This window comes from Solirubrobacter phytolaccae (assembly GCF_027587195.1).
Lineage (GTDB): Bacteria > Actinomycetota > Thermoleophilia > Solirubrobacterales > Solirubrobacteraceae > Solirubrobacter > Solirubrobacter phytolaccae.
In genome coordinates this window covers 1-54,210 of sequence record NZ_JAPDDP010000049.1, presented here as the reverse complement: position 1 = coordinate 54,210, position 54,210 = coordinate 1, and the positions used below count along the sequence as shown (strand labels likewise).

Annotated in this window: 42 protein-coding genes and 1 pseudogene; 6 read left to right on the top strand and 37 right to left on the bottom strand. The window is 70.5% G+C overall.

The features are described 5' to 3' along the window. A pseudogene (locus tag OJ997_RS23270) lies at nt 1-516 on the top strand (hypothetical protein); the annotation flags it as partial. A gap of 286 nt (nt 517-802) precedes the next feature. Here OJ997_RS23270 and OJ997_RS23265 read toward each other — a convergent pair. After that, nucleotides 803-1,462 (bottom strand): ArsR/SmtB family transcription factor, encoded by a 660-nt coding sequence (locus OJ997_RS23265; protein WP_270027649.1) that lies wholly within the window; start codon nt 1,460-1,462, stop codon nt 803-805. Between the two features lie 64 nt (nt 1,463-1,526). Between OJ997_RS23265 and OJ997_RS23260 the strand changes: the two genes are divergently transcribed. Next, entirely contained in the window at nt 1,527-2,180 is a 654-nt protein-coding gene (locus OJ997_RS23260; protein WP_270027648.1) for a hypothetical protein, read from the top strand. Further along, nucleotides 2,177-2,920: an isocitrate lyase/PEP mutase family protein gene (locus OJ997_RS23255; protein WP_270027647.1), complete on the top strand. Its 744-nt coding sequence runs from the start codon at nt 2,177-2,179 to the stop codon at nt 2,918-2,920. Before OJ997_RS23260 ends, OJ997_RS23255 begins: the two co-directional genes overlap by 4 nt. A 56-nt stretch (nt 2,921-2,976) precedes the next feature. Here OJ997_RS23255 and rpsG read toward each other — a convergent pair whose 3' ends face one another. From rpsG to OJ997_RS23140, 23 genes are all read right to left on the bottom strand, one after another. Next, on the bottom strand, nt 2,977-3,447 hold the full coding sequence (gene rpsG, locus OJ997_RS23250; RefSeq protein WP_270027646.1) for a 30S ribosomal protein S7: 471 nt from the start codon (nt 3,445-3,447) through the stop codon (nt 2,977-2,979). Next, nucleotides 3,447-3,842, bottom strand: a complete 396-nt coding sequence (gene rpsL / locus OJ997_RS23245; protein WP_028059562.1) for a 30S ribosomal protein S12 — start codon at nt 3,840-3,842, stop codon at nt 3,447-3,449. The genes rpsG and rpsL overlap by 1 nt, the downstream gene beginning before the upstream one ends. 50 nt (nt 3,843-3,892) lie before the next feature. Then, a complete protein-coding gene (locus tag OJ997_RS23240; protein ID WP_270027645.1) occupies nt 3,893-5,383 on the bottom strand; it encodes a phytoene desaturase family protein in 1,491 nt (496 codons plus the stop codon). A gap of 4 nt (nt 5,384-5,387) precedes the next feature. Continuing rightward, nucleotides 5,388-6,506, bottom strand: coding sequence for an alanine dehydrogenase (ald, locus tag OJ997_RS23235; protein WP_270027644.1), 1,119 nt, complete (start codon nt 6,504-6,506; stop codon nt 5,388-5,390). Nucleotides 6,507-6,512: 6 nt separating this feature from the next. Next, nucleotides 6,513-8,084: a PucR family transcriptional regulator gene (locus OJ997_RS23230; RefSeq protein ID WP_270027643.1), complete on the bottom strand. Its 1,572-nt coding sequence runs from the start codon at nt 8,082-8,084 to the stop codon at nt 6,513-6,515. Nucleotides 8,085-8,158: 74 nt separating this feature from the next. After that, a complete protein-coding gene (locus OJ997_RS23225) occupies nt 8,159-9,028 on the bottom strand; it encodes a DMT family transporter (protein ID WP_270027642.1) in 870 nt (289 codons plus the stop codon). A gap of 437 nt (nt 9,029-9,465) precedes the next feature. Then, a complete protein-coding gene (locus tag OJ997_RS23220; RefSeq protein WP_270027641.1) occupies nt 9,466-11,499 on the bottom strand; it encodes a DNRLRE domain-containing protein in 2,034 nt (677 codons plus the stop codon). A gap of 270 nt (nt 11,500-11,769) precedes the next feature. After that, nucleotides 11,770-12,288: a hypothetical protein gene (locus OJ997_RS23215; RefSeq protein WP_270027640.1), complete on the bottom strand. Its 519-nt coding sequence runs from the start codon at nt 12,286-12,288 to the stop codon at nt 11,770-11,772. A gap of 201 nt (nt 12,289-12,489) precedes the next feature. Next, a complete protein-coding gene (locus OJ997_RS23210; RefSeq protein ID WP_270027639.1) occupies nt 12,490-15,765 on the bottom strand; it encodes a M14 family metallopeptidase in 3,276 nt (1,091 codons plus the stop codon). 139 nt (nt 15,766-15,904) lie between these two features. Next, nucleotides 15,905-19,186, bottom strand: coding sequence for a M14 family metallopeptidase (locus OJ997_RS23205; protein WP_270027638.1), 3,282 nt, complete (start codon nt 19,184-19,186; stop codon nt 15,905-15,907). A 131-nt stretch (nt 19,187-19,317) separates the two neighbouring features. After that, nucleotides 19,318-19,956, bottom strand: coding sequence for an FHA domain-containing protein (locus OJ997_RS23200; protein ID WP_270027637.1), 639 nt, complete (start codon nt 19,954-19,956; stop codon nt 19,318-19,320). A gap of 61 nt (nt 19,957-20,017) precedes the next feature. Further along, on the bottom strand, nt 20,018-22,942 hold the full coding sequence (locus OJ997_RS23195; RefSeq protein ID WP_270027636.1) for a M14 family zinc carboxypeptidase: 2,925 nt from the start codon (nt 22,940-22,942) through the stop codon (nt 20,018-20,020). A 175-nt stretch (nt 22,943-23,117) separates the two neighbouring features. Then, a complete protein-coding gene (locus OJ997_RS23190) occupies nt 23,118-26,045 on the bottom strand; it encodes a M14 family metallopeptidase (protein WP_270027635.1) in 2,928 nt (975 codons plus the stop codon). Nucleotides 26,046-26,150: 105 nt separating this feature from the next. Further along, nucleotides 26,151-30,209 (bottom strand): DNA-directed RNA polymerase subunit beta', encoded by a 4,059-nt coding sequence (locus OJ997_RS23185; RefSeq protein ID WP_270027634.1) that lies wholly within the window; start codon nt 30,207-30,209, stop codon nt 26,151-26,153. After that, nucleotides 30,210-33,776 (bottom strand): DNA-directed RNA polymerase subunit beta, encoded by a 3,567-nt coding sequence (gene rpoB, locus OJ997_RS23180; protein WP_270027633.1) that lies wholly within the window; start codon nt 33,774-33,776, stop codon nt 30,210-30,212. Between the two features lie 692 nt (nt 33,777-34,468). After that, a complete protein-coding gene (rplL, locus tag OJ997_RS23175; RefSeq protein ID WP_270027632.1) occupies nt 34,469-34,855 on the bottom strand; it encodes a 50S ribosomal protein L7/L12 in 387 nt (128 codons plus the stop codon). 6 nt (nt 34,856-34,861) lie between these two features. Beyond that, nucleotides 34,862-35,440: a 50S ribosomal protein L10 gene (gene rplJ, locus OJ997_RS23170; RefSeq protein ID WP_270027631.1), complete on the bottom strand. Its 579-nt coding sequence runs from the start codon at nt 35,438-35,440 to the stop codon at nt 34,862-34,864. Between the two features lie 73 nt (nt 35,441-35,513). Beyond that, nucleotides 35,514-36,239, bottom strand: a complete 726-nt coding sequence (rplA, locus tag OJ997_RS23165) for a 50S ribosomal protein L1 (protein WP_270027630.1) — start codon at nt 36,237-36,239, stop codon at nt 35,514-35,516. Further along, a complete protein-coding gene (rplK, locus tag OJ997_RS23160) occupies nt 36,239-36,664 on the bottom strand; it encodes a 50S ribosomal protein L11 (RefSeq protein ID WP_270027629.1) in 426 nt (141 codons plus the stop codon). The genes rplA and rplK overlap by 1 nt, the downstream gene beginning before the upstream one ends. Beyond that, nucleotides 36,664-37,185, bottom strand: a complete 522-nt coding sequence (gene nusG, locus OJ997_RS23155; RefSeq protein WP_121251692.1) for a transcription termination/antitermination protein NusG — start codon at nt 37,183-37,185, stop codon at nt 36,664-36,666. Before nusG ends, rplK begins: the two co-directional genes overlap by 1 nt. 10 nt (nt 37,186-37,195) lie before the next feature. Further along, nucleotides 37,196-37,621, bottom strand: coding sequence for a preprotein translocase subunit SecE (secE, locus tag OJ997_RS23150; RefSeq protein WP_270027628.1), 426 nt, complete (start codon nt 37,619-37,621; stop codon nt 37,196-37,198). A gap of 22 nt (nt 37,622-37,643) precedes the next feature. Continuing rightward, nucleotides 37,644-37,808, bottom strand: a complete 165-nt coding sequence (gene rpmG / locus OJ997_RS23145; protein ID WP_028059448.1) for a 50S ribosomal protein L33 — start codon at nt 37,806-37,808, stop codon at nt 37,644-37,646. 90 nt (nt 37,809-37,898) lie between these two features. Then, nucleotides 37,899-39,494: a hypothetical protein gene (locus OJ997_RS23140; protein WP_270027627.1), complete on the bottom strand. Its 1,596-nt coding sequence runs from the start codon at nt 39,492-39,494 to the stop codon at nt 37,899-37,901. 22 nt (nt 39,495-39,516) lie between these two features. Here OJ997_RS23140 and OJ997_RS23135 point away from each other — a divergent pair, with 22 nt between their 5' ends. Both OJ997_RS23135 and OJ997_RS23130 read left to right on the top strand, forming a co-directional pair. Beyond that, nucleotides 39,517-40,359: an alpha/beta fold hydrolase gene (locus tag OJ997_RS23135; protein WP_270027626.1), complete on the top strand. Its 843-nt coding sequence runs from the start codon at nt 39,517-39,519 to the stop codon at nt 40,357-40,359. After that, nucleotides 40,350-40,679, top strand: coding sequence for an antibiotic biosynthesis monooxygenase family protein (locus OJ997_RS23130; RefSeq protein WP_270027625.1), 330 nt, complete (start codon nt 40,350-40,352; stop codon nt 40,677-40,679). Before OJ997_RS23135 ends, OJ997_RS23130 begins: the two co-directional genes overlap by 10 nt. Here OJ997_RS23130 and OJ997_RS23125 read toward each other — a convergent pair. Continuing rightward, nucleotides 40,669-41,154, bottom strand: coding sequence for a hypothetical protein (locus tag OJ997_RS23125; RefSeq protein WP_270027624.1), 486 nt, complete (start codon nt 41,152-41,154; stop codon nt 40,669-40,671). The genes OJ997_RS23130 and OJ997_RS23125 overlap by 11 nt on opposite strands. A 50-nt stretch (nt 41,155-41,204) precedes the next feature. Between OJ997_RS23125 and OJ997_RS23120 the strand changes: the two genes are divergently transcribed. Beyond that, nucleotides 41,205-42,533 (top strand): hypothetical protein, encoded by a 1,329-nt coding sequence (locus tag OJ997_RS23120; RefSeq protein WP_270027623.1) that lies wholly within the window; start codon nt 41,205-41,207, stop codon nt 42,531-42,533. On the opposite strand, the gene OJ997_RS23115 is transcribed toward OJ997_RS23120, so the two are convergent. The 12 genes from OJ997_RS23115 to OJ997_RS23060 form a co-directional block, all read right to left on the bottom strand. Continuing rightward, the gene (locus OJ997_RS23115; RefSeq protein WP_270027622.1) at nt 42,451-43,557 is read right to left on the bottom strand and encodes an SDR family oxidoreductase; all 1,107 of its coding nucleotides are present in this window, start codon (nt 43,555-43,557) and stop codon (nt 42,451-42,453) included. The two genes, OJ997_RS23120 and OJ997_RS23115, sit on opposite strands and share 83 nt — an antisense overlap. After that, nucleotides 43,554-44,357, bottom strand: coding sequence for an enoyl-ACP reductase FabI (gene fabI / locus OJ997_RS23110; RefSeq protein ID WP_270027621.1), 804 nt, complete (start codon nt 44,355-44,357; stop codon nt 43,554-43,556). The genes OJ997_RS23115 and fabI overlap by 4 nt, the downstream gene beginning before the upstream one ends. Continuing rightward, nucleotides 44,354-45,553, bottom strand: coding sequence for a beta-ketoacyl-[acyl-carrier-protein] synthase family protein (locus OJ997_RS23105; RefSeq protein ID WP_270027620.1), 1,200 nt, complete (start codon nt 45,551-45,553; stop codon nt 44,354-44,356). Before OJ997_RS23105 ends, fabI begins: the two co-directional genes overlap by 4 nt. Further along, nucleotides 45,550-45,798, bottom strand: coding sequence for an acyl carrier protein (locus tag OJ997_RS23100; protein ID WP_270027619.1), 249 nt, complete (start codon nt 45,796-45,798; stop codon nt 45,550-45,552). The genes OJ997_RS23105 and OJ997_RS23100 overlap by 4 nt, the downstream gene beginning before the upstream one ends. Before the next feature lie 23 nt (nt 45,799-45,821). Beyond that, the gene (gene fabG, locus OJ997_RS23095; RefSeq protein ID WP_270027618.1) at nt 45,822-46,559 is read right to left on the bottom strand and encodes a 3-oxoacyl-ACP reductase FabG; all 738 of its coding nucleotides are present in this window, start codon (nt 46,557-46,559) and stop codon (nt 45,822-45,824) included. Continuing rightward, on the bottom strand, nt 46,556-47,581 hold the full coding sequence (locus OJ997_RS23090) for a beta-ketoacyl-ACP synthase III (RefSeq protein WP_270027617.1): 1,026 nt from the start codon (nt 47,579-47,581) through the stop codon (nt 46,556-46,558). The genes fabG and OJ997_RS23090 overlap by 4 nt, the downstream gene beginning before the upstream one ends. Nucleotides 47,582-47,668: 87 nt before the next feature. Further along, nucleotides 47,669-48,313, bottom strand: coding sequence for a response regulator transcription factor (locus OJ997_RS23085; protein ID WP_270027616.1), 645 nt, complete (start codon nt 48,311-48,313; stop codon nt 47,669-47,671). Beyond that, the gene (locus OJ997_RS23080; protein WP_270027615.1) at nt 48,300-49,430 is read right to left on the bottom strand and encodes a sensor histidine kinase; all 1,131 of its coding nucleotides are present in this window, start codon (nt 49,428-49,430) and stop codon (nt 48,300-48,302) included. The genes OJ997_RS23085 and OJ997_RS23080 overlap by 14 nt, the downstream gene beginning before the upstream one ends. A gap of 11 nt (nt 49,431-49,441) precedes the next feature. Beyond that, the gene (locus OJ997_RS23075; protein ID WP_372517924.1) at nt 49,442-49,696 is read right to left on the bottom strand and encodes an STAS domain-containing protein; all 255 of its coding nucleotides are present in this window, start codon (nt 49,694-49,696) and stop codon (nt 49,442-49,444) included. Between the two features lie 102 nt (nt 49,697-49,798). Continuing rightward, on the bottom strand, nt 49,799-50,179 hold the full coding sequence (locus OJ997_RS23070) for an ATP-binding protein (RefSeq protein WP_270027614.1): 381 nt from the start codon (nt 50,177-50,179) through the stop codon (nt 49,799-49,801). A gap of 75 nt (nt 50,180-50,254) precedes the next feature. Then, the gene (locus tag OJ997_RS37775; RefSeq protein WP_270027613.1) at nt 50,255-51,787 is read right to left on the bottom strand and encodes an ABC transporter ATP-binding protein; all 1,533 of its coding nucleotides are present in this window, start codon (nt 51,785-51,787) and stop codon (nt 50,255-50,257) included. Between the two features lie 321 nt (nt 51,788-52,108). After that, nucleotides 52,109-54,210: FtsX-like permease family protein (locus OJ997_RS23060; protein ID WP_270027612.1), on the bottom strand; the 2,102-nt coding region annotated here is incomplete at its 5' end.

Here is a 54,210-nt window from a genome sequence, read left to right as displayed (position 1 = left end):
CCATCCGCGGAGCGCTCCGCGACGTGGAGCTTGACCGAGTTCGTGCCGACGTCGATCACCGCGACCTCACCGCGCGGCGCCACGGGCGCGGCCGAGCCGACCACCGCGACCTCACCGCGCGGCGCCACGGGCGCGGCCGGCACGCCGAGCGCGCGCGGCGAGGTCCTGCGCGGGCCCGCTGTGTACGACGTGACCTCGCTGTCCTTCGACGGCGCGTGGCTCGCGTTCTCGACGCCGTCCTGCCTGTACGTGGCCTCGGGCTCGGGCGCGACGCTCCCGGCGGGCCCGTGCGCACGTACGGAGGTGGCGGCCGAACCGCTGCGCGGAGCGACGCCGCGGCTGCGGGTCGCCTGCATCAACGCTCCCGCGCGCGCGTGTCGCGTGCGCGCGAGCGCGGGCGGCCGCACCGTCACCGCGAACGTGCGGCGTGGCCAGGCGCGCGTGCTCACCGTCCCGCGCGGCCGCCTGCAGGTCCGCACGATCGACCCTGACGGCCGCGTCGTCCGCGTGCTCTAGCCCGCGCGGTGGGGGTGCCGCAGGGAGCTTCCGCTGAGCGAAACCTGGGCGCCGCACCCCCGATTGCGAGCCAGGGGGTGCCGCAATGCGGCGCCACCCCTCGGCGGGCCATTGCGTCACCCCCTCGCGAACCGGCCCTAAGCCATACGAACGGGGGAACGCACAGCGTTCCCACAGTCCGGGAACCGAACCTCACTTGCACAAGAGCGCGCCCGCCCCGACGGATCAAGCTGGTCGCCGCGAAGCGCGACTTGCTTGACGCAGCGGCCGCGGGTGTGCTCGCCGTTCACGCGGCCGGCAGCGCAGCACGGCCGAGCTCAGTGACAGTGAGCGCCCGCCCGTCGTCCCGCCGCCGCACCCAGTCGCGCGCCAGCGCGACCTCCAGCAGCGCGGCGCCCAGAGCCCCGGCCACGTGCGGGCGCCGCTCGGTCCAGTCCGCGCACGCGCGCACCACCGCACGGCGTCGCGGCAGACCAGCAAGGTCGATCCCGTACATCTCCAAGAAGTGCGCACTGTCCCGCACGACGAACGCCCCGCCTTCAAGACCGAGCGCCCCGCGCGCCACGAGATCATCGGCGAGCGCGACACCGATGCGTCCCGCGAGGTGGTCGTAACACGACCGCGCCTCGCGCAACGCGGCGTGCCCGTTCACGGCGCGCAACCCGATCGGCCGCGCGTCGCCGGGCGCGAGCCGCGACAGCGCCTCGAGCGCCTCCGCGACCTCGGGGCGCGCGAGCTCCGCCTCGCGCCGACGACCGCGCCGGCGCACGACGATGAGGCCCGCCGCCTCGAGCTTGGCGAGGTGGCCGCTGACCGTCGACGGCGCAACGCCGACCCGCACCGCCAGCGCACCCGCAGGGAGCGCCGGCCCGCCGAGCAGCTCCTCGAGGATCCGCGCCCGCGTGCGGTCGGCGAGCAACGCGGCGACGTCGGCGAGCTCGGACATGCGCCCAGCGTACGCCCGCGACGTTTCGGTGGGCACCGAAACGTCCCGGGCGTACCGTCAGACGATGCTCGACCTCCCCGTCCCAGACCCGGGCCCGCCCGGCCCGTTCGCGACGATGCCCTGGCTGCGCGCGACCGTCTCCCGCTTCGCCAACGCTGAGACGCACGCCCGCCGCCGCGCCCTGGCCGAAGCACGCCTGGCCACGCTCGACCCGGCCGAGCTGGCTGCGGCCGCAAGCCGCGCGAAGGCCACCGCGGACGCCGCGCCGCACGACCCCAGCGCCGCGCCGCGCGGCCTCGCCGTCGCGGGAGACGCGTTCCCCGGCGTGCCGGTCGCGTATCTCCCCGTCGCGGTACTCGCGGCGGCCACCGGCGTCGCTGACCCTGTCGCCGCCATCACGCACACGCGGGTCGTCGCGGCCGCGTACCACCCCGGGACCGACGCGCCCGGGGCTGACGGCGCGCTCGCCGAGCTGGTCGACCTGCTTCCCGCGGGCGAGCCGGAGGCGCTCGCGCAGCACGTCGCGCTGCTCGTGCAGGCCTGTGAGGCGACTGCAGGACTGATCAGGGGGGACACTCTGCCCGTGAAGGCCACGAAGCGCGTTGCCGCGGACGGGACCGTCGTCGCCGTCGACTTGACCGGCCGGCCGTTCGGTGAGGGGCCGCGGCGCTGCCCCGGCGAATGGCATGCCCGCGCGCTCGCGGAGGCGCTGCGATGACCGGCTTCGCCGAGCTGCACCGGCCCGGGGACCCGCTGATCCTGCCGAACGCGTGGGATGCGGCGTCCGGGGCGGCGCTCGTCGCCGCCGGGTTCAAGGCGATCGGGACGACGAGCCTCGGGGTCGCGGCCGCCGCCGGCAAGCGCGACGGGGTCGGCGCCGCCTGGGAGGAGACGCGCACGCTCGTACGCGTCCTCAGCCGGCTCGACTGCCACGTGACCGTCGACCTGGAGCACGGGTTCGGCGAGGAGCCGGACGCGGTCGCCGAGCGGGTCGCGCAGCTCGGCGGCGTCGCGGGCATCAATGTCGAGGACCAGCACGGCGACCCGGCCCACCTCGCCGCGGTGATCGCCGCCGTCAAGGCGCGCAGCCAGGACCTGTTCGTCAACGCGCGCACCGACACGCACTGGCTGCGTGAGGGAGAGCTGCAGGACGCGATCGAACGCGCCGAGCGCTACGTGCACGCCGGCGCCGACGGCGTCTTCGTGCCCGGGCTCCCACTCGACGACATCGCCCCCTTCACCGGCGCGGTCGACGCGCCGCTGAACGTGCTGTTCCAACCCGGGCACACGGTCGCGGACCTCGCCGCCCGGGGCGCCGCGCGCATCAGCACGGGCTCGCTGCTGTTCCGCGCCGCTTTGCAGGCCGCCGTGGCCGCGGCCGCCGCCATCCGCGCCGGCGACGCCCTGGCCGGCGCGAAGCTCCCGAGCTACCAGGCCGTCGACGACCTGGCCGGTTAAAGACGAACGGCCCGGGAGACCCGGGCCGTTCGGCAAAGCTCAAAGCGCGGTTGCGACTACCAGCGGTAGTGCGCGAAGGCCTTGTTGGCCTGCGCCATGCGGAAGATGTCGTCCTTGCGCTTGTAGGCGCCGCCCTGCTGGGACTGCGCGTCCAGCAGCTCGTTGGCGAGGCGCTGCGCCATCGACTTCTCGCGACGGTTGCGCGAGAACTCGACCAGCCAGCGGACGGCGAGCGTGCGGGCACGCGGCGCCGGAACCTCGACGGGGACCTGGTAGGTCGCACCACCGACGCGGCGGGAGCGGACCTCGAGCACCGGCGTGAGCGCCTTGATGGAGGTCTCCAGAGCCTCGACCGGCTCCTTGCCCGTGCGCTCCGACAGGATCGCCAGCGCGTCGTACACGATGCGCTCGGCGGTCGACTTCTTGCCGTCCAGCATCACACGATTGATGACCTGCTGGACGAGCTTGGAGCGGTGAACGGGGTCCGGATCGATGGTCCGGCGCCCTGCGGCGGCGCGACGAGGCATTACTTAGCTTTCACTCCGTACTGGGAACGGGCCTTCTTACGGTCAGACACGCCGGCGGCGTCAAGCGTGCCGCGGACGACCTTGTACCGCACGCCCGGAAGGTCCTTGACGCGGCCGCCACGCACGAGCACGACGGAGTGCTCCTGCAGGTTGTGGCCTTCGCCGGGGATGTAGACCGTGACTTCCATCGAGTTCGTCAGGCGCACACGAGCCACCTTGCGCAGAGCCGAGTTCGGCTTCTTGGGCGTGGTGGTGTAGACGCGCGTGCAAACCCCGCGACGCTGGGGAGCGGCCACCTTCTTCTTGCGGCCCTTACCGGACTTCAAGCCAGGGGTAGCGAGCTTCTTCGTCTTAGGGTTGCGGCCCTTACGGACCAGCTGGGACGTCGTCGGCATACGGCGCTGGATAGTAGCAACGCACGTAGCAGCATTCCCGGCGAACGGCGTCAGGACCTCGCTGAGAGGACCTTCATGGCCGCATTATGCCCAGGAATGCCGCTCACGCCACCCCCTCTGCGCGCGCCCGCGCCGCAGAGCAGGACGTTGTCCCACTCCGTCTCCACGCCCCAGGTGCCGACGGACGCCTCGTCCTCGGCGAACGGCCACGCCAGATCGCGATGGAAGATGTTGCCGCCCGGCAGCCCGAGCTCGTGCTCGAGCTCCACGGGCGTCTTGGCCTCCAGGCACGGCTCGCCGCCCGGCGTCATGTAGAGGCAGTCCTCGATCGGCTCGGCGAGCACGCTGTTCAGCGACGACAGCGTCGCCTTGATCGCCGCCGCCTTGGCCTGCGCGTGGTCGCCGCCGAACAGGCGGGCCGGCATGTGCAGGCCGAAGCACGTCAGGGTCTGGGCACCCGAGGCCCGCAGCTCCTCCCCGAGGATCGTCGGGTCGGTGAGCGAGTGGCAGTAGATCTCGCACGGCGCGAGCTCGGGCACGACGCCCCGCTGCGCGCTCGCGTAGGCCACCGCGAGCTGCGTCGCGCTCTCGTTGACGTGGAACGTCCCCGCGAACGCCTCGTGCGGATCGAGCGACGAGTCGCGCAGCTTGGGCAGCCGCCGTAGGAGCATGTTGAGCTTGAGCTGCGCGCCCTCGGGCGCGGGATCGTCGGGCGCCGGCTCGCCGAGCAGCCGCGCCAGCACCGCCGGCGCCACGTTGGCGAGCACCCGCCGCGCCGGCACCGAGCCGCCGTCGAAGTGCACCTCCGCCCCCACGCCGTCCGTCTCGATCGAGGTGACCTCGCAGTTGAGCCGGACCTCCGCGCCCGCCGCCCACGCGAGCGACGCGAGCTCCTCGGTCAGCGCGCCCATCCCGCCGACCGGCACGTCCCAGTGGCCCGTGCCGTTGCCGATCACGTGGTAGACGAAGCAGCGGTTCTGGCGCAGCGACTCGTCGTCGAGCCCCGCGAAGGTCCCGATCAGCGCGTCCGTGGCGACGATCCCGCGCTCGAAGTCGTCCTCGAAGTACTTGCGCAGCACCTCACCGAGCGGGCGCTCGAACAGCGCCTGCCACGCGGCCAGGTCGCCCACCCGCGCGCGCAGCTCGGCCCGCGGGCGCAGCGGCTCCGTCAAGGTCGGGAACACGGCGGCGGCCACGCGCCCCGTCAGCTCCTCGAACGCCGCCCAGTTCGCCCCGGGCGGCTCCCCCGCGCGCACGAGCAACCCGGTGCCGTCCAGCCGCGGCGAGTACGAGGACACCGACCGCCGGCGCATCTCGGTCCGCACGCCCAGCTGCTCCCGCAGCGCCGCCGGCATCAGCGAGACCAGGTACGAGTAGCGCGAGATGCGCGCGTCGACGCCCGCCCACGGGCGCTCGGACACCGCGGCGCCACCGACGTGGTCGCGCCGCTCGAGCACGAGCACCGAGCGGCCCGCCCGGGCCAGCAGCGTCGCCGCCACCAGCCCGTTGTGGCCACCGCCGACGATGACGGCGTCGTACACGGTCCTAGGCCGCCAAGGCCTCGAAGGCGTCGACGTACGGGAGCCCCGTCGCCTCGGCCACCGGCGCGTAGGTCACCTTGCCGCCGACGACGTTGATGCCCTTGGCCAGGCCCGGGTTCTCACGCGCGGCGCGCTCGACGCCCTTGGTGGCCACGTCGATCACGTACGGCATCGTCGCGTTCGTGAGCGCGCGCGTGGACGTGATCGGCACCGCGCCCGGCATGTTGGCCACGCAGTAGTGCAGGACGCCGTCGACCTCGTAGGTCGGGTCGCTGTGGGTGGTCGCGCGCGAGGTCTCGAAGCAGCCGCCCTGGTCGATCGAGACGTCCACGAGCACCGCGCTGGGCTTCATCAGCGCCAGCTGGTCGCGCCGGATCACGTACGGCGCCTTCGCGCCCGCGACGAGCACCGCGCCGATGACCAGATCGACCTCCGGCAGCCGCTGCTCGATGTCCAGGGTCGACGCGTAACACGTGTCGGCCCGGCCCCCGAAGGCGATGTCGAGCTCGCGCAGGCGGTCGATGTTGCGGTCGTAGACGTAGACCGTCGCCTCCATCCCCAACGCGATGAAGGCCGCGTTCATGCCGACCACGCCGCCGCCGATGATCATCACCTTCGCGGCGGCCACGCCCGGCACGCCGCCGAGCAGGATGCCGCGGCCGCCGAGCGGCTTCTCGAGCATGAACGCGCCGGCCTGCGTGGCGATCTTGCCCGCGACCTCGCTCATCGGCGCCAGCAGCGGGAGCCGACCGCGCGCGTCCTCGACGGTCTCGTAGGCCACGCAGGTCGCGCCCGACGCGACGAGGCCCTTCGTCAGCTCGGGGTCCGGCGCGAGGTGCAGGTAGGTGAAGAGCGTGTGGCGCGGCTCGAGCAGCGCCACCTCGACCGCCTGCGGCTCCTTGACCTTGACGATCATGTCCGAGGCGGCGAAGACCGCCGCGGCGTCGGGCAGGATCGAGGCGCCCTGGGATACGTACTCGGCGTCGGTGATCGCCGAGCCTTCACCGGCCCCGGCCTGGATGACGACCTCGTGACCGTGCTCGACCAGCTCGCGGACGCCGGCGGGCGTCAGCGCCACCCGGTACTCGTCCGTCTTGATCTCAGTGGGGCAGCCGACCTTCATCTCTCGTTACCTCTCCGGTTGAACAAGTTCGCGGCCGCGCAGCGCGAGCCAGAAGTCGATCCGGTCGCGGGCGGAGTCCAATGATCGCCCGGTCAACTCCTCGACGCGCCGGATCCGGTAGCGCAGCGTGTGACGGTGACAGAAGAGCGCCTTCGCCGCACGCTCCCACTGGCCGTTGCACTCGATGAACGCCTCCAGCGAGCGCATGAGCTCGCCGCCGTACGCGCCCTCGGAGTCTTCGATCGGCGCGAGGATCGAGTCGCAGAACAGCCGCAGCGCGTCGTCGTCCTGCAGCGACAGCAGCAGCTGGAAGGAGCCGAGGTCGCGGTAGGTCGCCAGGCCGGTGCCCGGCCCGCTCCCGTTGACCGCCAGCGCGCGTGCCTCCAGCGCGCAGCGCGCCTCGTGGAACCCGCGCCGCAGCTCGCCGGGCGCCACGCAGCGTCCCGCCCCCGCCGCCAGCGCCGTGTCCGCCTCGCGCTCGACCCGGGCGAGCAGCCGTCCCGCGAGCGCGAACAGCTCGTCGTCGCCGCTCGCCGGGATCAGCGCGCACACCAGCTGCCCGGAGCCGGCCACGAGCCCGCCGCCGGCCTCCTCGCGCACCGCCCGCGCCAGCGCCTCCTCGGTGACGGCGCGCACCCCGCGCGGCGGCGCGAGCACGAGCACGCCCGCGCGCTCGCGCACGCCGAACGGCTCCAGCCGTCGCGCCAGCTCCGCACCGGCGAGGTCGCCCGCGACCAGCGCGCTCAGCACGTCCCCGGCCAGGCGCCGCTCCGTGTCGTCCACGACGCGCCGCCGGAGCAGCTCCAGCGCCACGATCGTGACGGCCTGGTGGAGCGTCAGCCGGTCCAGCTCGTTCAGCGGTCCGCTTTCGCGCGCGGCGATCAGCCACGCCTCCGGCAGCGCCGCGTCCCCGCGCGCGACCGGGAGCGCCAGCGCACCGGCGGGAAAGCCGTCCGCACCCGGCACGTACCCGCGCCGCGCGCCGCCCGCCAGCCGCTCGCGCAGCTCCGCAACGACCGGCGCCGGGTCCAGCGCGGCGCGCCCGGAGCGGCGGGCCAGCACGTCCCCGCGCGCGTCGAGGATCAGCGCGGGTCCGCCGATCATCGCCCCCAGGGCACTCACGACCCCGTCGAGGCCGCGCTCGGACAGGACGATCTGCTCGAGCCGCTCGTGGGCGGACAGCGCCCGGCGCAGCACCGCGTACTGCTCGTTGACCAGCTGGGAGGCCGCGCGCTCGGTGATCGCGATGAACGGCGTCGCGTACGGCACCTCGAACAGCGGGAAGCCCAGCTCGGCGGCTGCTTCCCGCAGCGCCTCGGGCACGCGCGCGTGCGTGAAGCCGGTGCCGAACCCGAGCCCCGCGAGCTCGTGCCGGGCCAGCCGCTCCAGGTAGGCCCTCTGGTGTGCCGCGTCCCCGAGCCCCAGCCCGGTCGTCAGCAGCAGCTCGCCGCCGGAGAGCCACGGCGTCGGGTCCTCCAGCTCGGAGATGTGCACCCAGCGCAATGCGCGGTCGAGCCCGGCTTCACCGGCGACGACCTCCAGCTCCAGCTCACGCAGCAGTTCCCGTAGGGGCAGCACGAGGGCCACCTTAAACGGCGAACGCCGCCGGTGGGCACCGACGGCGTTCGTGACGCGGGGAAACGTGTGGAGGACTAAGCGTGCGCGTTGGCCGCGGCGGCGCGGACCGGCGGCGGGGTGAGGATCGCGGCCACGACGACGAGGACGAAGGCGAAGGCCTGGACGCAGATGCCGACGGTGTCGGAGGGCATCGGGTCGCCGAAGACGATGATGCCGCCGAGGATGCAGGAGACGTTGGCGGCGGTGGAGGTGGCGGCGATGACCGGGACGGCCTCGCCCTGCTGCATGCCGCGGGCGCTGGCGTAGAAGGCGATGACCGAGGCCATGATCGTCACGGCGAGCCAGGGCGAGCCGATGATGGACGTGATGCCGCCCACGCCGGTGAGGGCCTTGATGGCGATGTCCGAGACGCCGAACAGGACGCCGGCGGCCGCGCCGAGCATGATCCCGTGGTGGTGGTCCGGCACGCCGAGCTTCTTGCCGCCGATGAGGACGGCGCCGATCGCGAGCATCGCGCCCTCGAAGGCGATCATGCCGGCGAGCGAGTAGGCCGAGTGCGCGCCGTGCGTGGCCGGCAGCGTGATGACGAGGAGGACGAGGCCGAGGGCGGTCATCGCGACGCCCACCCACTGGCGGAAGCCGACCTTGAAGCCGAAGATGCGCTCCGCCATCACGGCCAGGATCACGACGCCCGTGGAGAGCACGGCCTGCACGACCGACAGCGGGGCGAACGCGAGCGCGGCGACGTGGAAGATCCACGCGCCGGCCGCGATGGCCATGCCGATCGCGAACCACTTGCACGAGTACAGCTGCTTCGCCGTACGGAACGGGCGACGGATGTCGACCGTGGGGGCCTCATTGGCGCCCTTGTGCTTGTAGAGAAAGCCCAGCTGCGTAGCGATCGCGCAGACGAGCGCGAGCAGAATGCCCAGATTCAGCGACAACGTGTCCTCGTACGTCGATTGAGTAGAGATTCCACACCCATCGCTCGCAAGCGATGTCCCCGGCGCGGTCTCCACTTACATCGGTTCCCCACTCGAGGGGCTTTAGACCCTTTCGAGCTTTTGGCAGCGTACTGCCTGATCTGAAGATTGCTTCAAGAACTTCGGGATCCTCCCCGAAATGGGGGCACGAGCGGGGTCCCGGATCGCCGCCGCTGATTGACGCACGCGGGGCGCAGTCCCAATTCGGACATGCGCGATTTGCGGCGCTTCTGCCGAGGTTCGAATGGGACCGGCCGGTCCGCCGCCCGGAGATCTTGCAGGATCGCTCGCAGACCTTCGAGTGCGTCCGCGGCCCTTGACAGCGTCCGCCCGCGGGCCGGGCCGCCCTCCCCCCGGTGGGGGAGAGCGGCCCGCCACGGCCTACTCGCGGTACCCGCCTACGGGATCGTCTCCCCGCAGCTCCAGGCGGCGCAGCCCTGGGTCCAGCGGAGCGCGTTGGCGCTCACGTGCGTCCCGACGGTGCGGCCGACGCCGAGACCGCCGTCCCGGTCGATCCGGTAGTGCACGCCGAGCCAGATGCGGCTCGACGCGTTCTCCTCGGCAGCGTCGCTGAAGCTGTCGAAGTCGCGCGTGACGAAGCCCACGGCCGGCGAAGGCAGCGTGGCGTGCGGGTCTTCGGTGGTGAGCGTCAGCGGGAACGGGTCATCGTGCTCCGTGGCGTCGAACTCGTTCTCCAGCACGCGGCTCCAGACGCCGCCGAACGTCGCGTGGCCCGACACCCACGCGGAGAAGCACGGGCTGAACGAGACGCCGTTGCGGTCCTGCGACAGCGGCTGCCAGGTCGCGTCGGCCGTCGTGCTCGAGTTGCCGTCCGAGGCGGCGTTGTGGATGGCGGAGACCGGCCGCCAGAGGTCGAAGGGCGTCAGGAACTTCGTGTCCCAGGCCGCGATCGCCGCGTCCCCCATCCCGATCGAGACCAGCGCGAACAGGCGAGCGACCCGGATGCCCTGACGTGACCATTCGCCGCGGAAGTCACCCGGTGTGCCGCTGGTGATCGCGGCGGGCTGCGTGAGCGCCACGAGGCGCGTGTGCTCGAGCAGCTGTCCGGGTGGCTTGTAGGTCCCCACCAGGTCGTTGGCCCAGAAGAACGCGGCCTCCGTCTGGTCGCTCGTGCGGCTGGAGACGTTGTCGTCGCGATTGCCGAGGTCCTTGACCTCGTTGTAGATCGCCGTATAGCGGCTGTGCGGGAGCAACCCGAGGAAGCTGGCGAAGCTGTCCCCCGCCGCCTGCCGGTACTGGCTGCCGCCGGTCAGGGTGAACGGCGCGACGTTGCCCCAGCCGGGGGTCACGACGTCGCTGTCGGTGTTGCAGGGCGCCTCGACGGAGAGCGTGGGCGTCGGACGCCACGCGCCTGCGGTCAGCGGGTCGGACGTGTAGGACATCGACGCGGCGGAGCCATCGCCCGTGCGCGAAGCGATCACTTCGTCCGCGACGAACTCGCCGAGGTCCTCGGCGTCGTCATCGTTGTCGCTGCCGTTGCGCGTGGTGAACGCGGCGTTGATCTGCGTCGCGAACAGGGGGTAGGTGTTGAGCAGCACGTCACGCGCGGCCACGCCGACCGCGAGGTCCACGTCGATGTTCGGCTCGGCGTCGGCAAGGACGACGAACGGCTTCCAACCGCACTGGGCGGCGGCGGACGGGGAACCGGTCGCCCCATCCTCGAGCTCGGCGAAGAAGGCCGAGTTCATGGTGTCGAAGATCGCCGTGTGCAGCATGGCCGCGGCGCGGGACATGCGGGTGGGCGGCGTCGGTGGCGTCGTCGGGGTGTGCGCGCGCACGACGTCGAGCAGCACCTCGTTCCAGTAGTAGACCGAGTCCTCGGACGTGACCTGCGCCGCCGCGTACGGGTCCGATGGACACGCGGTGACCGTGTACTCGACCACGAGCTCCGGCGCCACGCTCGAGCCCGCCTCGGTCGCGGCGTAGGTCGCCTCGACGTCCCCGTCCGGAACCTCCTGCCAGACGAGTGGGTCCTCGCCGACCGAGATGCCGTAGTTGGCCTCGGTGCCGGCGGCCCACGCGCTCACGAGGCGGGTGACGTCCCACTCGCTCCACGCCCCGTCGAGCGTCGCGGTGTCCTCGACCGGGCCGATGCCCGGGAACGAGCCCCACGTGACGGCGTCATCCCACGCGCCCGCCGCGCCCTGTGCGGGGACATCCGCCAACCCGCCGTTGAGCCGCAGGGTGGCCGAGGTGACGACCGCGCCTGGCGGCAGCTCCGCCTCGACGTCGAACTGCAACAACGCCTGCCACGCGTGCGTGTCGTGGGCCAGCCGCCGGCCCGCGAGCAGCTCGGTCGACTCGCAGTCGTTGTCCCCTCCCCCGTAATACCCGATGGTGCAATCGAGCTCGGCGCCGATGTCGACCGTGCTCGCCTCTCCCGGCGCGGCCAGCGCCGCCGAGGCCCCCAATACGCCCAGCAGACCGCAAACAACCCTTCCGGTACGTCGGAACATCAACCACCCTCCGTGTTCGTTGACTGCTCCGGTGGGGCCCCGCCGGTGGCGCTCAGCCTTTCTATGAGCGTGTCCTGAGTCAAGCCGGCGTCGCTATAAAGCGATTAAGTGTTGGCACTCTGACAGCCCAATGAGGGATGTCTAAGTTAATGGGAAAGCGGTTAAACACGACGAGCCCGCCCCGGCACACGCGGCGTCGGGACGGGCTCGAGCTCGAGCTCGACGCTAGAGCGTGTAGTCGACCTGCAGGTACGGCCGCAACGACGTGCTCGAGGACGCGGACCCGACGAACTCCCAGCTCAAGGGGAGCAACGGCGTGTCCAGCGCGGGCCAGACGTCCAGGACCGCGTCCGACGCCGTGCCGGCCGCGGCCTGAGCCGAGGCCGTGACGTCGAAGTCGACCCAGCCCGGCGCCGAGGAGAACTCGACCTCGTCCTCAGGGGCGTACGGATCGCCCACGATCAGCGAAGCGCTGAAACCGGGGTCCGAGAGCCCGTACAGGTACAGCTTCGCCGACGTCACGGTCGCGCCGCTCGGCAGGTTGCCGGCCACGTCGAACCCCAGCTGCGCCCAATACCGCCACACCGCGTCCGTGCCGTCGATGCCGACGACGAGCTGCTCAGGCTCACACAGGTACGGCACCGTCTGCCGGTCGTCGTAGTTGCACTCGAGGTTGGACGGGATGTTCACCGTCCCAGCCTGCGACGCCGGCGCCGCCAGCGCCAGCACCCCGAGTACGCCCACCAGGCAGCCCAAGACCCTTCCGGTACGTCGGAACATGCAACACCCTCCGCTGTGTTTGTTGACCGCCCGACTGGGCCCTCGCCGGTCGATGCAACTGTCGCGGTGAGCGCAGTTGAAGTCAAGGGTGAAACCCTGAACGACGAAGAGCCCGCCCGGCACATTGGCCGAACGGGCTCTAGGTCAACGCGGTGGTGCCGGCGACTACGGGTTCGTCGTGCTCAACGTGAACGTGAGCGTCTTGCTGTACGTGCCCGTGCGCAGCGGGTCCTTGTCGCCGATCGCCTGCTTGAAGGTCACGGTGACCTTCTCGTTGGACGTCGGGGCGGACCACGTCTTGATGGTGCCGAGGCCCTGGAGCGGCTTCGCCAGCGCGAACGTGCCGTTGACCAGGTAGCCCGTGTTGGTCGGGCTCGGGTCGGCGACCGAGAGGGCCGCGTCACCGGCGGTCGAGATGACCGTCGCCTCGGTGGTCGCCGTGTACTCCTTGGCGACGCCTGGGGTGAACGCGCCGAACGTGGCCGGCGTGCCCAGCGTCAGGGCCAGCGTCGCCGGCACGGTGCCGCCGACGGGGCCGTCGACGGTCTCGCCGACCGAGACGGTCTTGGACTGCACCGCGGACTGGTTGCCCTTGATGTCGACCGCGAACCACTTGACCGTGTGCTTGCCGGGCGTGCTGAGCGTCAGCACCTCGCCGACGCTGCGGGCGCGCTGGCTGTTGTACTTCGTCGAGGACAGCGTCGGGGTCGAGCCGTCGGTCGTGTAGTGGATGACCGCCGCCTCGTCGAGCCAGTTGAACGTGTAGTTCACCGGCGCGCCCGACGTCTTGTCGGCCGAGACCTCGATCGCCGTGGTGGGCGCCGTGACGTCCTTGCCGTAGTCGTAAGCCGACTCGACCAGGCCGAAGTTGCCGGCCGCGAACTCGAGCGCCTCGTCACGACCCTCGTTCACGAGCGAGCCGTTCTGCGGGCAGGCGCCCTGGTTGCCGCCCGTGCCGACCGCGCCGAAGCACGGCTGGAAGCCGACGGTCGTCGGCTGGATGCCGGTGGTGGTGTTCAGCATCCGGTCAGCGCCGGTCTCGAACGAGTAGGCGATGATGCCCTTGCGGTAATAGCCGTCGTCGGCGGAGTTGCCGGCGGCGGAGTAGAGCACGTCGGCGATCGGGCCGGTGCGCTGCGGGAGGATCACGGTGCCGCGCGAGTCCTTGATGCGGCGCAGGATCTTCTCGCCGGCCTCGAAGAAGTACTTCTCGATGCCGATGTTCGGCGCGGGAGTCGTGGTGCGCATCCCGTCGTTCTTGTAGGCGCCCGGCGCCCACATGAAGTACCCACCGTACGAGTGGATGTTGTTCATGAACTTGATGTTCGGGAAGTGATCGACGACCCAGCCTTCGTTGCGCGTCTCCGGCTCGGAGTACTCGCTGGGACCGGCGTAGGTCTCGTTGGTGCAGTCCTCGGACGCACCCGCGTACCCGTCGAACAGCGAGTACTCGCCGCTGTTGCGGTTCATGTCGACGCCCCACACGTTGCGCTGCGAGATGTCCGACGGACCGTAGATCGGGTCACAACGGTTCGCGAGCGTCTTGCGCTGGACGTTGGAGTCGTACATCGAGTAGTGCGCGCCGTCCGGGTTGGAGTTCGGCGAGATGAACACCTCGACGTTGTCCAGCAGCTGCTTGGTCTGTGGGTCGGTCGCGTAGTTCTCGACGAGCTCGTGCGCCGTCTGCACGCAGGTGAGGCCCGTGGCCCACTCGCGCGCGTGCTGCTGGCAGAACAGGAAGACGCCCGGCTTGCTGCCGTCGCGCTTGGTGCCGATGCGGTACAGGTGCTGCTGGAACGGGCCGCGGGCGACGCTCGCGGGCGCGTTCAGGAAGTCGTCCAGGTTGACCTTCGCGCGCGGCTGGACGATGCCGGCCCCGCGGTCACCGCGGAACGTCGCGGCGGTCACGAGCGCGGACGCCTTCTCGTTGATCGCGGCGACGACCTGCCCGGCCGTCGACGTGAGGGCGCCGTCGGCGCCGGTCGCGAGGGAGACCGAGATGAGCTTGTCGGTCACGGTGACGCCGAGCGGCGAGTTGGCGGCGCCCGGGTTCAGGAACTCGGCCTGGACCTGGTCCCCACCCTGATGGCCCCAGTCCTTGGACGTGAGCGTGACCGTCTGCGTCCACGGGCCCGTGACTTCCTGGACCCTGTACGAGAAGTCGCCGAGCTCGCCCTGGTAGCCGGAGACCTCGAACGTGTAGGTGCCGGAGATGCGCGGCGTCTGGGTCAGGACCTCCGGGCTGGTGCCGGTGTCGATCGTCTGCAGCGTCTTGCCGGACGGGTCCTTGAGGGCGATGACGAGATCGGTCGAGCGGGCCGGGATGCCGTCCACGGTCGCGCGGATCGTCTGACCCTGGATCGCGTTGAACGGGATCTTGACGACCGGCTGCGCCGCCGTCATCTCCGACACGGGGATCTCCGCCAGCGTCGCGCCGAGGGTGGCGGCCGGAGCCGACGTGATGGCGACTGTGCCGTTCATGTTGGCCATCGACTTGCGCTGGTAGCCCGACGACAGCTCGGGCATGTTCTCGACCGACACCAGCTCGGGATGGGCCGCCGCGAGGGCGTCCAGGTCCGCGCGGTTCTCGGTCGGATCCATGTAGTGCGTGAAGAACGGCTGGTTCTTGAAGCCGGCGACGTGCGGCGGGAGGTCCTTGCCGAGCCACTCCGTGACCGGGAAGGTCTCGACGCTCGCGGCCGCGCCACCCGTGGTCGCCGTGGTGGCAACGCGCACGGTCTTGATGTCCGCGGGGGCGTTGGCGGGCAGGCGGAACAGCTGCCGGTGGTACATGTACGTCACCGGCGTCGTGTCGGTGTCGTTGAAGCGGCTGATGTTCTGGGCGGGGACGTAGACGCCGTCGGCGCCCGCGTACGACAGGGCGAGCGTCGGGCCGGTGGCCGAGCCGTTGGCCGCGAAGCCGGTCGACTTGTTGAACGCCTCGACGTAGAGGAAGCGCGCCGTGGTCGTGGCACCCGACGGGCCGACGATGTCGGTGAAGGTGTTCGCGCGCTGGATGACGGTGTCACCGGGGACCGCGACGACCGAGCGGCCCTCGAACTTGGTGCCCTTCAGGCCCTGTTCGGCGACGGTCTTGGCGAGCGCCTCCTGGTCCAGGATCTCCTGGCGCTCCTTCATCCGCTGCTTGCCGGTGTTGGAGTCCTCGATCGTGGCGCCGATCGTGTAGCCCTTGCCCTTGAGCGCGGCCTCTTCGTCGGCGGTCGCGAACACGTTCAGCGTGATCGTGCCGTCGTCGTTGACGCGCTTGTACTCGGCGGCGTCGAACTTCGTCGTGACCGAGTCGACGGCCGTCTGCGAATCGACCGTGACCTCGAGCAGCTTCTGGAACGGGGCGCCGTCGTCGGCCGCGAACGCCGACTGGCCTCCCGCCAGCAACAGCGCCGATGCCGCGAACGCGGCAAGCGCAGTCTTCCCAACCATGGGCAGAACCCTCCGTATGTAGACCCTGTCCCCCGTGCAACCGGTGGAACTCCGACGGGTATCTGACCAGAAACCGGGGGTTCTCGCCAGGTCCGGCCGTGGAGATCACTCCACGACCGGACCAATGGCTAGGCGGTGACTACGGGTTCGTCGTGCTCAGCGTGAACGTGAGCGTCTTGCTGTACGTGCCCGTGCGCAACGCGTCGTTCGCGTTGATCTGCTGCTTGAAGGTGACCGGCACCTTCTCGTTGGACGTCGGGCCGGTCCACGTCTTGACGACGCCGAGGCCCTGCAGCGGCTGGGGCAGCGCGAACGCGCCGTTGACCAGCTTGCCGGTGTTGGTCGGGCTCGGGTCGGCGACCGTCAGGGTCGCGTCACCGGCCGTGGACGTCACGGTGGCCTCCGTCGTCGCCGTGTACTCACGCGCGACGCCCGGGATGAACGCCGGGAACGTGGCCGGGGTGCCGAGCGTGAGCGACAGCGTGGCCGGCACGGTGCCGCCGACGGTGCCCGTCTCCTCGCTGGCGCCGACCAGGACGCGCTTGGTCTGGACGGCGGACTGGTTGCCCTTGATGTCCACGGCGAACCACTTGATCTCGGTCGCGCCGAGCTTGGTGATCGTCAGCACCTCGCCGATCGAGCGTGCGCGCTGGCTGTTGTACGTCGTCGACGCCAGGGTCGGCGTCGAGCCGTCGGTCGTGTAGTAGATGACCGCGGCCTCGGTGTCCCAGTTGAACTTGAAGTGCACCGGGAACGTGCCCTCGTCGGCCGACACCTCGACCGAGGTCTTCGGCGGCGTCGTGTCCATCGCGTAGTCGTACGCGGACTCGACCATGCCGAAGTTGCCGGAGGCGAACTCCATGGCCTGGTCGCGGCCCTCGTTGAGCAGCACCGGCCAGTTGTCGCAGATCGGGTGGCCGAACTGGACGTTGGCCCCACCGTAGGTGCCCGGGCCGGCGAAGCACGGCTGGAAGCCGGTCGGGATCTGGTCCGTGCCGCTCGTGGTCGAGATGAAGCGATCGGCCCCGGTCTCGAAGGAGTAGCTGATGATGCCCTTGCGGTACCACTGGTCGTCCGCCGAGTTGCCGGCCGCCGAGTAGAGCACGTCGGCGATCGGGCCGGTGCGCTCCGGCAGGATCACCGTGTTGCGGTGCTCCTTGATGCGCGCGAGGATCTTCTCGCCGGCCTCGAAGAAGTACTTCTCGATGCCGATGTTCGGCGCCGGAGCGGTGGTGCGCTTGCCGTCGTCCTTGTAGGCGCCCGGCGCCCACATGAAGTAGCCGCCGAAGGAGTGGATGTTGTTCGCGAACTTGATGTTCGGGAACGTGTCCGCGACCCACTTCTCGTTCTTGATCTCGGGCTCGGAGTACTCGCCCGGGCCGGAGTACACGTCGCTGGTGCAGCTCGGCGACGCGCCGAAGTAGCCGTCGACCGGCGAGTACTCGCCGTTGTTGCGGTTGAGGTCCACGCCCCAGGCGTTGCGGGCGGCCGGGTCGCCGACCCCGAGGGATGGCGCGCAGTGGTTGGTCATGTTGCGGCGCTGTGCCGCGAAGTCGTACATCGAGTAGTGGCCGCCGTCCGGGTTGACGTTCGGCAGCACGAAGACCTCGACCTGGTCCAGCAGCTTCTTCGTGTCGGGGTCGGTCGCGTAGTTGCGGACGAGCCGCTCGGCGGTCTCGACGCAGCTCAGGCCGGTGGTCCACTCGCGCGCGTGCTGCTGGCAGTAGAGGAACACTCCGACCTTGGAGCCGTCACGGACGGAGCCGATCCGGTACACGCGCTGCTGGAACGGGCCGCGCGCGACGTGCGCGGGCGCGTTCAGGAAGTCGTCCAGGTTGACCTTCGCCCGCGGCTGCACGATGGCGGCGCCGGCGTTGTTGCGGAACGTGGTGGCCGTGACGAGCGCCGAGGCGCCCGGGCTGGCGTTGATCGCGGCGACGACCTGCGCGGCCGTGCTCGTGGCTGCGCCCGAGGCGTTGGTCGCGAGGTTGACGACGATGTCCTTGCCGGTCACGGTGACCGACAGCGGCGCGTTGCCGGTGCCCGGGTTCTTGACTTCCGCCGTGACCTGGTCGCCGCCCTGGTGGCCCCAGTCCTTGGTGGTCAGGACAACCGCGCCGGCCGAAGCCTCGGCGCCCGAGACCTGGACGGGCTGGACCTTGAACGTGAAGTCGCCGAGGTCACCCTCGTAGCCGGAGACCTCGAACGTGTACGTGCCGGTCGTGGGCAGGTTCAGGTTGGTGATGAACTCCGGGCTCGTGCCGGTGTCGATCGGGCCGCCGATGACGGCGCCGGTCGGGCTCTTGAGCGTGAAGATGAAGTCCGTCGAGCCGCCGGGGATGCCGTCCACGGTCGCAAAGATCCGCTGGCCGGCGGTGCCGTTGAACGGGATCGAGGCGACCGGCGCCGCCGCCGTGATCTCGCCCGTGGACTCGACGATCGGGGCGCCGTAGACGGCCGGCGGAGCGACGCCGATGCCCGACGTGCCGGACAGGATCGCCTGCGACTTGCGCTGGTAGCCGTTCGTCAGGTTCGGCAGGTTGACCGGCGTGACCAGGTTCGGGAAGCTGGCCGCCAGCGCGTCCAGCTGGGCGCGGTTCTCGGTCGGGTCCTGGTAGCGGCTGAAGAAGCCCTGCTGGTAGCCCGCGACGTGCGGCGGCAGCGTGGTGCCGAGCCACTCCGTGACCTTGAAGGTGTCGACGGAGCCCGTGCTTGCGGCCACGCGGACCGTCATCTGCGAAGCCGGGATGCTCGCCGCGGCGCCCGTCAGGCGGATGAGCTGACGGTTGTACATGTACTCGTCCGGCGTCGGGTCGGTGTCGATGAAGCGCGGCATCGCCGTGGCGGCCGGGACGAAGACGCCGTCGGCGCCCGCGTACGCGACCTGAAGCGTCGGGCCCGTGAACTGGGTGTTGCTGCCGGCGACGCGCTTGATGGCCTTGTTGTGCGCCTCGACGTAGAGGAACGTGCCGGCGTAGTTCGTGAACTTGTTCGCGCGCTGGATGACCGTCTCGCCGGGCACCGCGACCGCGGACCGGCTCTTGGGCACGCCGTCGGCGGCGTAGTCGCGGGTGCGGCTGTCGAGCTCGCGCTGGGCATCGCGCGCCGCGGCGATCGCGGCACGGTGCGCCGGGGTCTCGATCGTGCGGCCGAGCTTGAAGCCGCGCTTCTTCAGCTCGCCGATCTCCTGCGGAACGGCGTCGATCGCAACGACGATGTCGCTCGCGGTCTCCACGCGCTTGTACTCGGCGAGGTCGAAGCCGTCGGCCACGAGCGCGTCGATGTCCGACTCGCTGCCGACGTGGACCTCGATCAGCGATGAGTCGGCATCCGGGAAGTCGTTGTCGGCGTACGCCAGACCTCCTCCCGAAAACAGCAGTGCTGAGGCCGCGAACGCCACCAGCGATGTTCTCCCGAGCATGGGCGGAACCCTCCGTGTGTGGAACCCAAACGGTGAACCCCCACCCCTCAAGCCGGGAGCTCACCCCTCCTCAAAGGCTCATTCTGCATCCATCGCGCGGTCATGTCTACGCCCATCGGCGAGATTCGCGCTCAGAACTCGTGTTTTCTGATGACGTTGTTGACCAGTGCGACGGCCGCGAGCCGTGCGCGCTTCTGATTCTGTGGAAGGTCGTCGAGTCCAAACCGCTCGAAAATGGCGCGCAGGTGCGCCTTGACCGCGTCGACGCTCAGGTGCACCTCGGCCGCGATGTCCTTGTTCGTCGCCGGTGTCGCGTACGCCGAAGCCTGCAGCGGCCGGCAGAGCGCGATCAGGATCCTGCGCTGCGTCTCGGTCAGGGCCACCGTCCGCTCGACCGTGATCGCGGCCGTGCTGTCGGCGACGTCGCGGGGCGCGCGGAAGACGATCGGCGTGTCCCCGACCACCACGCGGTCGCCGTCGCGCAGCCGTCGCCTGCCGTTGACACGCTCGCCGTTGACGAACGTCCCGTTGCGCGAGAGCCCGTCGTCGACCACCGTCCAGTCCGGGCCGATGGGCTCGAGCTGCGCGTGCAGGCGGCTGACCTCGCCGTCCCACGCCAGCGCGACGTCACGCTCGGGACGGCGGCCGATCGTGGTCGCGCCGTCGAGCGTGTGCACGTGCTCGGTGCCCGTGGCGTCGCGATAGAGCAGGAACGGTGCGCCCGCGCGCTCGGCCTCCAGACGGGCTTTGACCTCCTGCGGCGTGGACACGCCCAGAGCGTACGGACGAGACGGGGCCCGCGCGCGTGGCGCGGGCCCCGTGGCCCGGTTCCTACGGGTTGTTCGTGCTCAGCGTGAAGGTGAGCGTCTTGCTGTAGGTGCCCGTGCGGAGGGCGTCGGTCGCGGCGATCGCCTGCTTGAAGGTGACCGGCACCTTCTCCGACGAGGTCGGACCGGTCCACGTCTTGACCGTGCCGAGGCCCTGCAGCGACTGCGGCAGCGCGAACGCGCCGTTGACCAGCTTGCCGGTGTTCGTCGCGCTCGGGTCGGCGACCGTCAGGGTCGCGTCACCGGCCGTCGAGGTCACCGTCGCCTCGGTCGTCGCCGTGTACTCACGCGCGACGCCCGGGACGAACGGCGCGAAGGACGCCGGAGCGCCCAGCGTCAGCGCCAGCGTGGCCGGCACCGAACCGCCGACCGTGCCGTCCGCGTCGTCGGCCGCGACCAGCAGGCGCTGGGACTTGACCGGCGAGACGTTGCCCTTCATGTCCTTCGCGATCCACTTGACCGTGTAGGCGCCGGGCGCGGAGAACGTCAGCACCTGGCCGGGACGGCGGATGCCCTGGGACTCGTACGTCGGCGAGCTGGTCGTCGGCGTCGAGCCGTCTGTCGTGTAGTGGATCACGGCCGCCTCGCCGCCCCACTTGAACCGGTAGTTGATCGCCTCACCCGACGTCTGCGCCGCCGAGAACTCGATGCTCACGTCCGGCGCGGTCACGTCCTGCGAGTACTCCAGGGCGCCCTGGAGCAGGCCGTAGTTGCCGTCCGCGAACTCCTGCGTCGACAGGCGACCCTCGTTGACCATCAGCGGGTCGGGATTGCTGGCCGTGCCGCACTGCAGCGAGGTGCTGGTGTTCGTGCCACCGTGCGTGCCCGGGCCGCCGAAGCACGGCTGGAAGCCGACGTCACGGCGCGAGATCGCGCCGGTGGTCGGGTTGACCGTCATGCGCTGCGCGCCGGCCTCGAACGAGTAGGAGATGATCCCCTTGCGGTAGTACTGGTCGTCGGCGGAGTTGCCGGCGGCCGAGTACAGCACCTCGGAGATCGGGCCCGTGCGCTCCGGCAGCAGCACCGTGTCGCGCGAGTCCGCGATGTGCGACAGGATCGTCTCGGACACCTGGAAGAAGTACTGCTCGACGCCGATGTTCACCGACGGCAGCGGCTCGCGCGTGCCCGGCTTGTAGGCGCCCGGCGCCCACATGAAGTAGCCGCCGTGCGTGTGGATGTTGATCGCGAACTTGATCTTCGGGAACGTGTCCGCCACCCACAGCTCGTTCTTCATCTCGGGCTCGGAGCCCTCGAACGGACCGGCGAACGTGTCGCTGGTGCAGGCGCTGATCGACGACGGGACGGACGGGTTGATCATGTCGGCGCCGTCGTAGCCGTCGAAGACCGAGCCGATCGTCGCGTTGCGGTTGAGGTCGACGCCCCAGTTGTTGCGGTTGTTGACGTTGCCGACGGACGACCCCAGCGGGCAGTAGTTGGCCATGTTGCGGCGCTTGGAGTTGAAGTCGTACATCGAGTAGTGCGCGCCGTCCGGGTTGGCCGACGGGAGGATGAAGATGTCCAGGTTGTCGACGTAGGACTTGGTGGTCGGGTCGGTCGCGTAGTTCTTGATCAGGCGCTCGGCGGTCTCGAGGCACGTGATCGGCGTGACCCACTCACGCGCGTGCTGCTGGCAGTAGATGTAGACGCCGACCTTCGAGCCGTCGCGCTGCTTGCCGATGCGCAGGATGCGCTGCTCGAACGGGCCGCGCTTGACGTGCGCCGGAGCGGCCAGGAAGTCCGACAGCGTCACGCGCGCGCGAGCCGGGGCGATGCCCGCGCCGGCGTTGCCCGAGTAGGTGTAGGCGGTGACGAGCGCGCTCGCGGCCGGTGACGCGTTGATCGCGTCACGCACCTGCGCGGCCGTCGAGGCCAGCGCGCCCGTGGCGTTGGTCCCCAGGTTCACCGTGATGTTCTTGCCGTCGACGGTCACACCCAGCGGAGCGTCCGCCGTGGTCGGGGCCACGAACTCGGCCGTGATCTCGTTGCCGCCAAGGTGACCCATCGCCTTCGAGAACAGCTGCACCGCGGAGCCCTGGGCCGCCGTGCCGCTCGGCGCGTTGCCCGGGGCGGTCGTGCCCGCGAGCATCGCCATCGCCTGACGCTGGTAGCCCGGAGTCTTGTGCGGCAGCGGGACCATCTCGGCGATGTCCGAGTTGTTCGCGACCAGCGCGTCGATCCGCTCGTAGACCTCGGTCGGGTCCATGTACTTGGTGATGAAGTCCTTCTGGAAGCTGGCCACGCGCGGCGGGATCGCGCTGCCGGCCCACTGCGTCACGCCGCCCGAGTCGGTCGAGCCCGTGGCCGCGGCGACGCGGACCTGCAGGTCGGCGGTCGGGACGTCGGCGTGGGCGCCGCGCAGCGCGACGAGGTACCGGTGGTAGAGGTACTTGCCCTCGTCGGCGAAGCGGGTGCCGTTGACCGGGGTCGTGAACTGGCCGTCAGGGCCGGCGTACGACAGCTGCAGCGCCGGGCCGCCCGTGTTGTTGGGCTCGTGCGCCTTGTTGTGCGCCTCGACGTACAGGAAACGACCGGCGTAGTTCGTGAAGGTGTACGCGCGGATCAGCACGGTCTCGCCGACGGGCGGGACCATGCCGCGCGCCTTGGCCTTCGCGGCGCCCTTCTCGGCGAACTCGGCCGCCAGGGCCTCGCTCTTGGTCGTGGCCGCGATCTCGGCCTTGCGGGCCTCGAGCGTGCCTTTGTCCTCGATGACCGCGCCGATGGTGAAGCCGCGGGCACGCAGGACGCCCTCCTCGGCGGGCGTCAGGTAGACCGCCGCCTCGGTGTGATCGCCGACGTAGCCGACGTCGTGCGTCGACTCGAGCTCGTGGATGGCCTCCTCACTCGGGTGAGTGACCTTGATCAGACGACGCTCTGTGTCGTCGGCGTACGCGGCAGACCCCGCGCCGAGCATGATGGCGGTACCGAGCAATGTCGCTCGGGCCAGCCGCACAACCCCTCTTCCAGTCACCTGGTCGAACCCTCCGTTCGAAATGACCTCGAAGGCCGTCGTCCACTGACGGCCAGTCGACCAATATGAGCAGAAAGTGAGGGGAAAGGGAGGGCACGCGGGCGTGGAGTTGCCTCCACGCCCGCAAACCCACGACCTACGGGGAGGTCGTACTTAGCGTGAAGGTCAGCACCTTCGAGTACGAACCGGTGCGCAGCGCGTCGGTCCTGCCGATCGTCTGCTTGAAGGTCACCGGGACCTTCTCGTTCGACGTCGGTGCCGTCCACGTCTTGACCACGCCGAGGCCCTGCAGCGGCTGCGGCAGCGCGAAGGTGCCGTTGACCAGCCGGCCCGGGTTGACCGCGTCCGGGTCGGCGACCGTGAGGGTCGCGTCACCGGCCGTGGAGAGGACCGTCGCCTCGGTCGTCGCCGTGTACTCCTTGTCGACGCCCGGCGTGAACGCGCCGAACGCCGCCGGCGTGCCCAGCGTCAGGGCGAGGGTCGCCGGCACCGAGCCGCCGACCGTGCCCTGCTCGCCGACCTGCAGCCGCTGCGTCTGCACCGCCGACTGGTTGCCCTTGATGTCCGTGGCGAACCACTTGACCTCGGTGACCCCGGGCTTGGTGACCGTGAGCAGCTCACCGAGCCCGCGCGGGCGCTCGGCGTTGTAGGTCGGCGAGGCCAGCGTCGGCGTCGAGCCGTCGGTCGTGTAGCGGATGACCGCGGCCTCGTCGTCCCAGTTGAACTTGAACGTGATCGGCGCGCTGTCGGACTGGGCGGCCGAGTACTCGATCGAGGTCTTCGGCGCCGTCGTGTCCTGCGCGTAGTCGTACGCGGCCTCGATCATCCCGTAGTTGCCCGAGGCGAACTCCATCGCCTGGTCACGGCCCTCGTAGGCGAGCCGCGGGTCGGCGCTGCCGGTCGCCTCGGCGAACGGCGGCTGGAAGCCCGTCTGGATCTGCACCGTGCCGGTCTCGGTCGAGATGAACTTGTCGGCACCGGTCTCGAAGCCGTAGCCGATGATGCCCTTGCGGTACCAGTGGTCGTCGGCTGAGGAGCCGGCGCCGGAGTAGATCACGTCCGCGATCGGGCCCGTGCGCTGCGGCAGGATGACCGTGCCGCGGTGCTCCTTGATGCGGCCGAGGATCTTCTCGCCCGCCTGGAAGAAGTACTTCTCGACGCCGATGTTGGGCGCCGGCGAGAGCGTGCGCTTGCCGTCGTCCATGTACGCGCCCGGGGACCACATGAAGTAGCCGCCGAACGAGTGCATGTTGGACGCGAACTTGATGTTTGGGTACGTGTCCGCGATCCACATGTCGTTCTTGGTCTCGGGCTCGGACGCCTCACCCGGACCGGAGAAGCTGTCGACCGTGCAGTCGGCGGACGCGCCGACCCAGGGGCCGTCGAAGCGGGTGTACTCGGTGTAGTTGCGGTTGAGGTCCACGCCCCACTGGTTGCGCCCGACCGGGTCCGTGAACTGGCAGTAGTTGGTCATGTTGCGCCGCTGGGACGCGAAGTCGTACATCGACAGGTGGCCGCCGTCGGGGTTGCCGTTGGCGTGGATGAACACCTCCACGTTGTCGAGCAGCTTCTTGGTCTCCGGGTCCGTCGCGTAGTTGCGCGCGAGCCGCTCGGCGGTCTCCACGCACGTGAGGCCGGTCGTCCACTCGCGGGCGTGCGTCTGGCAGGTGAAGAACACGCCGACCTTGGTGCCGTCGCGGTGCGCGCCGATCCGGTAGACGCGCTGCTGGAACGGGCCGCGCTGGACGTGCGCGGGTGCGTTCAGGTAGTCCTTCATCAGCGTCTTGGCGGTCGGCTGCGCGACGCCCTGGCCCGCGTTGGCGCGGAAGGTCGAGGCCGTGACGAGCGCGCTCGCCGGCGCGCTGGCGTTGAGGGCCGCGACCACGTCGGCGGTCTTGCTCGCCGGTGCGCCCGCCACGTCTCCGGCGAGGTTGACGACGATGTCAGAGCCCGTGACGGCGACCGACAGCGGCGCGTCCGGCGCGGTCGGCGCCTTGAGCTCGACGGACACGCTGTTGCCGCCCTCGTGGCCCCAGGCCTTCGTGTTGATCACGAGCGCCTGCGTCGCGCGGATGGCCGCGGTCTGCGTGGTGTCCGTGCCGACGTTGCCGAGGCTGCCGGTGCCCGAGACCTGGTCGGCGTACGGCGTCTTGAGGCCGACGATGCCCATCGCCTTGCGCTGGTAGCCGTTGCTCAGGTGCGGCAGGTTGACCGCGGTGATCAGGTTCGGGAACTCCGCCGCGAGCCGGTCCAGCTGCGCGCGGTTCTCCGTCGGGTCCTGGTAGCGGTTGAAGAAGCCCTGCTGGTAGCCCGCGACGTGCGGCGGCAGGGTGCCGCCCGGCCAGCTCTTCACCTTGCTCGTGTCCACGGCGCCGGAGCTGGAGGCGACGCGCACGGTCAGCTCGTCCACCGGGATCTGCGCCGCCGGACCCGTCAGGCGGACGAGCTGGCGGTGGAACATGTAGGTGTCCGGCGTGGTCGTGCCGTCGGTGTAGCGCGGGACGTCCGTCGCCACACTCCAGACGCCGTCGGCGCCCGCGTACGACAGCGCCTGCGAAGGCCCGCTGAACGACGTCGGACCGGTCGACACCGTCGCCTTGTTGAACGCCTCCACGTACAGGAACGTGCCGGCGTAGTTCGTGAACCGGTCGGCGCGCTGGATCACCGTCTCGCCGCGCGGCGCGACCGCCGCCCGGCTCTTGGGCACGCCGCTCTCGGCCCACGCCGACGCGCGTTCGTCCGCCTCGCGCTGGACGTCGCGCGCCTCGGCGACGGACGCGCGGGTGCCGGCGTCCTCGATCGTGGCGCCGATCCGCAGGCCCATCGCGCGGAGCTCGGCCCGTTCGGCGGGGGTCGCGTCGACGGCGATCATGATCGTCCCGTCGGCTTCGACGTTCTTGTACTCCGCGACGTCGAACTGCTCGGTGAGCGCCGCGATCGCGGCCTCGTTCGGAACGAACACCTGCACGAGCGCGGCGTCCGCGCCGGGCAGGTCGTCGCTCGCATAGGCGGGCGCGGATGCGCCGAGCGCGAGCAGCGCCGCGGCGATGGCTGTGATCTTCAAGGTCCCCTCCGTCTGCGTTGAGACGGCAATGAGAACACGCGCGGCGCCCCAGAAACAAGAAGGGCCCGCCGAAGCGGGCCCTTCGTACTACTTCACAGCTAAGACCTACTTGTCGCCGTCGAGGTCAGCGCCGATGTCGTCGAACGAGCCGCCCGCGGGACCGAAGCCCGCGTTGATCTCGTCCAGCTCGGTCGTGTCGAACGCCGGCCCGAAGCCCTGCAGGCCCTCGCCGTCGTCCAGGCCCAGCTCGGCGGCGAGGTCGTCGCCGTCCAGCAGGCCCACGTCGTCGATGCCGCGGGGCAGCGGCTCCGACGGCTCGATCTCGATCGAGCGGTAGCGCTTGAGGCCCGTCGCCGCCGGGATCAGCTTGCCGATGATCACGTTCTCCTTCAGGCCCGCGAGACGGTCGATCTTGCCCTCGAGGGCAGCGTCCGTCAGGACCTTCGTCGTCTCCTGGAAGGAGGCGGCCGAGAGGAAGGAATCCGTGGCCAGGGAGGCCTTGGTGATGCCGAGGATGATCTCGGCGTGCACGGCCGGCTCGCCGCCGGACGCCATCACCTTCTCGTTGATCTTGCGGAACTCGTGACGGTCCACGAACTGGCCGGGCAGCAGGTCGGAGTCGCCCTTCTGCTCGACGCGGACCTTCTTGAGCATCTGGCGCACGATCAGCTCGATGTGCTTGTCGTGGATGTCCACGCCCTGCGACTTGTAGACCTCCTGGACTTCCTTGACCAGGTAGACCTCGGTGTCCGTGCGGCCGCGGAGCTCGAGCAGCTCGTGCGGGTACAGCGAGCCCTCGTTGAGCTGCTTGCCCGCGTCGATGACCTCGCCCTCGGCGACGTGCAGACGCGTACGGCGCGGGAACGAGTGACGGTGCTCCTCGCCGGCCTCGTCCGTGATGACCACGGTGCGGGCCTTGTCGGTGTCCTCCACCGACACGGTGCCGCCGACCTCGGCGATCTTCGCGAGGCCCTTCGGCTTACGCGCCTCGAACAGCTCGACGATGCGCGGGAGGCCGTGCGTGATGTCCGCGCCGGCGACGCCGCCGGTGTGGAACGTACGCATGGTCAGCTGCGTGCCGGGCTCGCCGATCGACTGGGCGGCGACGATGCCGACCGCGTCGCCGATCATCGCCGTCTGGCCGGTCGCCATCGCGCGGCCGTAGCACTTCTGGCACACGCCGACGGTGGCCTCGCACTTGAGCGTCGAGCGGACCGCGACGGTCGTCGGGGCCGTGCCGTTGCCGGCGATCAGCGCCGCGAACTCCGCGCGGCCGATCTCCTGCCCCTGCGTGAGGATGACGTCCTTGCCGATCTTGACGTCCTTCGCCGCGACGCGGCCCAGGAGCATCTCGTTCGCCTCGCCGTCCGGCTTGTACAGCGGCGACTCGAGGTACTCCTCGGTGCCGCAGTCCTCGATCCGGATGATGACGTCCTGCGCGACGTCGACCAGACGGCGGGTCAGGTACCCGGAGTCGGCCGTACGCAGGGCGGTGTCCGCGAGGCCCTTGCGGGCGCCGTGGGTCGAGGTGAAGTACTCGATGACGTCGAGGCCTTCCATGAAGTTCGCCTTCACGGGGCGCTCGATGATCTCGCCCTTCGGGTTGGCCATCAGGCCACGCATGCCGGCCAGCTGGCGGATCTGCTTGAACGAGCCTCGGGCGCCGGAGCTGGCCATCATGTAGATGGAGTTCAGCTGGTCCGTCGTCTGGATGTGCTCGATCATCGCCTCGGCGACTTCCTCAGTCGCCATGTTCCACTGGTCGGTGACGGCGATGTGCCGCTCCTCCTGCGTGATCAGGCCGTCCTCGTACTGCTCCTGCAGGTCGGCGACCCGCTGCTCGTACTTGGCGAGGATCTCCTGCTTGGACGGCGGCACGACCACGTCGTTCTTGGAGATCGTGATGCCGGCCTGGGTGGCGAAGCGGAAGCCGAGGTCCTTGAACGCGTCGAGGACCTGCGAGATCGCGCCCGCGCCGAAGGCCTGCACCAGGTCGTCCACGAACTGCGTCGTGTCGCGCTTGCGCAGGGACTTGTTGATGTAGACGTACTGCGAGCGATCGAAGTCCTCGCCCATCGTCTCTTCCAGCGCGCGCTCGATCTTGTCGTTGAAGATGATGCGCCCGACGGTGGTGAGGGTGTGCGTGCCCTCGGCCCACTCGGCCCGGTACTGCGCCACGTCGTGCAGCTGCACGATGTTGTGCTCGTACGCCAGCTCGGCCTCCTGGGCGGACCGGAACACGTGCACCTTGGGCTCGTACGTCGCCGGATCGATCTTGATCAGCTCGTCCGTCTCGGGCCCGTACGTGAGGTAGTACGTGCCGAGGATCATGTCCTGGGTCGGCGTGGCCAGCGGAGCGCCATGGGCCGGGGACAGGATGTTGTTGGACGAGAGCATCAGCACGCGCGCCTCGGCCTGGGCCTCGGCGGAGAGCGGGAGATGCACGGCCATCTGGTCGCCGTCGAAGTCCGCGTTGAACGCGTGGCAGACGAGCGGGTGGACCTGAATGGCCTTGCCCTCCACCAGCACCGGCTCGAAGGCCTGGATGCCGAGACGGTGGAGCGTCGGGGCGCGGTTCAGGAGCACCGGGTGCTCGTGGATGACCTCTTCGAGGACGTCCCAGACCTCCGGGATCATCGAGTCGACCATCTTCTTGGCCGCCTTGATGTTCTGGACGGCCTTGCGCTCGACGAGGCGGGCCATGATGAACGGCTTGAACAGCTCGAGCGCCATCAGCTTCGGCAGACCGCACTGGTGCAGGCGCAGCGACGGGCCGGCCACGATGACCGAGCGGCCCGAGTAGTCGACGCGCTTGCCGAGCAGGTTCTGACGGAAGCGACCCTGCTTGCCCTTGAGCATGTCGCTCAGGGACTTCAGGGCACGGTTGCCCGGGCCCGTGACGGGCCGGCCGCGGCGGCCGTTGTCGAACAGCGCGTCGACGGCCTCCTGCAGCATGCGCTTCTCGTTGTTGACGATGATCTCCGGCGCGCCGAGGTCCAGGAGCCGCTTGAGGCGGTTGTTCCGGTTGATGACGCGGCGGTAGAGGTCGTTGAGGTCGGAGGTCGCGAAGCGGCCACCGTCCAGCTGCACCATCGGGCGCAGCTCCGGCGGGATCACCGGGACGGCCTCGAGGATCATCATCTCCGGCTTGTTGCCGGAGTGCAGGAAGGCCGAGACGACCTTCAGGCGCTTGACGGCGCGCTGCTGCTTCTGGCCCTTGGCGGTGCGGACCTGGTCCTCGAGCTCGACACGCTCTTCCTCGAGGTTGACCTGCTCGAGGAGGTCGCGGACCGCCTCGGCGCCCATGCCGCCGCGGAAGTACTCGCCCCAGCCGTACGGCGAGCCGAAGCGCTCCTTGAGCTCACGGAACAGCGTCTCGTCGTTGACGACCTGCTTGGGCGTCATGTCCTGGAAGAGATCCCAGACCTGGCGAAGGCGCTCCATGGCGTCCTCGATGTAGGCCTCGGTGTCGGACCGGTCGGCCTCCAGGGACTTGCGCATGTCCTTGATGTGCTTGGTGCGCTCGTCGTCCTCGAGCTTCTTGACGTCGATGTCAAGGTGCTCGGCCCAGAGGTGGTCCTCGTCGCCGAAGTCCTTCTGCGAGCCGCTGCGGAGGTACTCCTCACGGCGCTCGAGGGACTCGTCGATCTCCTGCAGGCGCAGGTTCTTCTCGGCGGCGTACTCGTCGAGGGACTCGTTGACCTTGCCGGCCAGCTCCTCGAGGTCGGCGCCGCGCGCGTCCTCGTCCACCCACGTGACCATCGAGGCCGCGAAGTACAGGACCTTCTCGAGCTCCTTGGGAGCCATGTCGAGCAGGTAGCCGATGCGCGACGGGACGCCCTTGAAGAACCAGATGTGGCTCACGGGGGCGGCCAGGTCGATGTGGCCCATGCGCTCACGGCGCACCTTGGACCGGGTGACCTCGACGCCGCAGCGCTCGCAGACGATGCCTTTGTAGCGGACGCGCTTGTACTTACCGCAGTAGCACTCCCAGTCCTTGGTCGGACCGAAGATGCGCTCGCAGAAGAGGCCGTCCTTCTCCGGCTTCAGCGTGCGGTAGTTGATCGTCTCGGGCTTCGTGACCTCGCCGGAGCTCCAGCTCCGGATCTGCTTCGAGGACGCGAGACCGATCTCGATGGCGTCAAAGTTGTTGATGTCGATCACTTACTCGGTCTCCTCACCGTCGGTGGCGGCCGCCTCGATGTATCCGGCGTCCGTCGCAGCGTCGTCTGATGTCTGGCCCTCTTCGCCTTCCGAGATCTCGAGCGCTTCGGTCTCGTCGGCGGCCTGGCCGTCGGTGGCGCGCACGCCCGACAAGTCGATGCCGAGCTCCTCTGCCGCGCGCAGCAGGTCGTCGTCCTCGTCGCCCATCTCGGCGCGGGCCCCGTCGTCGGAGACGACGTTCACGTCGAGCGCGAGGGACTGCATCTCCTTCAGGAGCACCTTGAAGGACTCGGGGATCGACGGCTCGGCGATGTTCTCGCCCTTGACGATCGCCTCGTAGGCCTTCACGCGTCCGACCGTGTCGTCGGACTTGATGGTGAGCATCTCCTGGAGCGTGTAGGCGGCGCCGTACGCCTCCAGCGCCCACACCTCCATCTCGCCGAAGCGCTGGCCACCGAACTGCGCCTTGCCGCCCAGCGGCTGCTGGGTGACGAGGGAGTACGGGCCCGTCGAGCGAGCGTGGATCTTGTCGTCCACGAGGTGGTTGAGCTTGAGGATGTACATGTAGCCGACGGTGACCTTCTTCTCGAAGGGCTCACCGCTGCGGCCGTTGTAGAGCTGGAGCTTGCCGGAGGCGCGCTCGCCCGCGCGGGCGTCCTCGTCGATCTCCATGCGGATCGCGCCCTTGTGCTCGCGCTGCCACTGCAGCAGGGCGTGATCGACGTCCGCGACCGTGGCGCCGTCGAAGACGGGCGTGGCCACGTAGACCTTGCCGCGCTCCTTCTCGTCCTTGGTCTTGAACGCCTCGGTGCCGTCGTCGTACCAGCCCTCGGCGGCGGCCCACCCGAGGTGGGTCTCGAGGATCTGGCCGATGTTCATGCGCGAAGGCACGCCCAGCGGGTTCAGGATGACGTCGACCGGCGAGCCGTCCTCGAGGAACGGCATGTCCTCTTCGGGGACGATCTTGGAGATGACGCCCTTGTTGCCGTGACGGCCGGCGAGCTTGTCGCCCTCCTGGATCTTGCGCTTCTTGGCGACGAAGACGCGGACCAGGTCGTTGACGCCCGGCGACAGGTCGTCGCCCGCGGCGCGGGAGAACGTCTTGACGTCGATGACGACGCCGGACGAGCCGTGCGGCACCTTCAGGGAGGTGTCGCGGACCTCGCGGGCCTTCTCCTTGAAGATCGCGCGGATCAGCTTCTCCTCGGCGGTGAGCTCGGTCTCGCCCTTCGGCGTGACCTTGCCGACCAGCAGGTCGCCCGACTGCACCTCGGCGCCGATGCGCACGATGCCGCGGTCGTCGAGGTTGCGGAGCGACTCCTCCGAGCGGTTCGGGATGTCGCGCGTGATCTCTTCGTCACCCAGCTTGGTCGTGCGGGCGTCGACCTCGTACTCCTCGATGTGGAGCGAGGTGAGCTCGTCGTCCTTGACCAGGCGCTGGCTGAGGATGATCGCGTCCTCGAAGTTGTAACCCTCCCAGGACATGAAGGCGACGCGCAGGTTCTTGCCCAGCGCCATCTCGCCCTTGTCCGAGGAAGAGCCGTCGGCGAGCAGCTCGCCTTCCTGCACGACCTGGCCGACCTTGACGAACGGCTTGTGGTGGATGAGCGTGCCCTGGTTCGAGCGCATGAACTTCTGCAGCTCGTACTCGTCGCGGTTGCCGTCCTCGGTGGCGATGACGATCCGCGTCGCGTCGACGAAGTCGATCGTGCCGGCGTTGCGCGCCAGCAGGACGTCGCCCGAGTCGAACGCCGCGCGGCGCTCCATGCCCGTGCCGACCAGCGGCGCGTCGGTCTTGAGCAGCGGCACCGCCTGGCGCTGCATGTTCGAGCCCATGAGCGCGCGGTTGGCGTCGTCGTGCTCGAGGAACGGGATCATCGCCGTGGCGACGGACCAGATCTGCTCCGGGGAGACGTCGATCAGGTCGACCTCGTCCGGCGTGACGTAGACGTACTGACCCGCCTGCGTGCGGCAGAGGATCGAGTCGCGCGTCATGCGGCGGTTCTCGTCCAGCGGCTCGTCGGCCTGGGCGATGAGGCGCTCCTGCTCCTCCGTCGCGTCCAGGTGGACGACCTCGTCGGTGAGCACGCCGTCCTTGACGACCCGGTAGGGCGTCGTCACGAAGCCGTGCTCGGAGATCTGCGCGTAGCTCGAGAGCGAGCCGATCAGGCCGATGTTCGGACCCTCGGGGGTCTCGATCGGGCACATGCGGCCGTAGTGGGTCGGGTGGACGTCGCGAACCTCGATCGGCGCGCGCTCGCGCGTCAGGCCGCCGGCGCCCAGCGCCGACAGGCGGCGGCGGTGCGTCAGGCCCGAGAGCGAGTTGTTCTGGTCCATGAACTGGCTGAGCTGCGAGGAGCCGAAGAACTCCTTGAGCGCGGCCACGACCGGGCGGATGTTGATGATCGTCTGCGGCGTGATCGTGTCCGCGTCCTCGGTGGTGAGGCGCTCACGGACGACGCGCTCCATGCGGTACAGACCGATGCGGAACGCTTCCTGGATCAGCTCGCCGACGGTACGCAGACGGCGGTTGCCGAAGTGCTCGTACTCGTCCAGGTAGTCCTCGACGGCCTCGCGCGGGCGGCTGAGCGCCTCCGCGGCGTAGTCCTTGAGGTCCTCGTCGAGCTCCTCGGAGATGCCGAGGACGTTCGGGAGCTTCACGAGCTCGCGGACGAGGGCGAGGATGTCGTCGTGCGTGAGCGTGCGGACGTCGAGATCGATGTCCAGGCCCAGACGCGAGTTCAGCTTGTAGCGACCCACGCGCGTGAGGTCGTAGCGCTTCGGGTCGAAGAAGAGCTGGTTCAGGAGCGCGCGCGCGTTGTCCACCGACGGCGGCTCGCCCGGACGCTGCTTCTTGAAGAGCTCGATCAGCGCGCCCTCCTCGGAGCGCGTGACCTCGGTGTCCGCGTCGATCGTGTTGCGGATGTAGAGCGAGTCGTTGAAGAGCTTGAGGATCTCTTCGTCGGTGCTGTAGCCCATCGCGCGCAGGAGCACCGTGACCGGCAGCTTGCGCTTGCGGTCGATGCGGACGTAGACGCGGCCCTTCTTGTCGATCTCGAGCTCCAGCCACGAACCGCGGGCCGGCATGAGATTGGCGACGAAGACCTGCTTCTCCGGGTCCTTCGGCTCCATCAGGTACGCGCCCGGGGAGCGGACGAGCTGCGTCACGACGACGCGCTCGGTGCCGTTGATCACGAACGTGCCGCGATCGGTCATCCACGGGAAGTCGCCCATGAAGACGGACTGCTCGCGGATCTCACCGGTCTCGCGATTGATGAAGCCGACCGTGACGGTCAGCGGACGCGCGTAGGTGAGGTCCTTCTCACGGCACTCGTCCAGCGACGCGACCGGGTTGTCGAACGTGAACTCCCCGAACTGCACGGCCAGGTTGCCCGTGTAGTCCTCGATCGGCGAGATGTCGTCGATCGTCTCGCGCAAACCACCGCCTTCTGCATCCACCAGCCAGGCGAAGGACTTCTTCTGGATGTCGATGAGGTTCGGGACATCGACGGACTTGTCGAGACGCGCGAACGTACGTCGCGTGCGGGGAGCATCAACGGAAGCCAAGACGGCGACTCCTCGGGAGGGTCGTAGGGCGAGGGGAAGGCGCACGACGCGTATCGAAGTGATACGGGCGCGACCAACCAAGATAGCACAGGGGGTCATACACCCCCGTGCAAGGGGCGCTCGGCGCTCACGGACCCCGTCCGGCCCGGCTCCCGTATGTGGCGGGAAGGGCAAAAGTGGACGGCTGCGACTATCGGCCGAGTGCCCACAGGATAGCGGCGCACGCAAGCCCCGGCGAGTCTTCTGCGCACCAATTTCCGGTTACCACTTCCGGGGGATGGTGCGGCTACCCGTACCTCCGTAAAGTCCCAGCAGTCCGAACACCCCCCGAGCCATCACCTGGAGAGCGGCCCGTCACCGCCCCCCAGATGTCCCCTCGCCGGCGCACTTCCGGCACCGTCATAGGCTCGAACCCCCTGGAGGGAACGGCAACGAGAGCGGCCCCGTCGGCCGCTCTCGTGCGTTAAGCCCTCGCGCGTGCTCGCCTGCGAACGGCGAGCACACCGTCGATCGAGAGGGGGGTGCCCACCGAAATGGTCCTGTGGGGACGCCGGCGTTGGGCACCCGTGGGAAACCGGCCCTGACGCGGCGCTCGTGGGCGTGGTCAGCCGTTGACGTTCGACGCGGCCCTTAAACGCCGAAGGGCGCCACATGGGCGCCCTCCGAGCAAAGAACCGCTAGCGGCTCGAGATCTACTTGATCTCGACGGAGCCGCCGGCCTCCTCGATCTCGGCCTTGAGCTTCTCGGCCTCTTCCTTCTCGACGCCTTCCTTGACGGGCTTGGGGGCCTCGTCGACGAGCGCCTTGGCCTCCTTCAGGCCCAGGCCGGTCGCCGCGCGGACGACCTTGATGACCTGGATCTTCTTGTCGCCGGCGGCCGTGAGGACGACGTCGAACGCGGTCTGCTCCTCGGCGGCCTCGGCAGCCTCGCCGCCGCCACCGCCGCCGCCCGGGCCGGCGACGGCAACCGCCGCCGCGGAGACGCCGAAGGCCTCTTCGAGGGCCTTGATGCGCTCGGAAAGCTCGAGAACGCTGATCGACTTGAGCTCGTCGATCCACTCCTGGGTGCTGGAAGCCATGTTTTGTTACTCCTCGGTGTCAGTCGAAGCGGAAGCGGGTGCGGGTGCAGGTGCGTCGCCGCCCAGGAGACCCTGGTCGACGATCGCCTGCAGCTGGCGGGCGAGCCCGGCCGGCAGGTTGTTCAGGGCGGTCGCGAGGCCGGTGAGCGGCGACGCGATCATGCCGACGAGGCGGCCGATGAGGACCTCCTTCGACGGGAGCTGGGCGATCGCGTCGACGTCCTCGGGCGAGAGCGCCTGACCGTCCATCCAGCCGCCCTTGAACTCGAGCAGCGTGTTCTGCGTCGAGCGGCGGAAGTCACGCAGCGCCTTCGCGGCCGCGGCGGCATCGCCACGGACGAAGGTCATCGCGGTCGGGCCCTTCAGAAGGGGCTTCAGGCCGTCAGCACCGACCTCGCCGGCAGCGAGCTCGGCGAGCGTGTTCTTGACGACGGTGAAGCTGGCGTCGTTCGCGCGGAGCGCGGTGCGCAGCTCCGCGGCCTGGGCCACAGAGATGCCGCGGTAGTCAACCGCGAAGACAGCCTGGGATTCACGTAGAGACCCGGCCACCTCCTGGATGACCTGAGCCTTTTGCTCTCGGTTCAAGCGCTTTCTCCTATCCCGGTCTTACGCCTCGTGGGCGGCCGGAGTCTGGGGAGAGGCCGGGTGTGCAGACCGCTTACGCGGTAGCGCCGGCCTCCGTGTCGACCAAGTCCTTAAGACGCGTCGGATCGACCTTGATGCCGGGGCCCATGGTCGACGCGAGCGTCACGGTGCGGATGTACTTGCCCTTCGCGGCGGAAGGCTTCGCGCGGTTGATCTCTTCCATCACCGCGCGGTAGTTGTCGAGCAGCTGCTCGTCAGAGAAGGAGGTCTTGCCGACGGTCATGTGCACGATCGCGGTGCGATCCGTGCGGTACTCGACCTTGCCGGACTTGGACTCCTGGACGGCCTTGGCGACGTCCATGGTGACCGTGCCGACCTTCGGGTTCGGCATCTTGCCCGACGGACCGAGGATGCGGCCGAGGCGGCCGACCACCGGCATCATGTCCGGCGTCGCGATGGCGACGTCGAAGTCCATGAAGCCTTCCTGGATCTTCGCGGCGAGGTCGTCGGCGCCGACGATGTCCGCGCCGGCCTCCTCGGCCTCCTTGGCCTTCTCGCCCTTCGCGAAGACGGCGATCTTGACTTCCTTGCCGAGGCCGTGCGGCAGCGCGATCGTGCCGCGGAGCTGCTCGTCGGCGTGGCGGACGTTCAGACCCGTGCGGATGTGAACCTCGACGGACTCGTCGAACTTCGCGCGCTTGGCGTCCTTCATCAGCTTGACGGCCTCGAGCGGGGTGTACTCGCGGTTGCGGTCCACCTTCGCGCGGGACTCTTCGTATGTCTTGCCGTGCTTCGCCATTACGCGACGACCTCCACGCCCATAGAGCGGGCGGTGCCCGCGATGATCTTGGCCGCCTGGTCGACGTCGTGCGCGTTCAGATCGTTGAGCTTCTTCTCAGCGATCGCGCGCACCTGCTCGTTGGTGATCGTGCCGACCTTGGTGCGGTTCGGCTCGCCTGACCCCTTGTCGATGCCGATCGCCTGGCGAATCAGCACCGCGGCCGGCGGCGTCTTGGTGACGAACGTGAACGAGCGATCCTCGTAGACCGTGATGACGACGGGGATGGTGACCCCCGCGTCGCCCGCGGTCTGGGCGTTGAACGCCTTCACGAACTCCATGATGTTGATGCCGTGCTGACCCAGCGCGGGACCCACGGGCGGCGCCGGCGAGGCCTGGCCTCCGGGCGCCTGCAGCTTGATTGTCGTCAGTACTTTCTTGGCCATTAGATCTTCTTCACCTGGTCGTACCCGACCTCGACAGGAGTCTCGCGGCCGAAGATGGAAACGAGCACCTTGAGCTTCGAGGCGTCCTCGTTGATCTCGGAGATCTCACCCGAGAAGTCCGACAGCGGACCGGAGATCACCTTGACAGATTCGCCGATCGTGAACTGGGCCCTGCTCGGGACCTTCTGCGCCACCTCGCGGTGGAGCAGGCGATCGACCTCGGCTTGGGTCAGCGGGATCGGCTCGTTCGACGCACCCACGAACCCGGTGACGCCCGGCGTGCCCTTCACGACCTGCCAGGAGTCCTCGTTGAGGTCCATGTTCACCAGCACGTAGCCGGGCATGGTCCGCTTCTCGACCGAGACCTTCTGGTTGTCCTTCATCTCCTGAACGGTCTCCGTCGGAACGACGACCTGTCGCACAGCGCGCGACTGGTTCAGGGAAGAGACTCGGTGCTCGAGGTTCTGCTTGACCTTGTTCTCGTGCCCGGAATAAGTGTTGATGACGTACCAGCGAAACATGGGGCCTTCTTCAGAGAATCCACTGAATTAGAGGGTTCCAGAGCGCGTCGAGCGCGCCCAGGTAAGCCCCCGCGACGACCACGAACCCGAGCGTGACTGCCGTGCCCTGACCCACCTGACGGCGGTCGGGCCACTGCACACGCTTGAGCTCGGCCCAGGACGCGCGCAGGAAGTCGACGGCGCGGCCGAAGATCCCCTTGCGCGGACGGTCCGCCTCATGGCTGTGGCCGTGATGATCCTCGTGCGCGGGGCGCTGCTCGGACGTCTTGCGGACCGGGCCACCGGACTCGGCGATATGCGCCTCCGTGACGTCGGGCATTGCCTGCCCGAGCGGATCCGGCGGCTCGGTCTCGCCGAAGTCACGCGCGTTCTCGTCGTCGCGGACGCGATCCTCGCTGAGGTCGTCGTCGTCGCGGTCTGGACGATTGGTGGCCATCGTTCCGGGTCGTTCCTTTTAGCTAGCGCGTCTCGCGATGCCCGGTATGACGCCGGCACCACTTGCAGTACTTGCGCAGGGTGATGCGATCCGGGTTATTGCGCTTGGACTTCTTGGTCTGATAGTTCCGGCGCTTGCAGTCCTCGCATGCGAGGGTCACTGCGATCCGGACGTCTCCGCGGGCCATGGACGGCGTGCTCCGAGAGTCGTGGGTTCGTAAAGCACCGGGGCAGAAGAAAACCCCGCTCCGGTGCGAGGTGGCAGAGAAGAATAGCGCCTAGCTTGCGGCGCTCGTGTAGCGCGCGGCGACGACCGCGGGCAACTCGACCGGAGTACGGGTCTCGATCGACCAGGCGAGCCGGACCAACTGTGCGTGTGACCAGGCGAAAGGCGTTGCGCCGGGGTTGCGCTCGCCCAACATGTTGCCATCGTTGACGGCGGAACCGAGCGTGCCGAGTTGGGTGGTCGCGGGGCGTCCGGCGAGCAGTTCGTACTCGCCGCGAGCACCGACCCTCGCGGGCTGGAACTGGCCCTTCCGGTTCGTCCTAAGGACGCTCAGGACGGCAGGGTCGTCGGCGCGCTTGACGCCGAGCCGGACGAGCTCCAGGACGTTGTCCTCGGTGACCGCGACGGAGCGCTGCCAGGCGTCGGCGACCCGCTCGTACTTTCGGGCCCGGGCGACGGCACCCTTGCGACGGGCGAGGTCGGCCGCGCAGATGAGCCCGGCGATCCGCTCGGCCGACCCGCTCTTGGCCCCGACGAGGCTGTCCGCGATCCGCCGCACGCGCGTCCAGTCCGTGCTGGCGAGCTGCTGGGCGAGCACGAGCGTGAGCCCGTCACCGGCCATGCGGCCGTCGAGGAGCTGGTCCAGCGCGCGGTTCGCGGCCGCCTTGTCCCCCGCGGCGATCAGCCCTGTGGCGACGTGGTAGAGGTCCCGCGCCCGCACGACGTCGTGCTCGGCGCTCGGGCTGGCGATGAACGCGCCCTGGTCGTCCTTGTCCTCGAAGGCCTTCAGGAGCAGCACGCTCGTCTCGTAGGCCGCCTGGACGGGCAGCCCGGCGGCGGGGATCGGGAACAGCGTGTTGCGGTAGTCCAGCCAGCCCTGGCGGTACGCGGCGGCGACGCCGTCCCAGCCGGCGTTGAGCGAGGCCTGGGCGGCGCCGAGCGCCTCGCTGCCACGCGTGCCGAAGCCGAGGGCCAGCACGAGGTCGCGGTCGTCCCCGCGCCCCGTGAGCCGCGTGTGCGCCTGCTGGACGACGTTCCCGGGCCGCAGGGCGTCGTAGGTGTGCTCGAGCAGCGTGCCCTCCTCCCGGCCCTTGTAGCCCGAGCTCGTGCGGGTGAGGCTCGGGCGGGCGACGAGGGCGCTCGCGATGTGCGCGTCGTGGGCGAGCAGCGCGTGGCCGCGCGTCCAGCCCACGTCGTCGTCACCGTCGCCGTAGAGCTGCGGGTCGAACGCGACCTCGACGTCGTGGTCGGCCCCGTCGCGCGACTCGAACCGGACCTTGACCAGCACCGTCGCCCGCTCCGGGTCGCTGACGTAGGTGCGGATGAGGCGCCAGGCGTCCGTCTCGGTCGTGTGGGTGTAGGTGAGCGCGTCGTTGGCCACCGTGCCCGTCGTGACCCGCCGGCCGTCGACCATGAACGTCAGCTCCCGCGCGGACGGGTGCGTTACGTCGGGGTAGAAGACCTCGGTCAGCCCGGTCTCGCGCAGCGTGAACCAGACACGGCTCGCACGCGTCGCCGACGTCCCGAACCCGAGCTTCTCGGCCTGCGCCCAGGTCGCCTTGTCGCCGGGGGCTCCGGGCGCGCGTTCACGTGCCGACGCCACAGGGGCGAGCATCAAGACGGCGCAGACGAGTGCGAGATACCGCATCGCGGTGGGCATTATCACCTGCGTGAACCCTCCGGAGCTCGAAGGCGTCATCCACAGCTACGTCGACCTGCCCAACGGCGTGCGTGTGCACGTGGCCGAGCACGGCCCGGCCGACGGCACGCCGGTGCTCGCGCTGCACGGCTTTCCGCAGCATTGGTACGAGTGGCGTCGGCTCTTCTCCGCGCTGCCCGAGCACCGGATCATCGCCCCCGACCTGCGCGGGCTCGGCTGGACGAGCACCGCGCCCGACGGCGACTACCGCAAGGCGACGATCGCGGCCGACCAGATCGCGCTGCTCGACGCGCTGGGCATCGAGCGGGCGATCCTCGTCGCCCACGACTGGGGCGCGTGGGTCGGCTGGCATCTCGCCCTGAGCCACCCGGAGCGCTTCGCGGGCTACGTCGCCACGGGCATCGTGCACCCGTGGAACTCGACGACCGACCTCGTGCGCGAGGGCCGGCGGTTCCTCTATCAGCCGCCGATCGCCGCCCCGGTGCTGGGGCCGCTGCTGATCCCGCACGTCGTCACGCGGTTCCTTCGGGCCGCCTGGGGCGATCGCGAGACCTACGACCGCGCGGCCGAGCCGATCTACGTCGAGCCCTACAAGACGACGGCGGCGGCCGCGAGCCAGTACTACCGCCAGTTCTTGACTCACGAGCTGCTGCGCGGCCCGTCCGGGCGGCTGATGATCCCGACACGGCTGCTGCAGGGCCGCCGCGACCCGATCGGGACCCGGCTGGCCGAGGGTCTGGACCGTCGCGGCGACGACGCCTTCACGATGCTCCTGGAAGGCTGCGGACACTTCGTGCCCGAGGAACGGCCGGGAGACGTCGCCGCCGCAGTACGCTCGCTCCCATGGTCGTGAAGATCAACGCGATTGAAGTCGCCGAAGGCCGTGGACCCGAGCTCGAGGAGCGCTTCGCGAAGCGCGCTCGCGAAGTCGACAACCAGCCCGGGTTCCTCGGGTACCAGCTGCTGCGCCCCGTCAAGGGTGAGACGCGCTACTTCGTCGTCACCCACTGGGAGACCGACGAGGACTTCAAGGCCTGGATCTCCAGCGAGTCCTTCACGCGCGGGCACGTGCAGGCGCGCGCCGACGGCGAGGGCCAGCGCCCGCCCGTCGCGCACGGGTCCGCGGTGATGGAGTTCGAGGTCGTCGAGCTGGTGACGCCCGCTACGCCGTGATCCGCTCCGCCACGATCGCGCCGGTCGCGGTGAACACGAGGGCGCCGCTCGTGTCCTTGATCTGAGACTCGAAGCGGCCGCTGATCCGGCCGCGCTGGACGCGGAAGTTCAGGCGCACGTTGTCCGTGCCCACCGCGGCCCCGGCGGACGGCGGCGCCTGCTGCAGGAGGAAGCGGAAGAACGCGGTGTAGCCGCCGCGCACGCTCTTCCAGGCGCCGTGCCCGGAGGTCTCGAGCAGCGGCCCGAACGGCGTGGCCGGGAGGTAGAGGCGGTGCGCGTCGGTGACGATGCCGTCGCGGTGGAAGCTGATCAGCTCCTCGAAGCTGCCGAGCGCCGGGTCGTCGGCGGTGACGCGGCCGTACCAGGAGCCGACCAGCTCGTCGTCGTCGCCGTGGGCCAGCGCCGGTGAAGCGGTGGCGAGGGCGGCCGCACCCGCGGCCGCGCCTCCGGTGAGCAGTCCCTTGCGTGTGATCATATGTGCGACCGTCTCAACGTCGGCTCACCTTTGTCAAGCTTTCCGGTGCGATGCCCGATTGGAGCTATCACCCGCTGCTCAAGCGCCTGCCGCCGCGGCTGCTGCTCGGCGCGGCCGACGCGGTCGCGCGGGTGCCCGGCGGCGGGAAGCTGATCGAGGTCGTCGGGGACGCCAAGCCGCCCGCCGGGGTGGAGTCGCCCGTGTGGATCCGCGCGACGCGGCCGCACCCCGTGCTCGAGCGGCTGGGAGCGGCCGGCGTGCACGTCGGACCGGAGACACCCGGGCCGGTCGTCCGCAGCCCCGCCGAAGCGCTGGAGCAGCTCAAGACGAGCGACCGCGTGTACGTGGACGCGGCCGCGCTGTGTGAAGCGGGCCCGAGCCTCCCGCGCCGGATCAACGCCGCGGTGGGACCGCCACCGGCCAACGCGGGCGGCGGCGCCGCGCAGGCGCTCGGCTTCAGCATGATGCTCGCCGGCGTGATCGTGTGGCTCGTCGCGCGCGGGCCGGTGCTGCTCGGCTACGACGAGGCGTTCGTCGGCCTGAGCAAGGAGCAGCTGAACGCCGCGAACGCGCAGCTCGTGCCGTTCATGGAGCACGACCGGGCGACGCTGGCGGGCGTGATGATCGCGCTCGGCGCGCTGTACGCCGGGCTGGCCATGGACGGGCTCACGCGCTGGGAATGGGCCGCCGTGGTGAGCTCATCCGCGATCGGCTTCGTCTCGTTCCTGCTGTTCGTCGGCTACGGGTACTTCGACCCGCTGCACTTCGGGCTGACGGCGGGCCTGCTGCCCACGTTCTTCCTGACGGTCAAGGACCGCCCGCCGCGGGCGCTGCCGCCGCCGGACCTGCACAACGACGCCGCCTGGCTGCGCGCGCAGACGGGGCAGCTGCTGCTCGTCAGCGCCGCGTTCGGCGTGGCCGTCGGCGGCCTGGGCATCGCCACGATCGGCATCAGCGGCGTGTTCGTGCCGTCCGACCTGGACTTCCTGCACGCGACGAAAGCCGAGATCGAGGCGATCGACCCGCAGCTGACGAGCCTGATCGCGCACGACCGCGCGGGCTTCGGCGGCGCGCTCGCGGCCGCCGGCGTGGGCCTGCTGATCGTGGCGCTGCGCGGCGTCCACCGGCACGCGCGGCGCCTGTGGTGGACGCTCGCCGCGGCCGGGCTGCCCGGCTTCGCGGCGACGACCATCGTCCATCTGGAGGTCGGCTACTCCGACCCGCTGCATCTCGCGCCCGTGCTCGTGGCCGGAGCCCTCTACACGGGCGCGCTGATCGTCCTTTACCCGTACCTGGCTACGCCGCCGCGTGCGCGGCGACAGCCTCTTCGCGCGTCTGAGGCGACTTCCCCCAGCGGGTCTCCTGCGCGTACTCGATGAGCCGCGGGAAGTAGTCCGTCAGGTGCGGGCACTTGATGCCCGCCGGCCCCAGCAACGCCCGCGCACGGGAGTCGTCGAAGACCATGTCCATGTCGAAGTACGGGAAGTACACCTGGGCGTGGTCGTCAGCCGCGGCGGAGCCGGTGCCGGTCGAGCCGGGCGCGACGACGGGCGGGCGCTCACGGCCGAACGCGGCCGAGGTCATCCCGACCAGGTCGTCGACCGAGCAGGCCTCCTGGCCGCTCACGAGGTTCACGACGCCCGAGGCCGACGTGTCCTCGAGCAGGTGCACGAGCGCGTCGGCGACGTAGTCCACGGGCACGACGTCGACCAGCGCCTCCGGCCGGGCCGGGACGCTCTCGAACAACCCGCGCGAGAACGCGCGGATCGGCCAGTACAGGACGTTGAACGCCGGGGTCCAGCCCGAGTCGGACTCGCCCATCACGATCGACGGGCGGGCGATCACCGGGTCCAGGTCGGACGCGTCGTTGACGACGTGCTCGGCCTCCCACTTGGTCTGCTCGTACGTGTTGCGGAACTCCTGGCCCGCGTCGAGCTGACGCTCGCGGAACGTGCCCTTGGTGATCCCCGCCACGTACGCCGTGGAGACGTGCACGAAGCGGTCCAGGCGCCCGCACGACTTCGCCTCGCGGGCGAAGCCGATCATCTCGCGCGTGCCCTCGACGTTGATCTGGCGCGCCTCGTCGAGCGGCAGGTCGAACGAGATCGAGGCCGCGCAGTGCATGACCGCGGTGACCTCCTCGGCGATCTCCGCACGCTCGGCGCGGTCCATGCCCAGCCCCGGCGAGGTGACGTCGCCCGCGACCGCGCGCACGCGGTCGAAGTACGGCGTCGGATCGCGCCAGAGCTTGGCCATCACGCCGTGGAGGCGCTCGGTCGCGGCGGCGGAGTCCGCCGCCCGCACGAGCGCGACCACGTCCCGGTCTCCCTTCTCGACCAGGCGCGCGAGCACCTCCATGCCGAGGAAGCCGGTCGCCCCGGTCAGGAAGACGGGGTTCTTCACGCCTCGACCTCCTCGCGGATCGGCACGATCTGCGTGCCCATCGCGTGGAAGCCGCCGTCGACGTGGATGATCTCCGCCGTGATCGCACGGGCGGCGTCGCTGAGCAGGAAGTTGATCGTCTCCGCGACGGGCGCGGGATCCTCGACGTCCCAGGGGAGCGGCGCCTGCTTCTCCCAGGCCGTGGCCAGGTCGGAGAAGCCGGGGATGCCGCGCGCCGCCAGGGTCGCCAGCGGACCGGCGCTCACCAGGTTCACGCGCACGCGACGGGGACCGAGGTCCCGCGCCAGGTACCGCGCGGTGGCCTCCAGCGCGGCCTTCGCGACGCCCATCCAGTCGTACACCGGCCAGGCGACCTGCGCGTCGAAGTCGAGCCCGACGATCGCCGCGCCCTCCTCCGGGAACAGGTCGGACAGGCCGACGGTCAGCGCCTTCAGCGAGAACGCCGACGTCGTGAACGCCGTGATGGCGCTCTCGGCCGGCGTGTTGAGGAAGTTGCCGCCGAGCGCGTCCTCCGGGGCGAAGGCGATCGCGTGCAGCACGCCATCCACCCGGCCCCAGCGTTCCTTCAGGTCCGCCGCGACGGCCTCGATGTCCTCGGGCTTGTTGACGTCGAGCTCGAGCACGTCCGGCACGGGATCGAGCCGGTTGGCCGAGCGGTCGGTCATGCGCTTGGCACGGCCGAAGCCCGTCAGCACGATCTCCGCACCGGCGGCCTGCGCCTGGCGGGCGACCTCGAACGCGATCGACTCGCGGTTGATGACGCCCGTGATCAGGAGCTTCTTACCTGCGAGGGAGCTCATGCCGCCTCCAGAGCGAGCACAGCGTTGTGGCCACCGAAGCCGAACGACGACGAGATCGCGATCGCGGGCTTGTCGCCGATGTCCAGCGGCTTGGCCTGGTGGGGGACGTAGTCGAGGTCGAGCCCCTCGTCGGGGTTCTCGAGCCCCAGCGTCGGCGGAGCGATCCGGTCGCGCAGCGCGAGGATCGTCGCCACCGCCTCCACGGCGCCGGCGGCGCCGAGCAGGTGCCCGATCGACGACTTCAGCGACGAGATCGGGATCTCGTGCGCGCGGTCGCCGAGCGCCATCTTCAGCGCCTTCGTCTCGGCCGCGTCGTTCAGGCCGGTCGAGGTGCCGTGGGCGTTGACGTAGACGATGTCGTCCGGCGTGATGCCCGCGTTGAGCATCGCGGCCTTCATCGCCCGCGACGGTCCGCCGCCGTCCTTGTCCGGAGCGGTCAGGTGGTACGCGTCGGCCGAAGCGCCGTAGCCCTTCAAAGTGCCGAGGATCTTCGCGCCGCGCTTCTCGGCGTTCTCGCGCGTCTCGAGGATGAGGATCGCGCCGCCCTCGCCCATGACAAAGCCGTCGCGGTCCTTGTCGAACGGACGCGAGATGCCCTGCTTGGACAGCGCGTCGAGCGCGCCGAAGGCCGCGTTGGACAGCGGCGTGAGCGCCGCCTCCGAGCCGCCGGTGACGACGGCGTCGACGAGGCCCGACTCGATCATCATCTTCGCGGCGCCGATGGCGTCCGCGCCGCCGGAGCAGGCGGAGACGATGCCGTGGCACGGGCCAAGCAGCTTGAAGCGCATGGAGACGGCCGCGGCGGCGGCGTTGCTCATCATGAGCGGCACGGAGAGCGGCGGGACCTTCTTCGCCCCGCTCTCGATCAGGATCTCCTTGCCGCGCTCGAGCGTGCCGATGCCGCCGATGCCGGTGCCGAGGATCGACGCGATCTTGTCGCCCTCGTAGGGGAGCTCTTCGCTCCAGCCGGCCTCGGCGAGGGCCTCGTCGCCCGCGACCAGCGCGAACTGCGTGAAGCGGTCCGCGCGGCGCACCTCCTTGACGGACAGGTGCTCGGTCGGGTCGAACTCCGTCGCGACGCCCTTGCCGTCGGTGATGCCGACGACGCCGGCGCTCCAGCGCTCATGCAGCGTGCGCGCGCCGACCCCGAGCGGGGTGACGGCGCCGACGCCGGTGATGACGACCTCGCGGCTCATGAACCCTTTTGGATCACCAGGTCGATGGCGTCGCCGACGGTCTTGATCTTGCCGACGTCGTCGCCCTTGAGGGCCACGCCGTACTCGTCCTCGATGATCTGCGAGAGCTCGGCGAGGTCGAGCGAGTCGACGTCGAGGTCCTCGAAAGTAGCCTCGCGCGTGATGTCGCCCTCGTCGACGCCGAACTGCGGCAGCGCCTCGTAGACGGTCTTCTGGACGGCTTCTTCAGTGATGGCGTTGGCCATGGGATCGATCTCCTTCTGGGGTTTTAAGCGGACATGCCGCCGTCGACATACAACGTCGTGCCGGTGACGTACCCGGCGTCGTCGGAGGCGAGGAACCGCACGGCGGCGGCGACTTCCTCCGGCGTGCCCTGGCGGCGGGCCGGGATCGCCTTCACGATCTCGTCCGTCGCCAGGTCGGCGGTCATGTCGGTCGCGATGAAACCAGGTGCGACCGCGTTGACGGTGACTCCTCGCCGCGCGACCTCCGCGGCGATCGTCTTGGTCATGCCGATCAGGCCCGCCTTCGCCGCGGCGTAGTTGGACTGCCCGGCGTTCGCGCGCGGCCCGACGACCGACGCGATGTTGATCACGCGGCCGTAGCGCGCCTTGATCATCGGGCGCAGCGCGTCGCGCGTCAGGCGGAAGGCCGGGGTGAGGTTGGTGCCGATGACGACGTCCCAGTCCTCGTCCGTCAGTTGCAGCACGATGTTGTCGCGCGCGACGCCGGCGTTGTTGACCAGCGCGAGGACGGGCCCGCCGAGGTCGTCCTCGATCTGCTTGAGGAGCGCCTTGCCGTCGCCGCTGGTGACGTCGGCGTGGATGGCCTTGGCGGTGCCGCCGGCCTCCTCGATCGCCTTGACGGCCGCGTTGGCGCCGGCCTCGTCGGAGCGGTAGTTGACCGCGACGGCCCAGCCGTCGGCGGCGAGGCTCTTCGCGATCGCGGAGCCGATGCCCTTGGAGGCACCGGTGACCAGGGCGACTGCGTTCTCTGGACGGCTCATGAAAGGGTCCACTCCATCACGCCGGCGCCCCAGGTGAAGCCCGCGCCGATCGCGCCCAGCAGCACCTTCTGGCCGGCGCGCAGGCGTCCGTCCTCGCGGGAGAGCGAGAGCGTGAGCGGGATCGAGGCGGCCGACGTGTTGCCGAGCTGGGCGATGTAGTCCGCGACCTTGCCGGGGTCCAGCTCGAGGCGCTCGCCGACGGCCTTGAGGATCCGGCTGTTGGCCTGGTGGTAGACGAACAGGTCGATCTCGTCGAGCTCGAGGCCGGCCGCGGCGACCGCGTAGACCGTCGACTCGGACAGGTTCTTGACGGCGATCTTGAAGGTCGAGATCCCGTCCATGCGGATGTACGGGTCCTCGTGCGTGGCCAGGATCGTGTCGCCCAGCCCGCCGTCGGCGTGCAGGTCGATCGGGCCGACGCCGGCGCCGCTGTCGGACGGGCCGAGCACGACGGCGCCCGCGCCGTCGCCGAACAGCATGCCGGTCTTCTTGTCGTTGAAGTCGGTGATGCGGGTGAGCTTCTCCGCGCCGATCAGCAGGATGCGCTCCGCGCGGCCGACCTCGACCAGCGCGGCGCCCTGCGACAGGCCCGCGAGGAAGCCGGTGCACGCGGCGCCGATGTCGAACGCGGCGGCGCGGTCGGCGCCGATCGCGTGCGCGACGAGCGGCGCGCAGTTCGGAGTGATCTCGTCGGCGCTCATGGTCGCGACGATCACGAAGTCCAGGTCCTTGGCCTGCACGCCCGCGTCCTGCAGGGCGCGGCGGGCGGCGAACACGGCCAGGTCGGTCGTGCCCTCGTTCGCGGCAGCGCGGCGGCGGGCCTTGATGCCCGTGCGCTTGATGATCCAGTGATCGTCGACGCCGATGCGTTCGGCGATATCCGCGTTGGGGACGACCTCGCTGGGCAGGTAGTGGCCGAGCCCGAGGATCGTCGCGGTCCGCGGGGGTGCGGGTCGCCTCCCGGTGCGCGCCGCGTCACGCGCGATCTGATGCAGCTCAGGAGGGAGGGTTGCGTTGCTCACGCCCTGCACCATCACGCAGAGGCGTTGTGTGTCCCACCTCCGCTTGCCGCCTACCCCCTGTGTGGGGGGTGGCGCACCCCCACTCGTTTACGAGATCAGGCCGAGCCGCTGCGCCTTCTGCACGGCTTCGGCGCGGTTTCTGACGTTGAGCTTGCGGTACAGGGAGGACGTGTGCTCCTTCACCGTGTGCGGTGACAGGAAGAGTTCACCCGCGATCTCACGGTTGGTCGCGCCGCCCGCGATGGCTTCCAGGACTTCGCGTTCGCGTTCGGAGAGCGGCGGCCCGGCGGGCGCCTCGTGCGGCTTGAAGACCGTCATGCCCAAGCCGACCATGCGCACGGCGCCCGCGATGTCCGCGGCAGGCCAATCCTTGGAGATGAAGCCGGATGCGCCGGCGGCTCGCGCGGCGTTGGGCGAGATGCGGCCGGCGCCGGAGATCAGCAGGACGTTGAGGCGGGGCGACAGCGCGAGCAGCTGCGCGCAGATCTCCGCGCCTGACTCCTGCCCGACGAACAGGTCCACGAGCGCGACGTGCGGGTCGTAGCGGCGCGCGAGCGCCAGCGCCTCCTGCGTGTTGCGCGCCGACAGGCAGCGCTCCACCCACGGCTGCTCGCCGAGCATGAGGCGCAGGCCCCAGTGCACGACCTCGTGGTCGTCGACGACGAGCACGCGCAGCTTGCGGTCGGACGTGCCGGCGGCGATGCGCGAGGGATTCAGGTCAGGACCGGTCAAGGGGCACCGCCAGTCTGACGCGCCACCAGCCGGGATCGCGTTCGCCGAACTCCACGATGCCTCCGAACTGCAGCGCTTCGAGCGCCGCCAGCTTGAGGCCCATGCCGCTGTGGCGGGCGCGGCCGCGGATGCCGTCGTTGACCACGTCGAGCACGAGCGTGTCCGCGTCCTTGATCGCCAGGCTGACCTCGATCTTGCTCGGCTTGGCGTGCTTGTGCGCGTTGCGGACGGCCTCGGCGAGCACGGACTGCGCGAGCGGCTCGATCGGCTTCGGGATCTCGACCGCCTCGCTGCCGGGCGTGAGCACGAGGCGCAGGTCGCGGTGTTCCCGGCGCAGGCGCTCGACCTCTTCGAGCACCGTCGTGTTCGTCTCCGGCGCCTGGCGGGCGAGCGGACGTTGCAGCGCGCGCCGGAGGTCGTGGAGCGCGGCCTGGAGCTCGGCGGCGATGCGCTGCCGCGCGGCCGGGGACAGCTCGGCCTGGGAGCTGAAGACGAGTTGGATGCCGAACAGGCGCTGGATGACCGACTCGTGGACCTCGCGGGCGAGGTCCATCCGCTCCGAGAGCTGGCGGGCCTGGGCCTGCTTGTTCGTGGCCTGGCGGGCGAACGCGGCCAGCGCGGCCGTCTTGCCGAGCGTCCACAGCACGTAGCGCTCGGAGTCGCTCAGCGGCGGCCGGTCCGGCTTGCGGTCGGACAGGATCACGCCCAGCCAGCGGCCCGCGGCGGCCATCGGCGTGCACACGAGCGTGTTCGAGGCGGTGATGAGGCTGCGGTACTCCTCGGGCACGTCCTCGGCCAACGAGGAGCTGATCTCGATCACGCGGTCCTCGACGAGCGAGTCGCGCGCCACGCGGACCGTCTCGACGTTGACCTGCGCGTCGGCGAACACGTCGAGGTCGATGCCGTACGCGCCGGCGGCTCGCACGCGCCTGCGTGCGCCGTCGTAGCGGAAGATGACCGCGCGATCCATGTCCGCGAGGCGGCAGGTGGCCTCGCACAGGCGGCTGTAGAAGTCGTCCGTGGCGGGGTCGGCGTCGACGCGCGCCAGCAGCTCGACGAACGTCTCGAGTGCGTCGATGCTGACCGTCGGCTGCTGGGGGACGGTGTGGCTCTCCACCTCGGGCGAGCCTACCCGTCGTCGAGGACGCCGTTCACGCCCGCGAGCTCGAAGACGCGCCGGACGGCCGGCGAGGCCCGGCGGACGGCGAACGTCCCACCGCCCAGCTCCGCCTCCCGGTGCGCGTCCATCAGCGTCGTCAGGCCGGTCGAGTCCATGAACGTGACCTCGGCGAGATCGACCGTCACGGCGTGGCCGTGGTGACGCAGGCGGGTGAGCAGGTGCACGAGCTCCGGCGCCGTCGCGATGTCCAGCTCGCCGTGCAAGACGAGCGTGCGGTCTCCGCGCAGGTCGGCGACCTCCGTGACCTTCCAGCTTGCTGGGCCCCCGTACGTGCTCGTAGAGGGGGAAGCTACCGCACCCGGTGGTCAGTGGCGCTGCAGGACGAACCAGACGGTGGTGCCGTCGGTCGTCTCGACGCCCCACTGGTCAGCCAGGCGGCCGACGAGGTAGAGCCCGAAGCCGCCGGGCTCGTCGCTGCGGCCGAAGCGCGGGGTGGGTTGGAACCCGTGGCCATGGTCGACCACCTCGATCCGGACCTCCGCGTTCCAGTGCGCGTTGACTTCGACCGACTCGCCGCCGTCGCCGTGGCGGACGGCGTTGGTCACCAGCTCCGAGACGAGCAGCCGTAGGGTCTCGACCTGCTCGTCCTGCAGGTCCGGTGCCATCGCGTCGCACAGCTGGGTCCGCGCCTGGGCTACGGACCCTGGCTCGGGCGGGAACGTCAGCTCGAGCGTGTGGGCCTCCATAGGGTTTGCCTGCCCGGTGCGAATTGGCAGGAAACCGGCCGGGTTGGCGAAGTGACGTGGCGCGTTCGGATTTGTTTAGGCAATCGCCGAAGGCGTCATCGCCCCGCCCGTTCCGGGGGCGATCTTGCCGTCGCGCATGGCGATGACGGTCGTCGCGCGCGCGGTCACGGAGGCGTCGTGGGTGGCGCAGACGACGCAGGCGCCTTGCCGGGCGGTGGTCGCGAGCATCTCGGCCACCTTGATGGCGTTGGCCTCGTCGAGGTTGGCGGTCGGCTCGTCGGCGAGGATGAGCGGCGCTTTGGTCGCGAGCGCGCGGGCGAGAGCGACGCGCTGGCGCTCGCCGCCGGACAGGCCCTGCGCCGCGCGCTGGGCGAGATCCTGCAGGCCGAACTGCTCGAGCGCTTCGAGGGCGGCGGCGCGCGCTTGGCGTGCGTCCTGCCCGCGCGCCCTGAGGGCAAGGGCGACGTTGTCGAGCGCGGACAGGCCGCCGACCAGCGCGGAGACCTGCGGGACGACGGCGACGTGCTCGCGCCGCAGCCGCGCGAGTTGGGCGCGGGTCTGGGTGGCGAGGTCTGTGCCGCCGATCTGCACGGTGCCGTGGTCGGCGCGGTCCAGACCCGCGATCAGGTGCAGGAGCGTCGTCTTCCCGCAGCCCGAAGGACCCACGAGCGCGTGGAAGGCGCCTGCCTTGAACGCGAGGCTGACGCCGGCGACGGCGTCGACGGTCTCGGCCCTGGTCGCGAACCGGCGGCGGACGTGCTCGAGGCGGACGAGCTCTTGGCCGCCGCTCGGGGCGTCGGTGGTCGGTGCTTGTGCGAGGCGTGGTTGGGCGGTGCCCCGCAGGATCACGGCGCCGGGCGCGAGGCTCACCTCGGCCTCGGCGGCGATCCCCGCGGCGTGGAGGTCGTCCGGATCGAGTCGCAGCACGCCGCCGTCGTCGACGAACACGAACGTGCGGCCGCTGCGCCCGTGCAGCGCGCCCGTGATCCGGCCGTCGCGGATGGTCACCGTGCGGTCGGCGACCTCCGTCGCGCGCGGATCGTGCGTGGCCAGCACGACGGTCGAGTGGCCCTCGTGCGCAAGCTCGGCGAGCAGCTCGAGGATGCCGCGGCCGGTGGCGGCGTCGAGCTGGCCGGTCACCTCGTCCACCAGCAGGAGCTTCGGCCGCGCCGCGATCGCGACGCACAGCGCCGCCCGCTGCTGCTCACCGCCCGAGAGCTCCTGGCGGCGAGCGTGGCCGCGGTGCTGGAGGCCGAGCCGTTCGAGCAGCTCGTGCGCGCGACGGGTGGCGGCGCGCTTGCGCGTTCCGGCGAGGCGGGCCCTGAGCGCGATCCGCGTGGTGATCGGCTGGTCGTCCCCGAGCGCCTTGGCCGCGTCCTGCGCGACGGTGGCGACGGGCGTGGCGGCATAGAGGTGCCCGGCCGTGATCGGCTGCAGCCCGGCGAGGCAGTTCAGCAGCGTGGACTTCCCCGACCCGCTCGGCCCCATCACGGCGACGAGCTCCCCGTGGTCGACGGTGAGCGTTGCCCCTTGGAGGCTCACGACGTTGCCGGTCGCCCCTTCGTGGACGACGAAGACCTTGCGCGCCTCGATCGCGTGCTCAGTCACGGTGTCCTCCTCCGCGAGGCAAAACGAACACCGCCGTCGAGGGGGTGTGTCCCGAAACCTTCCTCACAGGCAACTTTCGGGACACACCCCCACCAACGCGCCACCTCGAACGCGCGCTCGTGATCGTCTGCGCCCAGCACGCGATCGCACAGGGGTGTGTCCGGAAACTCCCGTCCCGCGGACTTTTCGGGGCACACCCCCACAGCCCGAGCCCGCGAGCGCGCGTACCCGGCCGATGCGCAATCGGCGCGGCCGATCCCGCCCCTCCTCGGTGCCGGCCGTTCACTGGCCCCACCGCGCGGCCCCGAGATCCCCACGCCCTTACCCACGGAGCCGCCCCACCGCGTCCCCACGGAACGCGCGTCGCGCCTGCCCGCCGGCCCCCACGACCGCGACCACGCCGGCGGCCACCACCGCGCCGACCGCCACCACCCACGGGAACGCCGGCAGCAGCTCCGGTAGCGGACTTCGCCCGTCCGCCCCGAGCGCGACGAGCCCGGTGAACCGCCCCGTCAACAGCGCCCCGCCGCACAGCCCCGCGACCAACCCGACGAGCGCCGTCGCCGCCGCGCCCGCGACCATCTGCGCCTGCAGCGTGCGCGGCGCGACGCCAACGGCTTCGAGCTCGGCCTGCTCGCCGCCGCGGTCGCGCGCCGTCGAGGCCACCGCGAGCGCGACCGCCGCGAGGGCGACGAGCGCGCCCAGCACCGCGAGCCCGCGCAGCGCGCCCAGGACGCCCCGGGCGAGTGGGTCCGCCGCCGCCTCCGCCGCGAGGTCCGCGCGGCGCAGCTCCGGGCCGGACGGCGGCGCGGGCCCGATCCGCCAGTGCTCGGACACCGCGGCCAGGCCCGGGTACTGGGTGTTGAGCGCCGCGAACAGGCGGCCGACGTCGGCGATCATCGCCTCGCCGGCGCCCGTCGTCGGCACGTGGCGGACCGTGCCCGCGATCTGCACGCGGGTCTGGCCGCCGCCCGGGAGGCGCAGCACGAGGTTAGCGCCGGCCCGGACGCGCGCGGCGAGCGCAGGGGTCGCGAGGACGGGGATCGGCTCGCGCGCCGCGGGCTGCTGCGGGCGGATGCCGAGGTAGCCCGCGACGCCCGCGATCGAATACGAGAACGTGCCGCCCGTGAAGCTGCCGCCGGTGGTCGGCATCCAGTCGGCGAAGTCGGTCAGCGCGGCGCGGCGGCCGTCGGCGAGCGTCACGCGGAGCGCGTCCGGGATCACCTCCCCGAGGTCGCTCGTGCCGCTGCCGCCCGGGCCAAGCGCGACCTCGAGGGCGACGATCCGCCCGCCGCGCTCACTGCGCGCGATCGGCGCGGACAACCGGTGCCGTCCGGGCGGCAGCTCGTCCGCCCCGAACAGCCGCGCGAACGTGCCGTCGGGCCGCTGCACCGCCAGCTGGACCACGGCCCGCGCGCCGGTGAGCGTGAACGGCAGCTCGAGCCGCCGTGCGTCGACCGGGAGCTCCACCCCGCCGAGCTGCAGTCCGTTCGGATCGCCGTCCAGGCGCTTCGCGAGCTGCGCGATCGGCACCGCGCTGAAGTCCTCGCGCCAGCCCGGCAACCGCGGCAGGGCCTCTGCGCCGACCCCGACGACCTGCACCGGCAGTGGTCGCCCGAGCGTCTCGGCCTTGATCCGCACGACGGGCGTCTGGTCCGCGTCCGGCCGGGAGCTCGCCGCCGGGCGGAGCCCGCGCACGTCGCCGGCCGTTCGGTACGCGGCTTGGTCGAGCGCGCCCTGCTGGAGCGTCCGCGCGTGGCCCAGCGCGAACGTCCCCGCCGCCGCGCTGACCGCCACGACGGCGACCGCGGCCGCCGTCCGCGCGGGTTGCCGCGCGAGCGCGACGAGCGCCAGGTACGGCCCGACCGGCAGCCGCTCGGCACCCCGCGCCAGCGAGCGCAGCAGCGGCGGCACGAGCCGCAGCGCCAGCAACCCACACGCGAGCGCCGCCGCACCGGGCGCGAGCACCAACAGGGGATCGACGGTCCCACCTCCCGCGAGCGCGCCCGCGTCGACGCTCCCGCGCGACGCGGCCTGCCACACGAGCCCGCCGAGCACGACGACGCACCCGGCCTCGAGCGCGATCCGCACCCCACGCGACTGCGCCCCGCCGAGCACGCCCGCGATCACGCCGACGGCGGCCACGAAGAGCGCGAGCCCCGCCAACAGCGTCCCGGACGTCAGGAACCCCTCGCGCAGCACCACGGCCACGCCCGACGTGGCCGCGACCGGCGACGCCGCAGGGGCGCCGCCCGACGACAGGCGGGCCGCACCTGCACTCGGCACCACCGGCGACGAGCCGACCGCCGCCCCCGCGCCGCTCGACGAGCCCTCCGGGCCGCCCCCGGGCGCGCCGCCCGACGAGCCCTCCGTGCCGCCCCCGGGCGCGCCGCCCGACGAGCCCTCCGTGCAAGTCGGATCGT

Coding starts and splice junctions, on each gene's coding strand:
- OJ997_RS23105 (WP_270027620.1), bottom strand. CDS start 45,553: ATGAGCCGCGAGGTCGTCATCACCGGCGTCGGCGCCGTCACCCCGCTC.
- OJ997_RS23130 (WP_270027625.1), top strand. CDS start 40,350: ATGGTCGTGAAGATCAACGCGATTGAAGTCGCCGAAGGCCGTGGACCC.
- OJ997_RS23210 (WP_270027639.1), bottom strand. CDS start 15,765: ATGGTTGGGAAGACTGCGCTTGCCGCGTTCGCGGCATCGGCGCTGTTG.
- OJ997_RS23125 (WP_270027624.1), bottom strand. CDS start 41,154: ATGATCACACGCAAGGGACTGCTCACCGGAGGCGCGGCCGCGGGTGCG.
- OJ997_RS23070 (WP_270027614.1), bottom strand. CDS start 50,179: ATGGAGGCCCACACGCTCGAGCTGACGTTCCCGCCCGAGCCAGGGTCC.
- secE (WP_270027628.1), bottom strand. CDS start 37,621: ATGGCCACCAATCGTCCAGACCGCGACGACGACGACCTCAGCGAGGAT.
- rplK (WP_270027629.1), bottom strand. CDS start 36,664: ATGGCCAAGAAAGTACTGACGACAATCAAGCTGCAGGCGCCCGGAGGC.
- nusG (WP_121251692.1), bottom strand. CDS start 37,185: ATGTTTCGCTGGTACGTCATCAACACTTATTCCGGGCACGAGAACAAG.
- OJ997_RS23265 (WP_270027649.1), bottom strand. CDS start 1,462: ATGTCCGAGCTCGCCGACGTCGCCGCGTTGCTCGCCGACCGCACGCGG.
- rplA (WP_270027630.1), bottom strand. CDS start 36,239: ATGGCGAAGCACGGCAAGACATACGAAGAGTCCCGCGCGAAGGTGGAC.
- OJ997_RS23100 (WP_270027619.1), bottom strand. CDS start 45,798: ATGGCCAACGCCATCACTGAAGAAGCCGTCCAGAAGACCGTCTACGAG.
- OJ997_RS23255 (WP_270027647.1), top strand. CDS start 2,177: ATGACCGGCTTCGCCGAGCTGCACCGGCCCGGGGACCCGCTGATCCTG.
- rplL (WP_270027632.1), bottom strand. CDS start 34,855: ATGGCTTCCAGCACCCAGGAGTGGATCGACGAGCTCAAGTCGATCAGC.
- ald (WP_270027644.1), bottom strand. CDS start 6,506: ATGAAGGTCGGCTGCCCCACTGAGATCAAGACGGACGAGTACCGGGTG.
- OJ997_RS23140 (WP_270027627.1), bottom strand. CDS start 39,494: ATGCGGTATCTCGCACTCGTCTGCGCCGTCTTGATGCTCGCCCCTGTG.
- rpsL (WP_028059562.1), bottom strand. CDS start 3,842: ATGCCGACGACGTCCCAGCTGGTCCGTAAGGGCCGCAACCCTAAGACG.
- rpmG (WP_028059448.1), bottom strand. CDS start 37,808: ATGGCCCGCGGAGACGTCCGGATCGCAGTGACCCTCGCATGCGAGGAC.
- OJ997_RS23260 (WP_270027648.1), top strand. CDS start 1,527: ATGCTCGACCTCCCCGTCCCAGACCCGGGCCCGCCCGGCCCGTTCGCG.
- fabG (WP_270027618.1), bottom strand. CDS start 46,559: ATGAGCCGTCCAGAGAACGCAGTCGCCCTGGTCACCGGTGCCTCCAAG.
- rpsG (WP_270027646.1), bottom strand. CDS start 3,447: ATGCCTCGTCGCGCCGCCGCAGGGCGCCGGACCATCGATCCGGACCCC.
- OJ997_RS23205 (WP_270027638.1), bottom strand. CDS start 19,186: ATGCTCGGGAGAACATCGCTGGTGGCGTTCGCGGCCTCAGCACTGCTG.
- OJ997_RS23120 (WP_270027623.1), top strand. CDS start 41,205: ATGCCCGATTGGAGCTATCACCCGCTGCTCAAGCGCCTGCCGCCGCGG.
- fabI (WP_270027621.1), bottom strand. CDS start 44,357: ATGAGCTCCCTCGCAGGTAAGAAGCTCCTGATCACGGGCGTCATCAAC.